Source organism: Streptomyces sp. BYX5S (assembly GCF_054724165.1).
In genome coordinates this window covers 5,829,473-5,884,953 of record NZ_CM138829.1, presented here as the reverse complement: position 1 = coordinate 5,884,953, position 55,481 = coordinate 5,829,473, and the positions used below count along the sequence as shown (strand labels likewise).

General features: G+C 71.4%; 52 protein-coding genes (1 of these 52 cut by a window edge). 39 read left to right on the top strand and 13 right to left on the bottom strand.

What is annotated here, in order from left to right; translation table 11 throughout:
• Positions 1-76: 76 nt before the first annotated feature.
• The gene (locus tag ACYBSK_RS26680; protein WP_460243626.1) at positions 77-1,150 is read left to right on the top strand and encodes an ABC transporter permease; all 1,074 of its coding nucleotides are present in this window, start codon (positions 77-79) and stop codon (positions 1,148-1,150) included.
• Positions 1,147-1,863 carry an ABC transporter ATP-binding protein gene (locus ACYBSK_RS26675; RefSeq protein ID WP_460243625.1) on the top strand — a complete coding sequence of 239 codons (717 nt, stop codon included), beginning with the start codon at positions 1,147-1,149 and terminating at the stop codon, positions 1,861-1,863. The genes ACYBSK_RS26680 and ACYBSK_RS26675 overlap by 4 nt, the downstream gene beginning before the upstream one ends.
• Here ACYBSK_RS26675 and ACYBSK_RS26670 read toward each other — a convergent pair.
• Together ACYBSK_RS26670 and ACYBSK_RS26665 are read right to left on the bottom strand one after the other, a co-directional pair.
• A complete protein-coding gene (locus tag ACYBSK_RS26670; protein WP_460243624.1) occupies positions 1,829-2,506 on the bottom strand; it encodes a hypothetical protein in 678 nt (225 codons plus the stop codon). The genes ACYBSK_RS26675 and ACYBSK_RS26670 overlap by 35 nt on opposite strands.
• 145 nt (positions 2,507-2,651) lie before the next feature.
• Positions 2,652-3,452, bottom strand: coding sequence for an IclR family transcriptional regulator (locus tag ACYBSK_RS26665; protein ID WP_457479768.1), 801 nt, complete (start codon positions 3,450-3,452; stop codon positions 2,652-2,654).
• 227 nt (positions 3,453-3,679) lie between these two features.
• On the opposite strand from ACYBSK_RS26665, the gene allB reads away from it, so the two are divergent.
• Entirely contained in the window at positions 3,680-5,032 is a 1,353-nt protein-coding gene (gene allB / locus ACYBSK_RS26660; RefSeq protein ID WP_457479767.1) for an allantoinase AllB, read from the top strand.
• A 4-nt stretch (positions 5,033-5,036) separates the two neighbouring features.
• Positions 5,037-6,170 carry an allantoicase gene (gene alc, locus ACYBSK_RS26655; RefSeq protein WP_460243623.1) on the top strand — a complete coding sequence of 378 codons (1,134 nt, stop codon included), beginning with the start codon at positions 5,037-5,039 and terminating at the stop codon, positions 6,168-6,170.
• A gap of 113 nt (positions 6,171-6,283) precedes the next feature.
• On the opposite strand, the gene ACYBSK_RS26650 is transcribed toward alc, so the two are convergent.
• Positions 6,284-7,015 (bottom strand): SDR family oxidoreductase, encoded by a 732-nt coding sequence (locus ACYBSK_RS26650; RefSeq protein ID WP_460243622.1) that lies wholly within the window; start codon positions 7,013-7,015, stop codon positions 6,284-6,286.
• 115 nt (positions 7,016-7,130) lie between these two features.
• Between ACYBSK_RS26650 and ACYBSK_RS26645 the strand changes: the two genes are divergently transcribed.
• Entirely contained in the window at positions 7,131-7,550 is a 420-nt protein-coding gene (locus ACYBSK_RS26645) for a guanyl-specific ribonuclease (RefSeq protein ID WP_460243621.1), read from the top strand.
• Positions 7,551-7,562: 12 nt separating this feature from the next.
• Here the strand turns inward: ACYBSK_RS26645 and ACYBSK_RS26640 are convergent, their stop codons facing one another.
• Entirely contained in the window at positions 7,563-7,781 is a 219-nt protein-coding gene (locus ACYBSK_RS26640; RefSeq protein ID WP_457479763.1) for a hypothetical protein, read from the bottom strand.
• Positions 7,782-7,960: 179 nt separating this feature from the next.
• On the opposite strand from ACYBSK_RS26640, the gene ACYBSK_RS26635 reads away from it, so the two are divergent.
• From ACYBSK_RS26635 to ACYBSK_RS26620, 4 genes are all read left to right on the top strand, one after another.
• Positions 7,961-9,241 carry a sensor histidine kinase gene (locus ACYBSK_RS26635; protein WP_460243620.1) on the top strand — a complete coding sequence of 427 codons (1,281 nt, stop codon included), beginning with the start codon at positions 7,961-7,963 and terminating at the stop codon, positions 9,239-9,241.
• Between the two features lie 37 nt (positions 9,242-9,278).
• Positions 9,279-9,947 (top strand): response regulator, encoded by a 669-nt coding sequence (locus ACYBSK_RS26630; protein ID WP_457479761.1) that lies wholly within the window; start codon positions 9,279-9,281, stop codon positions 9,945-9,947.
• Between the two features lie 59 nt (positions 9,948-10,006).
• On the top strand, positions 10,007-11,248 hold the full coding sequence (locus ACYBSK_RS26625; RefSeq protein WP_460243619.1) for an ROK family protein: 1,242 nt from the start codon (positions 10,007-10,009) through the stop codon (positions 11,246-11,248).
• 252 nt (positions 11,249-11,500) lie between these two features.
• Entirely contained in the window at positions 11,501-12,697 is a 1,197-nt protein-coding gene (locus ACYBSK_RS26620; RefSeq protein ID WP_457479759.1) for a cytochrome P450 family protein, read from the top strand.
• A gap of 85 nt (positions 12,698-12,782) precedes the next feature.
• Here the strand turns inward: ACYBSK_RS26620 and ACYBSK_RS26615 are convergent, their stop codons facing one another.
• The gene (locus tag ACYBSK_RS26615; RefSeq protein WP_457479758.1) at positions 12,783-13,787 is read right to left on the bottom strand and encodes a Gfo/Idh/MocA family protein; all 1,005 of its coding nucleotides are present in this window, start codon (positions 13,785-13,787) and stop codon (positions 12,783-12,785) included.
• 202 nt (positions 13,788-13,989) lie between these two features.
• On the opposite strand from ACYBSK_RS26615, the gene ACYBSK_RS26610 reads away from it, so the two are divergent.
• The 9 genes from ACYBSK_RS26610 (at position 13,990) to ACYBSK_RS26570 (ending at position 23,032) form a co-directional block, all read left to right on the top strand.
• Positions 13,990-14,754 (top strand): GntR family transcriptional regulator, encoded by a 765-nt coding sequence (locus tag ACYBSK_RS26610; RefSeq protein WP_457479757.1) that lies wholly within the window; start codon positions 13,990-13,992, stop codon positions 14,752-14,754.
• A gap of 140 nt (positions 14,755-14,894) precedes the next feature.
• Positions 14,895-15,908, top strand: a complete 1,014-nt coding sequence (locus ACYBSK_RS26605; RefSeq protein ID WP_460243618.1) for a sugar ABC transporter substrate-binding protein — start codon at positions 14,895-14,897, stop codon at positions 15,906-15,908.
• A gap of 137 nt (positions 15,909-16,045) precedes the next feature.
• Complete coding sequence (locus ACYBSK_RS26600) at positions 16,046-17,050, top strand: sugar ABC transporter substrate-binding protein (RefSeq protein ID WP_460243617.1); 1,005 nt, start codon at positions 16,046-16,048, stop codon at positions 17,048-17,050.
• Positions 17,047-18,090 carry an ABC transporter permease gene (locus tag ACYBSK_RS26595; RefSeq protein ID WP_457479754.1) on the top strand — a complete coding sequence of 348 codons (1,044 nt, stop codon included), beginning with the start codon at positions 17,047-17,049 and terminating at the stop codon, positions 18,088-18,090. Before ACYBSK_RS26600 ends, ACYBSK_RS26595 begins: the two co-directional genes overlap by 4 nt.
• Positions 18,087-18,923: an ATP-binding cassette domain-containing protein gene (locus ACYBSK_RS26590; protein ID WP_457479753.1), complete on the top strand. Its 837-nt coding sequence runs from the start codon at positions 18,087-18,089 to the stop codon at positions 18,921-18,923. The genes ACYBSK_RS26595 and ACYBSK_RS26590 overlap by 4 nt, the downstream gene beginning before the upstream one ends.
• Before the next feature lie 220 nt (positions 18,924-19,143).
• Positions 19,144-20,307 (top strand): ROK family glucokinase, encoded by a 1,164-nt coding sequence (locus ACYBSK_RS26585; RefSeq protein ID WP_457479752.1) that lies wholly within the window; start codon positions 19,144-19,146, stop codon positions 20,305-20,307.
• A gap of 46 nt (positions 20,308-20,353) precedes the next feature.
• Positions 20,354-20,935 (top strand): sugar kinase, encoded by a 582-nt coding sequence (locus tag ACYBSK_RS26580; protein WP_460243616.1) that lies wholly within the window; start codon positions 20,354-20,356, stop codon positions 20,933-20,935.
• A gap of 133 nt (positions 20,936-21,068) precedes the next feature.
• Positions 21,069-22,364 (top strand): bifunctional 3-oxoadipate enol-lactonase/4-carboxymuconolactone decarboxylase PcaDC, encoded by a 1,296-nt coding sequence (gene pcaDC / locus ACYBSK_RS26575; RefSeq protein WP_457479750.1) that lies wholly within the window; start codon positions 21,069-21,071, stop codon positions 22,362-22,364.
• Positions 22,365-22,396: 32 nt separating this feature from the next.
• On the top strand, positions 22,397-23,032 hold the full coding sequence (locus ACYBSK_RS26570) for an MBL fold metallo-hydrolase (protein ID WP_457479749.1): 636 nt from the start codon (positions 22,397-22,399) through the stop codon (positions 23,030-23,032).
• 6 nt (positions 23,033-23,038) lie between these two features.
• Here ACYBSK_RS26570 and ACYBSK_RS26565 read toward each other — a convergent pair whose 3' ends face one another.
• Positions 23,039-23,614 (bottom strand): hydrolase, encoded by a 576-nt coding sequence (locus tag ACYBSK_RS26565; protein WP_460243615.1) that lies wholly within the window; start codon positions 23,612-23,614, stop codon positions 23,039-23,041.
• A 119-nt stretch (positions 23,615-23,733) separates the two neighbouring features.
• On the opposite strand from ACYBSK_RS26565, the gene ACYBSK_RS26560 reads away from it, so the two are divergent.
• Positions 23,734-24,513, top strand: coding sequence for an exodeoxyribonuclease III (locus ACYBSK_RS26560; RefSeq protein ID WP_460243614.1), 780 nt, complete (start codon positions 23,734-23,736; stop codon positions 24,511-24,513).
• Positions 24,514-24,557: 44 nt separating this feature from the next.
• Positions 24,558-25,256 (top strand): class I SAM-dependent methyltransferase, encoded by a 699-nt coding sequence (locus ACYBSK_RS26555; protein ID WP_460243613.1) that lies wholly within the window; start codon positions 24,558-24,560, stop codon positions 25,254-25,256.
• Positions 25,257-25,261: 5 nt separating this feature from the next.
• On the opposite strand, the gene ACYBSK_RS26550 is transcribed toward ACYBSK_RS26555, so the two are convergent.
• Positions 25,262-27,031, bottom strand: a complete 1,770-nt coding sequence (locus ACYBSK_RS26550; protein ID WP_460243612.1) for an SGNH/GDSL hydrolase family protein — start codon at positions 27,029-27,031, stop codon at positions 25,262-25,264.
• A 190-nt stretch (positions 27,032-27,221) separates the two neighbouring features.
• Here ACYBSK_RS26550 and ACYBSK_RS26545 point away from each other — a divergent pair, with 190 nt between their 5' ends.
• From ACYBSK_RS26545 to ACYBSK_RS26525, 5 genes are all read left to right on the top strand, one after another.
• Positions 27,222-27,671 (top strand): DUF6278 family protein, encoded by a 450-nt coding sequence (locus tag ACYBSK_RS26545; protein WP_460243611.1) that lies wholly within the window; start codon positions 27,222-27,224, stop codon positions 27,669-27,671.
• Positions 27,672-27,806: 135 nt separating this feature from the next.
• Complete coding sequence (locus ACYBSK_RS26540; RefSeq protein WP_457479743.1) at positions 27,807-28,550, top strand: amino acid ABC transporter ATP-binding protein; 744 nt, start codon at positions 27,807-27,809, stop codon at positions 28,548-28,550.
• A gap of 20 nt (positions 28,551-28,570) precedes the next feature.
• Complete coding sequence (locus tag ACYBSK_RS26535; protein ID WP_457479742.1) at positions 28,571-29,482, top strand: glutamate ABC transporter substrate-binding protein; 912 nt, start codon at positions 28,571-28,573, stop codon at positions 29,480-29,482.
• Between the two features lie 11 nt (positions 29,483-29,493).
• Positions 29,494-30,138 carry an amino acid ABC transporter permease gene (locus tag ACYBSK_RS26530; protein ID WP_457479741.1) on the top strand — a complete coding sequence of 215 codons (645 nt, stop codon included), beginning with the start codon at positions 29,494-29,496 and terminating at the stop codon, positions 30,136-30,138.
• On the top strand, positions 30,135-31,004 hold the full coding sequence (locus tag ACYBSK_RS26525; protein ID WP_457479740.1) for an amino acid ABC transporter permease: 870 nt from the start codon (positions 30,135-30,137) through the stop codon (positions 31,002-31,004). The genes ACYBSK_RS26530 and ACYBSK_RS26525 overlap by 4 nt, the downstream gene beginning before the upstream one ends.
• Positions 31,005-31,205: 201 nt before the next feature.
• Here ACYBSK_RS26525 and ACYBSK_RS26520 read toward each other — a convergent pair whose 3' ends face one another.
• Positions 31,206-31,979, bottom strand: coding sequence for a hypothetical protein (locus tag ACYBSK_RS26520; RefSeq protein ID WP_460243610.1), 774 nt, complete (start codon positions 31,977-31,979; stop codon positions 31,206-31,208).
• 103 nt (positions 31,980-32,082) lie between these two features.
• On the opposite strand from ACYBSK_RS26520, the gene ggt reads away from it, so the two are divergent.
• Positions 32,083-33,900 (top strand): gamma-glutamyltransferase, encoded by a 1,818-nt coding sequence (gene ggt / locus ACYBSK_RS26515; RefSeq protein WP_460243609.1) that lies wholly within the window; start codon positions 32,083-32,085, stop codon positions 33,898-33,900.
• Positions 33,901-34,047: 147 nt separating this feature from the next.
• Here the strand turns inward: ggt and map are convergent, their stop codons facing one another.
• Entirely contained in the window at positions 34,048-34,815 is a 768-nt protein-coding gene (gene map / locus ACYBSK_RS26510; RefSeq protein WP_457479737.1) for a type I methionyl aminopeptidase, read from the bottom strand.
• Positions 34,816-34,877: 62 nt separating this feature from the next.
• Between map and ACYBSK_RS26505 the strand changes: the two genes are divergently transcribed.
• The 6 genes from ACYBSK_RS26505 to hydA all read left to right on the top strand — a co-directional run bounded on the left by ACYBSK_RS26505 (position 34,878) and on the right by hydA (position 42,034).
• Positions 34,878-35,129: a helix-turn-helix domain-containing protein gene (locus ACYBSK_RS26505; protein ID WP_457479736.1), complete on the top strand. Its 252-nt coding sequence runs from the start codon at positions 34,878-34,880 to the stop codon at positions 35,127-35,129.
• 139 nt (positions 35,130-35,268) lie between these two features.
• A complete protein-coding gene (locus ACYBSK_RS26500) occupies positions 35,269-36,534 on the top strand; it encodes a hypothetical protein (RefSeq protein ID WP_460247105.1) in 1,266 nt (421 codons plus the stop codon).
• 194 nt (positions 36,535-36,728) lie between these two features.
• Entirely contained in the window at positions 36,729-38,024 is a 1,296-nt protein-coding gene (locus ACYBSK_RS26495; RefSeq protein WP_460243608.1) for an aspartate aminotransferase family protein, read from the top strand.
• A gap of 70 nt (positions 38,025-38,094) precedes the next feature.
• Positions 38,095-39,642 (top strand): PucR family transcriptional regulator, encoded by a 1,548-nt coding sequence (locus tag ACYBSK_RS26490; RefSeq protein ID WP_460243607.1) that lies wholly within the window; start codon positions 38,095-38,097, stop codon positions 39,640-39,642.
• A gap of 117 nt (positions 39,643-39,759) precedes the next feature.
• Positions 39,760-40,602: a nitrilase-related carbon-nitrogen hydrolase gene (locus ACYBSK_RS26485; protein ID WP_460243606.1), complete on the top strand. Its 843-nt coding sequence runs from the start codon at positions 39,760-39,762 to the stop codon at positions 40,600-40,602.
• A 25-nt stretch (positions 40,603-40,627) separates the two neighbouring features.
• Complete coding sequence (gene hydA / locus ACYBSK_RS26480) at positions 40,628-42,034, top strand: dihydropyrimidinase (RefSeq protein WP_460243605.1); 1,407 nt, start codon at positions 40,628-40,630, stop codon at positions 42,032-42,034.
• Here hydA and fxsT read toward each other — a convergent pair.
• On the bottom strand, positions 42,031-45,135 hold the full coding sequence (gene fxsT, locus ACYBSK_RS26475) for an FxSxx-COOH system tetratricopeptide repeat protein (protein ID WP_460243604.1): 3,105 nt from the start codon (positions 45,133-45,135) through the stop codon (positions 42,031-42,033). The two genes, hydA and fxsT, sit on opposite strands and share 4 nt — an antisense overlap.
• Positions 45,136-45,253: 118 nt before the next feature.
• Positions 45,254-45,607, bottom strand: coding sequence for a hypothetical protein (locus ACYBSK_RS26470; protein WP_457479729.1), 354 nt, complete (start codon positions 45,605-45,607; stop codon positions 45,254-45,256).
• A 527-nt stretch (positions 45,608-46,134) separates the two neighbouring features.
• Between ACYBSK_RS26470 and ACYBSK_RS26465 the strand changes: the two genes are divergently transcribed.
• The 4 genes from ACYBSK_RS26465 to ACYBSK_RS26450 all read left to right on the top strand — a co-directional run bounded on the left by ACYBSK_RS26465 (position 46,135) and on the right by ACYBSK_RS26450 (position 49,927).
• A complete protein-coding gene (locus ACYBSK_RS26465; protein ID WP_460243603.1) occupies positions 46,135-47,193 on the top strand; it encodes an ABC transporter substrate-binding protein in 1,059 nt (352 codons plus the stop codon).
• Complete coding sequence (locus ACYBSK_RS26460) at positions 47,190-48,056, top strand: ABC transporter permease (protein WP_457479727.1); 867 nt, start codon at positions 47,190-47,192, stop codon at positions 48,054-48,056. The genes ACYBSK_RS26465 and ACYBSK_RS26460 overlap by 4 nt, the downstream gene beginning before the upstream one ends.
• Positions 48,032-48,763, top strand: a complete 732-nt coding sequence (locus ACYBSK_RS26455) for an ABC transporter ATP-binding protein (RefSeq protein ID WP_460243602.1) — start codon at positions 48,032-48,034, stop codon at positions 48,761-48,763. Before ACYBSK_RS26460 ends, ACYBSK_RS26455 begins: the two co-directional genes overlap by 25 nt.
• Before the next feature lie 81 nt (positions 48,764-48,844).
• The gene (locus tag ACYBSK_RS26450; RefSeq protein ID WP_457479725.1) at positions 48,845-49,927 is read left to right on the top strand and encodes an LLM class flavin-dependent oxidoreductase; all 1,083 of its coding nucleotides are present in this window, start codon (positions 48,845-48,847) and stop codon (positions 49,925-49,927) included.
• Here ACYBSK_RS26450 and ACYBSK_RS26445 read toward each other — a convergent pair.
• Complete coding sequence (locus ACYBSK_RS26445; protein WP_460243601.1) at positions 49,908-51,128, bottom strand: MFS transporter; 1,221 nt, start codon at positions 51,126-51,128, stop codon at positions 49,908-49,910. The two genes, ACYBSK_RS26450 and ACYBSK_RS26445, sit on opposite strands and share 20 nt — an antisense overlap.
• A gap of 251 nt (positions 51,129-51,379) precedes the next feature.
• On the opposite strand from ACYBSK_RS26445, the gene ACYBSK_RS26440 reads away from it, so the two are divergent.
• The 3 genes from ACYBSK_RS26440 (at position 51,380) to ACYBSK_RS26430 (ending at position 55,036) form a co-directional block, all read left to right on the top strand.
• Positions 51,380-52,285, top strand: a complete 906-nt coding sequence (locus tag ACYBSK_RS26440; RefSeq protein WP_457479723.1) for an oxygenase MpaB family protein — start codon at positions 51,380-51,382, stop codon at positions 52,283-52,285.
• Between the two features lie 113 nt (positions 52,286-52,398).
• The gene (locus ACYBSK_RS26435) at positions 52,399-53,421 is read left to right on the top strand and encodes a TIGR03842 family LLM class F420-dependent oxidoreductase (protein WP_460243600.1); all 1,023 of its coding nucleotides are present in this window, start codon (positions 52,399-52,401) and stop codon (positions 53,419-53,421) included.
• A gap of 106 nt (positions 53,422-53,527) precedes the next feature.
• A complete protein-coding gene (locus tag ACYBSK_RS26430) occupies positions 53,528-55,036 on the top strand; it encodes an NCS1 family nucleobase:cation symporter-1 (RefSeq protein ID WP_460243599.1) in 1,509 nt (502 codons plus the stop codon).
• Here the strand turns inward: ACYBSK_RS26430 and ACYBSK_RS26425 are convergent.
• A protein-coding gene (locus ACYBSK_RS26425; RefSeq protein WP_460243598.1) for an arabinan endo-1,5-alpha-L-arabinosidase crosses the window boundary here: on the bottom strand, positions 55,030-55,481 show its final stretch. Its footprint extends 517 nt past the window's final position; 452 of the gene's 969 nt are visible here — the last part of the coding sequence; its start codon lies off the right edge, out of view; the stop codon is at positions 55,030-55,032. The two genes, ACYBSK_RS26430 and ACYBSK_RS26425, sit on opposite strands and share 7 nt — an antisense overlap.

The window sequence follows — 55,481 nt, the reverse complement described above, 5'->3', positions numbered from 1 at the left end:
CGTCCCCCCTTCGATTCGGGTGAAGCGTGCTGTGGCGCGATGCCCGGTAGGGCCCCGGCGCAGCAGGGTGGACGCCATGTTCGTCGCATGGAGAGATCTACGGTTCGCCAGAGGCAGGTTCGCCCTGATGGGAACCGTGATCGTACTGATCACGCTGCTCGTGGGACTGCTGTCGGGACTGACGGCGGGCCTTGCCCGGGACAACACGTCGGCGCTCACCGGGCTGCCCGCCGACCACCTCGCCTTCGCCCGGCCCGCCGACGGCCAGTCGGTGTCGTTCACGGCCTCCACGGTCCGCCCGCACCAGTGGCGGGAGCTCGCGGCGCGGGAGGGCGTCCGCAGCGCGGAGCCCATCGGCATCGGCACGGTGAACGCGCAGGCGGGCCGGCAGACGGCCGCCGTCTCGGCGTTCGGCGTGCGCGAGGCGTCCGGCCTCGCCCCCGACGCCACGGCACCCGGCACCGCGGTCCTGTCCGCCAAGGCCGCCGAGGAACTGGGCGCGGCCACCGGCGACGAGATCACGCTCGGCCGGGCGACGGTGACGGTCACGGCGGTCTCCGGCGACGCCTCGTACAGCCACACGCCCGTCGTGTGGACCAACCTCGACGACTGGCAGCGCATCGCGCCCACCGGCGGGGACGGCGAACGCGCGACGGTCGTCGCTCTGCGCACCACCGCGGCCGCGGACCTGGCGGCCGGGGACGAGGCGGCGGGCACGGAGACGACCACCATCGACGGCGCGCTCTCCGCCATAGGGTCCTACCAGGCCGAGAACGGCTCGCTGCAACTGATGCGCGGCTTCCTCTTCGTCATCTCGGCGCTGGTCGTCGGCGCGTTCTTCACGGTGTGGACGATCCAGCGCAGCGCGGACATCGCGGTCCTGAAGGCCCTCGGCTCCTCGACCCGCTACCTGCTGCGGGACGCGCTCGGCCAGGCCGTGCTGATGCTGGTGGCGGGCACGGCGGTCGGGACCGGCCTCGCCGCCCTCATCGGCGCCTTCGTCCCGGACACCGTCCCGTTCGTCCTCGAACCTTTGACCGCGCTCGGCCCGGCCGCCGTCATGACGGTCCTCGGCCTCGCGGGCGCCGCCCTCTCCGTCCGGCGGATCACCGCCGTCGACCCCCTCACCGCCCTCGGGAGCGCCCGATGACCCTGCTGCTCGACGACATCACCCTCACCTACGCCGACGGCGACGGCCGTCTCACGGCCCTCGACCGGGTCGGGCTGACGGTCCCGGCCGGCACCCTGACGGCGGTCGTCGGCCCCTCCGGCTCCGGCAAGTCCAGCCTGCTCGCGGTCGCGGCGACCCTGGTCACCCCCGACTCCGGTCGCGTGGTCGTCGACGGCACCGAGGCCACGGGCCTGAACCGCGCGGAGGCGACGGAGCTGCGCCGCCGCGCCATCGGCATCGTCTTCCAGCAGCCGAACCTGCTGCCGTCCCTGACGGCGCTGGAACAACTCCAGGTGATGGCCCACCTGGGCGGCCGCAGGCCCCGCGACGTACGCGAGCGCGCCCGCGAGTTGCTGGCCGCGGTGGGCCTGGCCGACCTCGCGCACCGCCGTCCGCACCAGCTGTCCGGCGGGCAGCGTCAACGCGTCGGCATCGCGCGGGCCCTGGTGAACGAGCCCCGGGTGCTGCTGGTGGACGAGCCGACCAGCGCCCTCGACCACGAACGGGGAGCGGCCGTCGTGGAGTTGCTGTCCCGGCTCACCCGCGACAGCGGCGCCGCGACCGTGGTCGTCACCCACGACCGGGGCCAGCTGGCCCCGGCCGGTGCGGTCGTGGAGCTGCGGGACGGGCGCATCACCGACCGGGGGACGGCACCGCTCAGTTCAGCGGGACGTCGTACGTCTTCTCCTTGATGTCGGTGCCGTCGGACGCCTTGGCGGCGAGGCGCTTGTAGCGCAGGACCAGCTTCTCGGTCTCCTTCGGCGGCGTGAAGATCATCCAGCCGGTGCTGGTCTTGCCGGTCCTGGCGTCCTCCAGCGGCGGGTAACCGGCCTTCTTCACCTCGTCGTCGAGGATCGTGGTGCTCGTCTGGTCGATGCCGTTGTCCATGCCGGTCAGCCGGAAGCTGCCCGAGCCGAAGCTGGAGTAGTACTTCGAGCTCGCGGTCACCTTCACCTGGACCAGGACGACCTTCTCGTCCTCCAGCGCCGAGAACTTGGCCTTGGCGGCGGCCGACGGCTCGTAGCCGTCGACGTACTTGAGGACGGTGGCCTTCTGGACCATGACGTCGTCCTCGATCGTCTTGTTGACGTCGACGGGCTCGGCGTCCGTCCCCGCGGCGTCCGCGGCGGGCTCCGCGGACTCGGACGGCGCGGCGGACGCGGTGGCGGTGTCCGCCGGTGCGGAGGGCGAGGCCTTGGCGTCGGCGTCGGAGTCGCCGCCACCGCAGCCGGTGAGCAGGACACTGCCGACGAGCAGCGCGGCGACGGCCGGAAGGCCGGCGGCGGCGCGCAGGCGCGAGGAACGCGGGGACCGTGCGGAACGTATGGCGGTCAAGGAACTAACTCCCCAGGGGCAGGTGCGGGGGGAGCGTGCGCATCGTTCATCGCTGCCCTCACCGCCCCCGCCGGATCTTGGCGTGCCGACGATAACCGCGATACGCGAGTGATCCGCGGGACGGGAGTGACCTGTTGTCAAACGGTTACGAAGCGTTGCCGGAGCTGGCGAGGGCCACCGACAACTCGCGTGCCACCTGCTGCAACACCGGAACGATCTTCTCGGTGGCCGCCTCCGTCACGCGGCCCGCGGGGCCCGAGATGGAGATCGCGGCGGCGGTGGGGGAGTCCGGTACGGACACCGCGAGGCAGCGCACCCCGATCTCCTGCTCGTTGTCGTCGACCGCGTACCCGGCCTGCCGTACCTCTTCGAGCGCGTCGAGGAAGCCCTCGGGCGTGGTGAGCGTCTTCTCGGTGGCGGCGGGCATCCCGGTCCGCCCGAGCAGCGCCCGCACCTCGTCGGCGGGCGTGTGCGCGAGCAGCGCCTTGCCCACACCGGTGGAGTGCGGCAGCACGCGTCGGCCCACCTCGGTGAACATCCGCATGGAGTGCTTGGACGGCACCTGGGCGACGTACACGACCTCGTCGCCGTCGAGCAGTGCCATGTTCGCGGTCTCGCCGGTCTCCTCGACGAGCCGGGCGAGATACGGCCGCGCCCAGGTGCCGAGCAGCCGGGAGGCGGACTCGCCGAGCCGGATCAGGCGCGGGCCGAGCGCGTAGCGCCGGTTGGGCTGCTGGCGGACGTACCCGCAGGCGACGAGCGTGCGCATCAGGCGGTGGATCGTCGGCAGCGGCAGTCCGCTGCTGGCGGAGAGCTCGCTGAGGCCGACCTCGCCGCCCGCGTCGGCCATCCGCTCAAGGAGGTCGAAGGCGCGCTCGAGGGACTGGACGCCGCCGGTGGGTGCGGACTTGGCGGCATCAGTGGTGCTGGCGTCGGACGTCGGCACGGCGCGTTCCTTTCAGGTGGCAGGCAGAGGGGCAGCCTACCGGCGGGTTCCCGCTCGGTGATCCCTTGACCGGGAAGTTCGTGGGTAGCTACGTTCTGCTTGCCGGAATCTTAATTTCACTTTGTGGAAACGTCCAGGGTTCGCCGCTCCATCATGCGGGTCTTGACGGTTCCCGAAGTCGGAGTGAAAACTCCTTCAACAGAACGTTGAAGCTTGAGGAGGCCCACGTGTCGGACCCCGACGTCCAGATCGAACTCGTGCTGCGCTCGACGCGCGTCATCACCCCCGAAGGTACGCGCCCGGCCTCGGTCGCCGTCGCCGAGGGCAGGATCGTCGCGGTGCTCGCGCACGACGCGGAGGTCCCCGCCGGGGCCCGCCTCGAGGACTTCGGCGACGACGCGCTGCTCCCCGGCATCGTCGACACGCACGTCCACGTGAACGACCCGGGGCGCACCGAGTGGGAGGGCTTCTGGACCGCCACCCGCGCCGCGGCGGCCGGCGGCATCACGACCCTCGTCGACATGCCCCTCAACTCCCTGCCGCCGACCACGACCGTCGACAACCTCCGTACCAAGAAGGACGTCGCCGCCTCCAAGGCGCACATCGACGTCGGCTTCTGGGGCGGCGCGCTGCCCGACAACGTCAAGGACCTGCGCCCGCTGCACGACGCCGGTGTCTTCGGCTTCAAGTGCTTCCTGTCGCCGTCCGGCGTTGACGAGTTCCCGCACCTGAACGCCGACCAGCTGACCGCCTCCATGGCCGAGATCGCCGGCTTCGGCGGCCTGCTCATCGTGCACGCCGAGGACCCGCACGAGCTGGACGTGGCGCCCCACAACAGCGGCCCGAAGTACGACGACTACCTCGCGACCCGCCCGCGCATCTCCGAGGACGTCGCGATCAAGGGGCTCATCGACACCGCCAAGCGGATCGGCGCCCGCATCCACATCCTGCACCTGTCCTCCTCCGACGCGCTGCCGCTGATCGCCGCCGCGAAGGCCGAGGGCGTCGAGGTGACCGTGGAGACCTGCCCGCACTACCTCACGCTCACCGCCGAGGAAGTCCCGGACGGGGCGAGCGAGTTCAAGTGCTGCCCGCCGATCCGCGAGGCCGCCAACCAGGACCTGCTGTGGCAGGCGCTGGCCGACGGCACGATCGACTGCATCGTCACCGACCACTCGCCGTCGACCGCCGACCTGAAGACCGACGACTTCGCCACCGCGTGGGGCGGCATCTCCGGCCTCCAGCTCAGCCTCTCCGCCATCTGGACCGCGGCCCGCGAGCGCGGCCACTCCCTGGAGGACGTGGTCCGCTGGATGTCCGAGCGCACCTCGAAGCTGGTCGGCCTCGACGACCGCAAGGGCGCCATCGCGGTCGGCCGCGACGCCGACTTCGCCGTCCTCGCCCCCGAGGCGACCTTCCAGGTCGACCCGGCCGAACTCCAGCACCGCAACCGCGTCACCGCCTACGCGGGCAAGACGCTGCACGGTGTCGTGAGGTCGACCTGGCTGCGCGGCGAACGCATCGTCGCCGACGGCGAGTTCACCGCCCCGCAGGGGCAGCTGCTCGAAAGGAACAAGTAACACCATGTCCGCGAACCCCGGGTCCTCCGGCATACCCCACTTCACCGGCGACGCCAGCCCCTTCGGCGGCGGCGACCCGTACGCCGACTACCGCACCGCGGACTTCCCGTTCACGCACCACGTCGACCTCGCCGCCCGCTCGCTCGGTGCCGGTGTGATCGCCGCGAACGACGAGTTCTTCGCGCAGCGCGAGAACCTGCTGCTGCCCGGCCGCGCCGAGTTCGACCCCGAGCACTTCGGTCACAAGGGCAAGATCATGGACGGCTGGGAGACCCGCCGTCGCCGCGGCGCCTCCGCCGACCACCCGTGGCCGACCGCCGACGACCACGACTGGGCGCTCGTCCGCCTCGGCGCGCCCGGCGTGATCCACGGCATCGTCGTCGACACCGCCCACTTCCGCGGCAACTACCCGCAGGCCGTCTCCGTCGAGGCCACGTCCGTCGCGGGCGCGCCCACGCCGGAGGAGCTGCTCGCCGACGACGTCAAGTGGACGACGCTCGTCCCCCGCACGGCGGTCGGCGGCCACGCCGCGAACGGCTTCGCCGTCGACGCCCCGCAGCGCTTCACGCACCTGCGCGTCAACCAGCACCCCGACGGCGGCATCGCCCGCCTGCGCGTGTACGGAGAGGTGCTGCCGGACCCGAAGTGGCTCGCCACGCTCGGCACGTTCGACGTCGTCGCGCTCGCCAACGGCGGCCGCGCCGAGGACGCCTCGAACCTCTTCTACTCGCCCGCCTCGAACACCATCCAGCCGGGCTACTCCCGCAAGATGGACGACGGCTGGGAGACCCGGCGCCGCCGCGACACCGGCAACGACTGGATCCGCTACCGGCTGGTCGGCCAGTCGCAGATCCGCGCGCTGGAGATCGACACGGCGTACCTGAAGGGCAACAGCGCCGGCTGGGCCACCGTCTCCGTCAAGGACGGCGAGGACGGCGAGTGGGTCGAGGTCCTGCCCCGCACCCGCCTCCAGCCCGACACGAACCACCGCTTCGTGCTCGACGCCCCGGCGGTCGGCACCCACGCCCGCATCGACATCTACCCCGACGGCGGCATCTCCCGGCTGCGCCTCTTCGGCTCCCTGACGGAGCAGGGCGAGGCCCAACTGGCGGCCCGACACGCGGAGTTGGGCGCCTAGAGCCTGTCCGCTAGCCTTCCCGACCTGCGGGGCACACCGGCCTGACAGCACCGGTGTGCCCCGCATCTCCATTTCGGCGCGGGTCCTTTTCGGCGCGGGCTCCGCCTCCCGCGCTACGCCGCGTGCCCGCCGTCCACCGCGAACTCGGCGCCCGTCACGTACGAGGCTCCCTCGCCCGCGAGGTAAGCGACCGTCGACGCCACCTCGTCCGCCGTGCCGTACCGGCCGAGCGCCGTCGCCGCGGCCTGCGCCCGCGCGTACGGTCCGTCGGCCGGGTTCATGTCGGTGTCGGTCGGGCCGGGGTGCACGAGGTTCGCCGTGATGCCGCGCCCGCCCAGCTCACGGGCGAGCGCCTTCGTCAGTCCGATCAAGGCCGCCTTGGTGGTGGCGTAGAGCGTGCCGCCCGGACCCGGCACGTGCTGCGCCATGCAGGAGCCGACGGTGACGATCCGGCCGCCCTCGGGGAGCCGGGCCGCCGCGGCCTGCGAGGTGAGGAACACGCCGCGCACGTTCACGGCGAGCGCCCGGTCCACGTCCGCGACCGAGAAGCCGTCCAGCGGCCCGATCGCCCCCACCCCCACGTTGTTGACCAGCACGTCGATCCGCCCGAGCCCCGCCACCGTCCGCCCGACCGCCTCCGCGGCCTCGCCCGCGTCCGCCGCGTCGGCCCGCACCGCGAGCCCGCGCCGCCCCAGCGCCTCGATCCGCCGCACCACGTCCTCGGCGGCCTCCTTGCCCTGGACGTAGGTCAGCGCCACGTCGAATCCGTCGCGGGCGAGCCGGACCGCCGTCGCCGCGCCGATGCCCCGGGAGCCACCGGTCACCAGAGCCACCTTGCCGTGCATGTCGCCTCCTGAAGGGAGCGGTCGCCGCGGCCGGAGCGGTACGCGTGTGAACTGACGGAAAACAAGAGTGAGTTGGTGTTGACATGCCCACCTCTACGCGCGTCACACTGTGGGCATGAAGATTCCCCCACGCTTCATCACCGCCGCAGCCGTCGCCGTCACCCTCCTCATGGGTGGCGTCGGCGGCTCCACCGCGATCGCCGCCCCGGCGCCGGCCGTCGCCTCCCACACCGCCGTGTCGGCCGCCGACGTCGGCGACATCTGCTACTCCGCGCTGCCCGCCGAGGCGCACGACACCCTGGACCTCATCGAGCAGGGCGGACCGTACCCGTACGACCAGGACGGCACGGTCTTCCAGAACCGGGAAGGCATCCTCCCCGGCCAGTCCACCGGCTACTACCACGAGTACACGGTGATCACGCCGGGCTCGGACGACCGCGGCGCCCGCCGCATCGTCACGGGTGAGGCCGAGCAGGAGGACTACTACACGGCCGACCACTACGCGTCCTTCGACCTGGTCGACCACGCCTGCTGACGCCTTGCCGGCTCAGCCCTTGCGCTGGGACTCGACGGCCGCGAACAGGGCGAACGCCAGCACGATCAGCGTGATGCTGCCGTAGACCTCGCGGCCGTCGAGAAGGCCGACCCGCTCGATCAGGCCCCAGCCCAGCCAACCGGTGCACGCGTGGAGGACGCCGACCCCGCCCTGGATCAGGGCGAAGACGCCGACGACCTCGACGACCTGCAACCACTGCTTCTTGTTCATGCCCGAGACTCTCGCCCCGCGGACCCCCCACCCACATCGGCCGCGGGGCGAGCCCTGTGCGACGCGGGTCGCGGCCGGTGGCCGGGCGGCGCGACCAAAGTCGCCGACCGTCCGACTTTGGTCGCGCGAGCGGCGCCGAGGGCGGTGCCGACCGGCCGAGGTGCGTAGATTTGTCGACCATGGAGGCAGCGCAGCAGACCCGGACCTCGCAGGCGGTGGACACGCCCGCCGAGCGGTGGCGGCGTCGGCTGCTGCCCTCGGCGGTCGCCGACGAACCCGACCTCGACCCCGACGGGCGGCCCGGCCGCAGGCGCCGCACCGCCCGTGACTGGATCGTCGACTTCAGCTGCTTCGGCATCTCCGTCTTCTTCGGCCTGATCTTCGCCGAGCAGGTCTGGGACGACCCGAACACCCCACCGGCCCTCGCCCTGATCGACCAGGTGCTCGGCGCCGCCGCCTGCGCCGCGATCTGGCTGCGCAGACGCTGGCCGCTCGGTCTGGCCCTGGTGATGCTCCCGGTCGGCTTCCTGTCCGACACCGCGGGCGGCGCGTCCATGATCGTGATGTTCACGCTCGCCGTGCACCGCCCGTTCCGCTACATCGGCTGGGTCGCGGGCGTCTCCATCGCGCTCATCCCGCTGTTCTTCTGGCTGCGGCCCGACCCCGAGGCCCCCTACCTGCTGTCCGTCTCGTTCACCGTGATGATCACGGTCACCGTCGTCGGCTGGGGCATGTTCGTACGCTCCCGGCGACAGCTCCTGATGTCGCTGCGGGACCGCGCGCGGCGCGCCGAGACCGAGGCCGCGCTCCGCGCCGAGCAGGCGCAGCGTCTGGCCCGCGAGAACATCGCCCGCGAGATGCACGACGTACTGGCGCACCGCCTCACGCTGCTGAGCGTGCACGCGGGCGCCCTGGAGTTCCGCCCCGACGCGCCCCGCGCCGAGATCGCCAGGGCGGCGGGCGTGATCCGGGAGAGCGCGCACGAGGCGTTGCAGGACCTGCGGGAGATCATCGGCGTGCTGCGGGCGGGCGACGCGGGGGGCACCGAGGAGGAGTCGGGGCGGCCGCAGCCCACCCTCGCCGCGCTCGAAACGCTGGTCGCCGAGTCCCGCGACGCCGGCATGAAGGTCGTCCTCGACAACCGGGTCCCCGACCCCGGGGCGGTGCCCGCCGCCACCGGCCGCACCGCCTACCGCATCGCCCAGGAGGGCCTGACCAACGCCCGCAAGCACGCCCCCGGCGCGGAGGTCGCCGTCACCGTCGAGGGCGCCGCGGGGGACGGCCTCACCGTCACCGTGCACAACCCGCCCCCGCCCGGCGAGGTGCCGCACGTCCCCGGCTCCGGGCAGGGCCTCATCGGCCTCACCGAACGCGCCACCCTCGCGGGCGGCCGGCTCGAACACGGGGCGGAGCCGGGCGGCGGTTTCGCGGTGCGCGCGTGGCTGCCGTGGCCGCAGTGACGGCCGGTGGCCGGGCGCCGCTCGTTACCGTGGCCCCATGACCGTGATCCGTCTGCTCATCGTCGACGACGACCCCCTCGTGCGCGCGGGGCTCACCTTCATGTTCGGCGCCGCCGACGACATCGAGATCGTCGGCGAGGCCGCCGACGGCAGCGAGGTCGCGGAGCGGGTGGACCGACTGCGCCCGGACGTCGTCCTCATGGACCTGCGCATGCCCACCCTGGACGGCCTGTCCGCCACCGAGGCGCTGCGCGCGCGGGCGGACGCCCCCGAGGTGATCGTCCTGACCACCTTCCACGCCGACGAGCAGGTACTGCGGGCGCTGCGCGCGGGAGCCGCCGGGTTCGTCCTCAAGGACACCGCTCCCGGCGAGATCGTCGAGGCGGTACGCCGCGTCGCGGCCGGCGCCCCGGTCCTCTCGCCCACCGTCACCCGGCAGCTCATCACCAGGGTCGCGGGCGACGACCCCGCCCTGGACCGGCGGGCACGCGCGCGCACGCGCATGGCCGAACTCGCCGAACGCGAACGCGAGGTGGCCGTCGAGGTCGGCCGCGGCAGGTCCAACGCGCAGATCGCCGCGGCCCTCTACATGAGCGTCCCCACCGTCAAGACGCACGTCTCGCGCATCATGGCCCGGCTCGACCTCAACAACCGCGTGCAGATCGCCCTGCTCGCCCACGACGCGGGCCTGCTGGACGGCGACTGAGCGGTGTCGGTGCCTCGGGGTAGGTTCACTGCGTGATGCGGGCGGAAGGTGGGGCGGGGATGGCGGGACCACGTCGGCGGACGGTGCGCGACCTGCGGCGCGGCAACCGGGCCATCGTGCTGAGCAAGCTGTACTTCGACGGGCCGCTCAGCAGACAGGAACTGGGCCCGCTGACGGCGCTCAGCTCGGGCTCCATCAGCAACGTGGTGGCGGAGCTCGTCGCCGACGGCCTCCTGGAGGAGGCGGGCTCGGTCGACTCCGACGGCGGCCGCCCCCGCACACTGCTCCGCGTCGCCCCCGGCAGCGGCCACCTCGTGGGCGTCGACGTCGGCGAGACCCGCGTGCGCGTCGAGCTGTTCGACCTCGCCCTCGGTGAACTCGCGCGCGTGGACGAGCCGTTGCCGCAGGCCACGCGGCACGGGCAGTGCGACGCCAAGGACGTCGTCCGGCTCATCACCGCGGGCCTGTCACGGGTGCTCACGGAGGCTGAGGTGGCGCCCCACTCCGTCCTCGGCGTCGGCATCGGCGTACCCGGCATCGTCGACGCCACCGGCGCGGGCGGCGCGGTGGTGCACGGCCAGACGATCGGCTGGGACGCGGTCCCCCTGGAAGCCATGCTCCGCGCGCCCGACGGCCTACCGCCCGAACTGCCCCCGAACCTCCCCCTGTTCCTCGACAACGGCGCCAAGACCCTCGGCCGCGCCGAGATGTGGTTCGGCGCGGGCCGCGGCGCCCGCAACGCGGTCATCGTGCTCATCGGCTCCGGCGTCGGCGCCTGCGTCATCGCCGACGGCCGGCCCTACCAGGGCGCGTCCAGCAGCGCGGGGGAGTGGGGCCACACCGTGCTGCGGGTCGGCGGGCGGACCTGCCGGTGCGGGGCGCGCGGCTGCCTGGAGGCGTACGTCGGCGCGGAGGCGCTCCTGGAGCGCTGGCGGGAGGCGGGCGGCGGGTGGGCTTCCGGCGACGAGGAGGGCGCCCTCGCCGAACTCCTCGCGGACCCGTCCACCGCCGAACTCCTCGACGAGACGGCCGAGTTCCTCGGTGCGGGCATCGCCGACCTGGTCAACCTCTTCAACCCCGAGCGCATCGTCGTGGGTGGCTGGGCCGGCCTCCTCCTCGGCCCCCGCCTCCTCCCCGCGATCCGCCGCTCCGCCGCCTCCTACGCCCTCCACCACCCCTTCACCCAAACCACGGTCGACCTGGGCCACCTCGGCCCCGACGCCGTCACCGTGGGCGCGGCGACCCTCCCCCTCGCCCAATTCCTCGAAACGGGCGGCCACCCAAGCCCCTCCGGCGCTTGAGGAGCGGGGCCCGGGGCAGCGCCCCGATCTTTTGAGTCCGCGGGATCCCGCGGACTCCATTCGGCGCGGCAATTCAAGCCCCTCCGGCGATTGAGGAGCGGGGTCCGGGGCAGCGCCCCGCGACGTCAGGAACGGGCCACCGCAACAGAAATCCCGGAACCTCCCCGGGACGGGAACGCCCCGCACACCCCACGAGTTGAACCCGACAAGGCCGAGGCCACCCGATGCCCCGGTGACGGGAGGCGCAACGACATGACCGGCACCGCCAACACCCCCACCATCGACCTCGCCGAATTCGCCGGCGACACCCCCACCTTCCACACCGACCCCTACGCGGTCTACGACCGCCTCCGCACCCAGGGCCCCGTCCACCACATCCGCACCCCCGGCCCCGGCCCCACCGAAGAACTCTGGCTGATCGTCGGCCACGAGGCGTCCCGCGCCGCCTTCACCGACCCCCGCTTCGTCAAAAGCCCTCCGTGGGGCCTGGACGAAGACCTCATCGGCCTGCACCTCCTCTTCGCCGACCCGCCGGAGCACGCCCGCCTCCGCTCCCTGGTCACACGGGAGTTCACGCCCCGCCGCGTCGCCGCCCTCGCCCCGCGCATCCAGAAACTCACGGACGAGCTGCTCGACGACATGGTGCCGCGCGGCAGCGCCGACCTGATCGGCGCCCTCGCCTTCCCGCTCCCGTTCGCGGTGATCTGCGAACTCCTCGGCGTGCCCGACATCGACCGCGAGCGGTTCCGCCGGATGTCCACGCAGGTCGTGGCGCCGACCAGCGCGGAGGAGTCGTACGACGTGCATGTGGAACTGGCGGGATTCCTCGACGAGTTGATCGAGCGCAAGCGGGACGCGGCCCCGGCCGACGACCTGCTGAGCGCACTGATCCGCACCACGGCCGAGGGCGGCGACCGCCTCTCGCCGAGCGAACTGCGCGCCATGGCGTACCTCCTCTTGATCGCCGGCCACGAGACGACCGTCAACCTCATCGGCAACGGCGTGCGCGCGCTGCTGCGGCACCCCGACCAACTCGCCGCGCTGCGCGCCGACATGGGCCTGCTGGACGGCGCGGTCGAGGAGATGCTGCGCTACGACGGCCCGATCGAGACGGCGACGCACCGGTTCACGTCGGAGGACGTCGAGATCGACGGCACGGTGATTCCGGCGGGGGAGCCGGTGCTGATCGGGATCGCCTCGGGCAGCCGCGATCCGAACCGGTTCGCGGAGCCGGACACGTTCGACATCCGGCGGGACGCGCGGGGCCACATGGCGTTCGGGCACGGGATCCACTTCTGCCTGGGGGCCCCGCTGGCCCGGCTGGAGGGCCGGATCGCGATCCGGTCGTTGCTGGAGAGGTGCCCGGGTCTGGAGCCGGCGGGGGAGCCGGGGGAGTGGCTGCCCGGGGTCCTGATCCGGGGGACGCGGAGTCTGCCGGTGCGGTGGTGAGGGCCGCCGGATGTGGTTGCGCTCGCGGGGCTCCGCCCCGGACCCCGCTCCTCAATCGCCGGAGGGGCTTGACAGTGGGACGCCCTCAGCCCCCGGCCACCTCGTCCAGGCGGACGACCCGGCGCTCGGCCCGCGAGATCTCGCACGCCTCCGCCACCCGCAGCGCCCGCAGGGCCTCCCGGCCGTCGCACGGGTTGTCCCGCTCGCCCCGGACGACGTCCACGAAGGCCTTCAGCTCGGCCTCGTACGCGGGGGCGAAGCGCTCCAGGAAGCCGGGCCACGGCTTGCTGGCGGCGGGCGGGCCCTCCGGTTCCGTGGACGCGATCGGCGTACGGTCGTCGAGCCCCACGACGACGGTGTCCCGCTCTCCGGACAGCTCCATACGGACGTCGTAGCCCGCGCCGTTGCACCGCGTGGAGGTGGCGGTGGCCAGCGTTCCGTCGTCGAGCGTCAGGAGCGCCGCCGCGGTGTCCACGTCCCCGGCCTCCCGGAACATGGCGGGCCCGGCGTCGGACCCGGTCGCGTACACCTCGACGACCTCGCGGCCGGTCACCCAGCGCACCATGTCGAAGTCGTGGATCAGGCAGTCCCGGTACAGGCCGCCGGAGAGCGGAAGGTACGCGGCGGGCGGCGGCGCCGGGTCCGAGGTCAGCGCCCGCACCGTGTGCACGCGGCCGAGCCTGCCCTCCCGCACGGCGGCCCGCGCCGCCGCGTACCCGGCGTCGAACCGGCGCTGGAAGCCGAGCTGGAGCACCGTGCCCGCGGCCTCGACCTCGGCGAGCGCGGCCAGCGTGCCCGGCAGGTCGAGGGCGATCGGCTTCTCGCAGAACACCGGGAGCCCGGCCCGTGCCGCGCGGCCGATCAGCTCGGCGTGGGCGGAGGTGGCGGCGGTGATGACGAGTGCGTCCACGCCCCACGTGAAGATCTCGTCGACGCTGGGGGCGGCCGTGGCGCCGATCCGGTCGGCGAGGGCGGTGGCCCTGGCGGGGTCCGCGTCGGTGACGAGGAGGGAGCCGACCTCGCGGTATCGCTCCAGGACGGCTGCGTGGGAGGTGCCGATGCGTCCCGTGCCGATGAGTCCGATGCGCATGGCACCCAAAGGTGCCGTGGGTCCGGGTGGGTGTCAATCGATTGTCCTGACATGGGCGTGCGCGCCACCCGCACGGGGCTCCGCCCCGGACCCCGCTCCTCGATCGCCGGAGGGGCTCGAAAGGTCGGGGCCGACGGGGCTTGTCCTGACAACCTGACCTTCGGACTTCCCGTCAACATCTCAGCGCCGCTACCCTCGGCCCGTGGCCAAACCCCTCGTCGATCCGACCGTCGCGCTCGAGCTCAGCGTCGACCGCAGCAGTCCGGTGCCGCTGTACTTTCAGCTGGCGCAGCAGCTGGAGGCGGCGATCGAGCGGGGGGCGCTGACGCCCGGGAGTCTGCTCGGCAATGAGATCGAGCTGGCGGGGCGGCTCGGGCTGTCCCGGCCCACCGTGCGGCAGGCCATCCAGTCGCTCGTCGACAAGGGGCTGCTCGTGCGCCGCCGCGGCGTCGGCACGCAGGTCGTGCACAGCCAGGTCAAGCGGCCCCTCGAACTGTCCAGCCTGTACGACGACCTGGAGGCCGCGGGGCAGCGGCCCGAGACCCGGGTCGTCGCCAACGCGCTCGTGCCCGCCTCCGCCGAAGCCGCCGCCGCGCTCGGCATCGGGGAGGGCGAGGAGGTGCACCGCGTCGAGCGGCTGCGGCTCGCGCACGGCGAGCCGGTCGCGTACCTCTGCAACCACCTGCCCACCGGACTGCTCGCCCTGGAGGACGAGCGGCTCACGGCGACCGGCCTGTACCGCCTGATGCGGGCCGCCGGCATCACCCTGCACAGCGCCCGCCAGTCCGTCGGCGCCCGCGCCGCCACCGCCGCCGAGGCCGAGCGGCTCGGGGAGCGGGAGGGCGCGCCGCTGCTCACCATGCAGCGCACGACGTACGACGACACGGGCCGCGCGGTCGAGTTCGGTTCGCACACCTACCGGGCGTCCCGCTACTCCTTCGAGTTCCAACTCCTCGTACGCTCCTGAGAGTTGCGCGTCCCCGGCGCGCCCTCGACGGGCGACCGGGCGTGGTCCGAATGTTCTGACAAATTCATTGACGCTGCCGTGGGACCCCGCTACAAACTCCTCCAGCCGCACCGGGCGGCCGGAGGAGAGGTGGCTCCACCATGCTCAGGACCCGCAAGGCCCGCACGGTCGCACGGGGCGCAGCCGTCGCGGCCGTGCTCGCGCTCGCCGCCGGATGCAGCGGCTCGGGCGGCAAGGACTCCGAGGACAAGGCCGGCGGCGGGGCGAGCGGCGGCGGCAAGGCCGTGAACACGCCCCGTATGAAAATCGCGATGGTGACGCACTCCGGGGAGGGCGACACCTTCTGGGACATCGTCCGCAAGGGCGCGCAGGCGGCCGCCGCCAAGGACAACGTGCAGTTCCTCTACTCCAACGACAAGGAGGCCAAGGGGCAGGCCGAGCTGGTGCAGGCCGCGATCGACAAGAAGGTCGACGGCCTCGTCGTCACGCTCGCGAAGCCCGAGGCCATGGAGTCGGTCCTCGGCAAGGCGAAGGCCGCGGGCATCCCGGTCGTGTCGATCAACTCGGGCTCGGAGTTCTCGGCGAAGTTCGGCGCCCTCAGCCACATCGGCCAGGAGGAGGGCGTGGCCGGCGAGGCGGTCGGCACCGAGCTGACGAAGCAGGGCAAGAAGAAGGTCCTGTGCGTCATCCACGAGCAGGGGAACGTCTCCCTGGAGCAGCGCTGCGACGGCGTCCGCAAGACCTTCGAGGGCAGCGTCGAGAACGTCAACGTGGAGGGCACCAACGCGCCGTCCTCGGAGGCCTCCATCGAGGCGAAGCTCCAGGCCGACAAGGACGTCGACGCGATCGTCGCGCTCGGCGCCCCCATCGCGGCGCTCGCCGTGAAGGCCAAGGACGGCGCGGGCAGCGAGGCCGAGATCGCCACGTTCGACCTGAACGCCGAGGTCGTGCGCCGTCTGAAGGCGAAGGAGGTCACCTTCGCCGTCGACCAGCAGCCGTACTTGCAGGGCTATCTGGCCGTGGACGAACTGTGGCTCTACAAGAGCAACGCGAACGTGCTGGGCGGCGGCAAGCCGGTCTTCACCGGGCCCGCTCTCGTCACCGAGAAGGACGTGCCGCGACTGGAGAAGTACACCGCGCGCGGTACCCGGTGAATGGATGCATGATCCCCGTGACCCATACTTGTGCGTTTGGGACCGTAATGGGGTCCTCATGGACCGGTTCACGGTCCGCCGGGATCGGTCCGCCGATCCCGGTCGATGACGCAGCAGACCAAGAAGGGCACGGCCTCGTGGCACGGTTTCGGACCTGGGTGAGCATCGCGGTTGCGGGGGCTCTCGGCCTCTCGCTCGCAGGGTGCAGCAGCACCGGCGGCAAGCGGGCGGAGGACGCCAGGAAGTCCCAGGCCGCCCAGGGGAAGGCGGCGGTGGACACCCCCCGCTGGACCTTCGCGATGATCACCCATTCGGGCGATGGCGACACCTTCTGGGACATCGTCCAGAACGGTGCCAAGCAGGCGGCGGTCAAGGACAACATCAACTTCCTCTACTCGCACAACGAGGAGGCGAACCAGCAGGCGCAGCTCGTCGACGCGGCCGTCGACAAGAAGGTCGACGGCATCATCGTCACGCTCGCCAAGCCGGACGCGATGAAGTCCGCCCTGGCCCGCGCCGAGAAGGCCGGCATCCCGGTCATCACGGTGAACTCGGGCTCCGAGATCTACGAGAAGTACGGCGCGATCACGCACATCGGCCAGGACGAGACCATCGCCGGCGAGGCCGTCGGCAAGGAGCTCAACAAGCGCGGCAAGAAAAAGGCCCTGTGCGTCCTGCACGAGCAGGGCAACGTCGGCCACGAGCAGCGCTGCGAGGGTGCGAAGAAGACCTTCGACGGCAAGATGACGAACCTCTACGTCGAGGGCACCAACATGCCCGACGTGCAGTCGTCCATCGGGGCCAAGCTCCAGTCCGACAAGTCCATCGACGCGGTCGTCACGCTCGGCGCCCCCTTCGCGGCCACCGCCGTGAAGGCCAAGGAGGACGCGGGCAGCAAGGCCGAGATCGACACGTTCGACCTCAACGACAAGGTCGCGCAGGGCCTCAAGGACGACGACCTCGGCTTCGCCGTCGACCAGCAGCCCTACCTCCAGGGCTACGAGGCCGTCGACCTGCTGTGGCTCTACCGGTACAACGCCAACGTGCTGGGCGGCGGTCAGCCGGTCCTCACCGGGCCGGAGATCGTCACCAAGGACCAGGCCGCGAAGCTCCAGGAATACGCGAAGCGGGGGACCCGATGAGTACGGCGACGACTCCGGAGAAGATCGACGAACGGCTCGTCACCACCTCGCCCTGGAAGAAGCTGCTCGGCCGCCCCGAACTGGGCTCGGTCATCGGCGCCGTCGCCGTCTTCGTCTTCTTCACGATCTTCGCGGACAGCTTCCTGCGCGCGACCAGCCTCTCGACCGTCCTCTACGCCTCCTCGACGCTCGGCATCATGGCCGTGCCCGTGGCGCTGCTGATGATCGGCGGCGAGTTCGACCTGTCGTCCGGCGTGATGGTGACGTCGTCGGCGCTGATCTCGTCGATGTTCAGCTACCAGATGACGGCGAACACCTGGGTCGGCGTCGGCGTCTCGCTGCTGGTCACCCTCGCCCTCGGCGTCTTCAACGGCGTCATGCTGACCCGCACCAAACTCCCCAGCTTCATCATCACGCTCGGCACGTTCCTGATGCTGACGGGCATGAACCTGGGCTTCACGAAGCTCATCAGCGGCACCGTCTCCACGAAGTCGATCGCCGACATGGAGGGGTTCGATTCGGCCAAGTCCGTCTTCGCCTCCACCTTCAGCATCGGCGGCGTCGACTTCAAGATCACGATCATCTGGTGGCTGGCCCTCGTCCTGATCGCGACCTGGATCCTGCTGCGCACCCGCGTCGGCAACTGGATCTTCGCGGTCGGCGGTGACCTGGGCGCGGCCCGCGCGGTCGGCGTCCCGGTCAACAAGACGAAGATCGGCCTCTACATGGGCGTCGCGTTCGGCGCCTGGATCTCCGGCCAGCACCTGCTGTTCAGCTACGACGTCGTGCAGTCCGGCGAGGGTGTCGGCAACGAGCTGATCTACATCGTCGCGGCCGTCATCGGCGGCTGTCTGATCACCGGCGGGTACGGCTCGGCGGTCGGTGCGGCCATCGGCGCGCTGATCTTCGGCATGACCAGCAAGGGCATCGTGTTCGCCGAGTGGAACTCGGACTGGTTCAAGTTCTTCCTGGGGGCGATGCTGCTCCTCGCGACCCTGCTCAACGCGTGGGTCCGCAAGCGCGCGGAGGCGAGCAAATGACGACGGATACGCGTACGCCGCTGGTGGAGCTGGACGGCGTCAGCAAGTTCTACGGCAACATCCGCGCGCTGGACGACGTCTCGCTCGTCGTCAACGCGGGCGAGATCTCCTGCGTGCTCGGCGACAACGGCGCGGGCAAGTCGACGTTGATCAAGATCATCGCGGGGCTGCACCAGCACGACGGCGGGCGCTTCGCGATCGAGGGCGAGGAGGCGCGCCTGGCCAACCCGCGCGACGCCCTGAACCGGGGCATCGCCACGGTCTACCAGGACCTCGCCGTGGTCCCGCTCATGCCGGTGTGGCGCAACTTCTTCCTCGGGTCCGAGCCCACGAAGGGGACAGGGCCCTTCAAGCGCCTCGACGTCGAGCTCATGCGGCGCACGACGCACGAGGAACTGGCCCGCATGGGCATCGACCTGCGCGACGTCGACCAGCCGATCGGCACGCTGTCCGGCGGTGAGCGCCAGTGCGTCGCCATCGCCCGCGCCGTCTACTTCGGCGCGAAGGTCCTCGTCCTGGACGAGCCGACGGCGGCGCTCGGCGTGAAGCAGTCCGGGGTGGTCCTGAAGTACGTGGCGGCGGCGCGTGACGCGGGTCTCGGCGTGGTCCTGATCACCCACAACCCGCACCACGCGTACCTGGTGGGGGACCGGTTCGTGCTGCTCAAGCGCGGTGCGATGTTCGGCAGCCACACCCGTGACGAGATCACGCTCGACGAGCTGACCCGGCAGATGGCGGGCGGCTCCGAACTGGACGACCTCCGTCACGAGCTGGAGCGGGCGCCTGTGCCGACGCATCTGGGCGGGCACACACCCGACGGCACCGAAAAGTAGCGGCCTCCCGCCCCGCGCGTACGCGTGCGCGTGCCGCCTTTCCCGGGCGGCCGCCGGTCGCGTCGGCGGTTGCGTTCGCGCAGTTCCCCGCGCCCCTTCCGGGGCGCGGGGAACTGCGCGAAGCGTGCGCCGGGTGGGTGGCACCCGGGGGAGGGCTCCGCCCGGGGTGGCGGAAAACCCGGTATGCGGCGGAGCCGATGCGTGAGGCAGAATCGCCGCAATGAGCACCTACCGCGACCTCGCCCACCGTGGCAGCGCACGGGCCACCGTCCTCAGGACGGTCGGCACCCGCGAGCGCCGCTCGCACACGACGGCCCCGCGTGTCCCCACCGTCGGCATCGACATCGGTGGCACGAAGGTGATGGCCGGCGTGGTCGACGCCGACGGCACCATCCTGGAGACCCTCCGCACGGAGACCCCGGACAAGTCGAAGAGCCCGAAGGTCGTCGAGGACACCATCACGGAGCTGGTGCTCGACCTCTCCGACCGCCACGACGTGCACGCCGTCGGCATCGGCGCGGCCGGCTGGGTCGACGCGGACCGCAACCGCGTCCTGTTCGCCCCCCACCTGTCGTGGCGCAACGAACCGCTGCGCGACCGCCTCGCCGGCCGCCTCGCGGTCCCCGTCCTCGTCGACAACGACGCCAACACCGCCGCCTGGGCGGAGTGGCGCTTCGGCGCCGGACGCGGCGAGGACCACCTCGTCATGATCACGCTGGGCACCGGCATCGGCGGCGCGATCCTTGAGGACGGCCAGGTCAAGCGCGGCAAGTTCGGCGTCGCCGGCGAGTTCGGCCACATGCAGGTCGTCCCCGGAGGGCACCGCTGCCCGTGCGGCAACCGCGGCTGCTGGGAGCAGTACAGCTCCGGCAACGCGCTGGTCCGCGAGGCCCGCGAACTCGCCGCGGCCGACTCCCCGGTCGCGTACAACATCATCGAGCGGGTGCAGGGGAGCATCCCCGACATCACGGGGCCGCTCATCACGCAGCTGGCCCGTGAGGGCGACGCCATGTGCGTCGAGCTGCTCCAGGACATCGGCCAGTGGCTGGGCGTCGGCATAGCGAACCTCGCGGCGGCCCTCGACCCGTCGTGCTTCGTCATCGGCGGCGGGGTGTCGGCCGCCGACGACCTGCTGATCGCGCCCGCCCGCGACGCGTTCAAGCGCCAGCTCACCGGCCGCGGCTACCGCCCCGAGGCCCGCATCGCCCGCGCCCAGCTCGGCCCCGAGGCCGGCATGGTCGGCGCCGCGGACCTGGCCCGCCTCGTCGCCCGCCGCTTCCGCCGCGCCAAGCGCCGCCGCGTGGAGCGCCACGAGCGGTACGAGCGCTACGCCCGCACGGGCAGGCCGACGCCCGCGCCCGCCGACGGCGCCGAGCAGGGCTAGGCGGGCCGGGCCGCAGATGCCGCAGAAAGTGACAGGAAAGCCAGCCATGACCGTGCCCCACCAGCCCCCGTCCGCGGGCGGGGAGCCGCGCCCGGCCGAGGCCCGCGGCCATGTGATCAAGCGCCGCGTCCTCACGCTCCTGACCATCGTGCTGCTCATCGGCATCCCCGCCGGATACCTGGTGATCTCCGCGGGCCAGAGCCGGGACAGCGGCAAGGACAAGGAGGCCAAGTACTCGGCGACCGGCCTGACCGTCGGCTGGCCCTCCAAGGTGCAGCGCCGCCTGTACCAGATCCCGATCCCGGCGCACTCCCGCAACGTCGCGTACTACGAGACGAACAACTACAAGGTCAGCCGCCTGTACGCGCAGTTCCTCACCAGCAACGAGGGCCTCGACGAGTTCCTGGAGAACGTCGACGCGGGCTACACGGTGGGCGACCTCGCGACGGACGACATGGCGATCAGCGAGCGCGACCGGAAGGTCGCCGGCTGGGACTTCACCGGACCCGGCCCCTGGTACGGCCTCACGCACGAGCAGGAGGACCCGTCCCCGACGCAGACCGTCGTGGTGAACCGCTCCAACCCCGACCACCCCATGATCTACGTGGTCTCCACCACACACCCCTGACCACCGGTCAATGTGTCCGGCCTCCACCTCGCCCCCACGCCCGGTCCACACCGGGAACCCGGGGTGAACACCTGGCGTCCACTCCGGGGACCCGCCACCAGCGCGCTCAGGCGCACTGGCTAGCGTGGCGGGTGTGAGTGACACGAAGACCCCGCGCCTGCAGTACCGATTCGACGGTCGTGAGGACGACGCCGCCCCGGTGCTCATCCTCGGCCCGTCGCTCGGCACGACGTGGCACATGTGGGACCGCCAGGTGCCCGAACTCGCCCAGCACTGGCGAGTGCTCCGCTTCGACCTGCCCGGTCACGGCGGCGCGCCCGCCCACCCGGCCGGTTCCGTCACGGAGCTCGCGGACCGTCTCCTCGCCACCCTCGACGACCTGGGCATCCAGCGCTTCGGCTACGCGGGCTGCTCGCTGGCCGGCGCGGTCGGCATGGAGCTGGCACTGCGCCACCCCGAGCGCGTCGCGTCGCTCGCGCTGATCGCCGCCTCGCCGCGCTTCGGCACGGCCGACGAGTTCCGCCAGCGCGGCGTCATCGTGCGCAGCAACGGCCTCGACCCCATCGCCCGCCAATCGCCCGAGCGCTGGTTCACGCACGGCTTCGCGGCCGCGCAGCCCGCGATCACGGACTGGGCGGTGCAGATGGTCCGTACGACGGACCCGGGCTGCTACATCGCCTCGTGCGAGGCGCTCGCCGCGTTCGACGTCCGTGAGGAGCTGGGCGAGGTCGGCGTCCCCACGCTCGTCCTCGTCGGCTCGGAGGACCAGGTCACCGGCCCCGCCGAGGCCCGCACGCTGGTCGCCGGCATACCGGACGCCCGGCTCGCGGTGGTGCCCGGCGCCTCCCACCTGGCCCCGGTCGAACAGCCGGCCGCCGTCACCGATCTCCTCGTACGGCACTTCACCACCGCCTGGCCGGCCGCGCACGAGAAGGCGCAGGCCGCCGTCCAGGCCGCCCCGGTCAAGCCGGTCATCGCGCCGCCGCCCCCGCAGGCCCCGCCGCGCGCCGAGATAACCGCCGCGCGGCAGCCCGAGGCCGCGACCCGCCCCGATCCGCACGACGCGGGTCTGAAGACGCGCCGCGAGGTGCTCGGCGACGCCCACGTGGACCGGGCGCTCGCCACGGCCGACGACTTCTCCGGGGACTTCCAGGAGTTCATCACGCGCTACGCGTGGGGCGAGATCTGGTCCCGTCCGGGGCTCGACCGCCGCACCCGCTCCTCGGTCACCCTCGCGACGCTGGTCGCGGGCGGCCACCTCGACGAGCTGGCGTTCCACACCCGCGCGGCCCTGCGCAACGGGCTCACGGCGGCGGAGATCAAGGAGATCCTGCTCCAGACCGCCGTCTACTGCGGCGTACCGGCCGCGAACTCGGCGTTCAAGGTCGCCCAGCAGGTGATCCGCGAGGAAACCACGCCCCAGGAGTGAGGTCCGGCCCCGACGGGCGCAGGATGGGACGTATGAAGCTGACGAAGAAGACCCACGCCTGCGTCCGCCTCGAAAAGGACGGGCAGACGCTCGTCATCGACCCGGGCGGGTTCTCCGAGGACGACGCGGCGGTCGGCGCCGACGCGATCCTCGTGACGCACGAGCACCCCGACCACTTCAACGAGGAACGACTGCGCGCCGGGCTGGAAGCCAGTCCCGGCGCGCACATCTGGACCCTGAAGTCGGTCGCCGACCAGCTCTCGGCGGCCTTCCCCGGCCGCGTCCACACGGTCGGGCACGGCGACACGTTCACGGCCGCCGGATTCGACGTCCAGGTGCACGGCGAGCTGCACGCCGTGATCCACCCCGACATCCCGCGCATCACCAACGTCGGCTACCTCGTCGACGGCGGCACGGTCTTCCACCCCGGCGACGCCCTCACCGTCCCCGACCAGCCGGTCGAGACGCTGATGCTGCCCGTCATGGCGCCCTGGAACAAGATCGCCGAGGTCATCGACTACGTACGGGAGGTCAAGCCGCGCCGGGCGTACGACATCCACGACGCGCTGCTCACGGACCTGGCCCGGCCGATCTACGACAACCAGATCGGCTCGCTCGGCGGCACCGAGCACCTGCGCCTCGCCCCGGGCGGCTCGGCGCAGGTCTGATCCCGGCTACGTGCCGAGCAGCTCGATGACCTCGTCCGTGGAGCCGATCTCCGCGAGGCGCGGGAAGATCTTGCCGAAGCTGTGCTCGTGGGACGCGGCGTCCGTGTCGGTCGTGGCGTCGTCGACCAGCAGCAGGTTGTAGCCCAGCTCCCACGCGGAGCGGGCGGTCGACTCGACGCCGATCGACGTCGAGATGCCGCAGAGCACGATCTGCGTGACGCCGCGGCGGCGCAGCTGGAGGTCCAGCTCGGTGCCGGTGAAGGCGCCCCAGTGCCGCTTCGTGATCACGATGTCGTCGCCGAGCGGGCCCAGCTCGTCGGAGAACTTCGAGAACTCGGGCGGCGGCGCCTGCGTCATGGCGCCCGCGTCGGCGCGGCCGGTGGGCAGATCCCCGCCGTCCTGCGACCAGGCGACCTTCACGCGCACGACCGGCAGGCCCTTGGCGCGGAAGGCGTCGGCCAGCCGGGCGCTGTTCTTCACGATGCCGTCGGCGGGGTGCACGGTCGGCAGGGCGACGATGCCGTCCTGGAGGTCGATGAGGACGAGGGCGGGGCGCTCGTCGAGGGGGGAGTTGATCGTCATGTTCGGCAGGCTAACTGTTTAGCAGGAAAACTTGCAAGGCAACCTGTTCATGTGAGGGCGCCGGTCCGGGAGCCGCCGCCGCGGGCCCGTTGTCGGACCCGCCCGGTAGGTTGTGGGACATGCGCATTGCTACCTGGAACGTGAACTCGATCACCGCGCGGCTGCCGCGCCTGCTGGCCTGGCTGGAGAGCAGCGGCACGGATGTGCTGTGCATCCAGGAGACCAAGTGCTCGGCCGAGCAGTTCCCCGCGGACGAGCTGCGGGAGCTGGGCTACGAGTCGGCGGTGAACGCGAACGGCAGGTGGAACGGGGTGGCGCTGCTCTCCCGCGTCGGCCTGGAGGACGTGGTCAAGGGCGTCCCCGGCGACCCCGGCTACGACGGGGCGGAGGAGCCGCGCGCCGTCTCCGCGACCTGCGGCCCGGTCCGCGTCTGGTCGGTGTACGTGCCGAACGGCCGGGAGGTCGACCACCCGCACTACGCGTACAAGCTCCAGTGGTTCGAGGCCCTCAAGGCGGCGGTCGCGGGCGACGCGGCGGGCTCCCGGCCCTTCGCGGTGATGGGCGACTACAACGTGGCGCCGACGGACGACGACGTCTGGGACATCTCCCTCTTCGACGGCGCGACGCACGTGACCCCGGCCGAGCGCGCGGCGCTCACGGCGCTGCGCGAGACGGGCCTGTCGGACGTCGTGCCGCGCCCCCTCAAGTACGACCACCCGTTCACGTACTGGGACTACCGCGCCCTCGGCTTCCCGAAGAACAAGGGCATGCGCATCGACCTGGTCTACGGGAACGCCGCGTTCGCCGGTGCGGTGAAGGACTCCTACGTGGACCGCGAGGAGCGCAAGGGCAAGGGCGCCTCCGACCACGCGCCGGTCGTGGTGGACCTCGACGTCTGAGCCCGAAGGGGCGTTGTCAGTGGTGGGCGCTAGCGTCAGCGCCCATGACGACCGAGACGAGCGGAACGACCGACCAAGCGGCCTACCTGCGCAGGACCCGGCTGGCCTACGACATCGCGGCCGGCTCCTACGCCGAGATCGTGCCCCCGCTGCACGGCCAAGACCCGTACGGCACCGCGATGCTGAACGCCTTCGCCGAGCAGGTCCGGCGCGAGCGCGACGCCGGACCCGTGGCCGACCTCGGCTGCGGCCCCGGCCATGTCACCGCGCAACTGCGGGACCTGGGCCTGGACGCCTTCGGCGTCGACCTCTCGCCGGGGATGGTCGCCGAGGCGCGCCGCGCCCACCCGGACCTGAGGTTCGAGGAGGGCTCGATGACGGCCCTCGAACTCGCCGACGACAGTCTCGGCGGCCTCGTCGCCTGGTACTCGACGGTGCACACCCCCGCCGAGGTGCTGCCCGTGATGTTCGCCGAGTTCCACCGCGTCCTGGCCCCCGGCGGCCGGGCCCTGGTCGCCTTCAAGGTCGGTGACCTGCTCCGCCACCTCGACCAGGCGTACGGTCACGACCTGGACCTGGACGTGTACTGGCGCTCCGAGGACGAGGTCGCCGGACACCTCGAAGGCGCCGGGCTCACGATCGAGGCGCGCCTCGTCCACGAGCCCGACGCGTTCTGGCGGGCGAACGGCCAGGGCCGCCAGGGCTTCCTGGTGGCCCAGAAGCCGAACACCCGCGCCGCGTAAGGCGGTTACGGCTCCAGGATCCGCAAGTCGATCGAATCCGCGAGCGCCTTGAGGCCCGGGTCGCCGGGGTGCAGATGGTCCCCGCTGTCATACGCGGGGAGCATCCGCGTCGGGTGCGCCGGATCGCGCAGCACGGCGTCGAAGTCGAGGAAGCCGTCGAAGCCCGAACCGGGGTCGCGCACGAAGGCGTTGACGGCCTCCCGCTGCTCATTGGCGGCCGGGGTGCACAGCGCCTCGCCCTCGCACGGGGTGATCGTCGCCCCGATCACCTTCAGGCCGCGCGCGTGCGCCCGCGCCACGATCTCCCGCAGCCCCGCCCGGACCTGCTCCGCGCTCGCGCCCCAGCGGACGTCGTTGACGCCCTGGAAGACGACGACGGTCCGCGCGGACGTCTGCGCGAACACGTCGCGGTCGAGTCGGTGCAGCGCGCTGACGCCGCCCGTGTCGGTGGAGACATCGTCACCCGGATAGCGGTCGGAGACGACCCGGTTGGCGGAGATGCCCTCGTTCAGGACGCCGTAGTGCGGCACCTCCGACTGCGCGAGGAGCCGCGTGGCGAGCACGTTCGGCCAGCGGTGGTTCGCGTCCAGCGTCGAGCGCACGCCGTCCGTGATGGAGTCGCCGAGCAGCACCACGGACCCCGGGCCGCCGCCGACGTCGACGCCGGTGAGCAGCGGCCAGTACGCGATCGACGAGGAGTACGCGGCGCCGTCCGGCTCCGTGGCGTGGTCGCCGGTCTCGCTCACGTAGCTGCGCTGTATGGCCTGGCTGTGCACGGGCGCCGCGGTGACCGGCTCCGGCAGGTGGAAGCTCACGAGCAGGTTCGCGTTCACCGGCACGTCGAAGTCGACCGGGTCGCTGAACGCCTGCCCGCCCGCCGGGAGTTGGGTGCCCGAGGAGCCCCGGAACGTCAGCGGCACCGGGTTGCCGCGCGCGTTCGCCCCCGACTCCTGCACCGCCACGGACGCGCTCCCGATCCGCACCGGTGTGGCCGCGAAGGTGTTCTCCAGGCGGATGCGCACCTTCGGCCCGCCCCGGCTGGTGTGCACGACGAGCCGCACCGTGCGGTCGACCCAGGGACCCACCGCCGTGTACCCGGCCGGGGACGCCGACCATGTGCCGGTCCATCCGTTCGTCGCCGCGCGCACGGACAGGTCGAAGACGTGCAGCGCGCCCCCGCTCGCCCTCGGCAGGTCGACGGAGGAGATCTGGCGTCCCGTGCGCACGGGGACGGTCACCACGTACAGCCGTGTCTTCTCGGTGAGTTGGCCGTCCGGCGTGTTCCGGTGCGGCAGCGCCACCGACTTCGTGGCGAGCGGCCCGGTGCGCCAGTCCGGCGCGGTGAGCGAGTACGTCGACCGGGAGCCGTCCGCGTACCGGACGACGCCGGAGCCGGTGGCGTCCCCGCCGGTTCCGGCGACCAGGAAGGCGAGCGCGTCGCCGCGGCCGGTCACCCGGACCCGCTGCCCGTCCGCCGTCACGTTGTCGCGCCCGGACCCCGCCGATTTCGGCCAGGTGAGCCGGGCCCGGTCGACGTGCAGGGCGCGGCCGGGGGTCCAGCCCGCCGCGTCGAGGTCCTGCGCGGACAGTGAGCCGCCCGCGCCGTCGAAGTCCGCCTCGCCGGGCGTCGCGTCGTCGCTGACGGCCCGGTTGTCGAAGAGCCGCTCCAGGGGGAGCGGCCCGGGTCTGCCGGGGGCGGCGTGGGCCGCCGTGACGGGGGTGACCCCGGCGCAGACGGCCAGGATGAACGCGGCTCCCCAAGTGCGTCGGCGCAAGGCCGGCTCCCTTCCGCTTGTGTGTCCGCTGTGCTGGTTGCGCCATGAAGCTAAGGACGGGGTGATGGCCCGTCAATGTGTCGCGGGGTAAACGGGGGAGAAAGGCCGGTGTCCGGTTCCTGAACTCCGCGGGCGCTCACCTCCGCGCGCCTGTGGTGCGGGCCGGGGCCGGAATGCCAGGCTGGGCGGTATGAAGATCCCTTTCGCGGCTCATTGGCGCAAGAAGCACGGTTCGGCCCACGGTGTCGCGGTGTTCCCGACCGGCGACGAGGGTGCCGAGGGCGAGACCGGTCTGGTCGAACTCCTCTCCGAATGCGAGCTGTTGCGCGCCCAGGCCGAGGACGCGGGGGTCGAACTCGACGAGTCGGTGGGGTCGTTGGAGGCCCTGGACCAGCTCGTGCCGAGCTGGCGGAGCGACGAGGACCAGCTGCACTGGCTGGGCAACGACGCGGGCCTCTACCTCGGTTCGGTCATGGTGCGCAACGTGGCGGGCGCCTCCTGGGTGATCTGGGACAACGGGCAGCCGGTGGTGCGCCTCGCGTCCGGCCGGGAGATCGACGTCGTCGAGGCGGGGCACGCGTGGGCGGCGAGCGGGGCCCCGGAACTCTCCCAGTTCTACGCGGAGGCGGCCGAGTCGTAGGCGGCCCGGCGGTGCCACACAGCTGAGCCTCAAATACGGTTAATGTCCATAAGTGCGTGTCGTCTGTTAAGTCCCATGTAAGCGTGGATAGTTTGCGCGGACAGATGCACAGCTGAAAGTGGGCAGGGACTGCCGATGGCCGTCGATCCGTTGATCGAGCTGCGTGACGTGAACAAGTACTACGGGAAGTTGCATGTCCTTCAGGACATCGACCTCACCGTCGGCAAGGGGGAGGTGGTGGTGGTCATCGGCCCTTCGGGGTCGGGCAAGTCGACACTCTGCCGGACGATCAACCGTCTGGAGACCATCGAGTCCGGCGCGATCAGACTCGACGGACAGCCGCTCCCCGAGGAGGGGAAGGCGCTCGCGCAGCTGAGGGCCGAAGTGGGCATGGTCTTCCAGTCGTTCAACCTCTTCGCGCACAAGACGGTGCTCCAGAACGTCTCGCTGGCCCAGGTCAAGGTCAGGAAGCGCAAGAAGGACGAGGCCGACAAGCGCTCCCGCGAACTCCTGGAGCGGGTCGGACTCGCCGCGCACGCCGAGAAGTTCCCCGCCCAGCTCTCCGGCGGACAGCAGCAGCGCGTGGCCATCGCCCGCGCCCTCGCCATGGACCCCAAGGCACTCCTCTTCGACGAGCCGACCTCGGCCCTCGACCCGGAGATGATCAACGAGGTCCTGGAGGTCATGCAGCAGCTCGCCCGCGACGGCATGACGATGGTCGTGGTCACCCACGAGATGGGCTTCGCCCGCACCGCCGCCGACCGCGTCGTCTTCATGGCGGACGGCAGGATCGTCGAGGACCGCACCCCCGAGGAGTTCTTCACCCACCCGGAGAGCGAGCGCGCCCGCGACTTCCTCTCCAAGATCCTGAAGCACTGACCGGGGGAGCGCGCCACCACATGATCGCCAAGTCGCTACGGCTGCTCGCCGCGCTGACGGTGACGGCCCTGGCCGCCACCGCCTGCGGCAAGGAGGGCAGCCCACCGGTCAAGGGCCCCTCGGCCGCCGAGCTGCCCCGGTACGACATCGCCAAGGACTTCTCACTGCCCGACTCCTCGACGTGGCAGCGGGCGCGCAAGCGCGGCCACTTCGTCGTCGGGGCCAAGGAGGACCAGCCCTACCTCGGCGAGAAGAACCCCGCGAACGGCACGTACACGGGCTTCGACATCGAGATCGCCAAGATGGTCTCCGCCTCCCTCGGCCTCGACCCGAAGAAGATCCGCTACAAGACCATCGCGTCGGCCAACCGCGAGACGGCCCTCCAGAACGGCCAGATCGACTACTACGTCGGCACGTACACGATCAACGACCTCCGCAAGAAGCTCGTCGGCTTCGCGGGCCCGTACTACATGGCCGGCCAGTCGCTGCTCGTGCGCGCCGACGAGGAGGACATCAAGGGCCCCGACGACCTCGCCGGCAAGCGGGTCTGCTCGGCGGCGGGCTCGACCCCGTACCAGCGGATCAAGGCCGACTACCCGAAGGCCGAACTCGTCGCGTACGACACGTACTCGATCTGCGTCGACAACCTGCTGACGTATCAGGTCGACGCGGTCACCACCGACGACGCGATCCTGCTCGGCTACGCGGCGAAGGTGCCCGAGGAGATGAAGCTGGTCGGCAAGCCGTTCTCCGAGGAGCCCTACGGCATCGGCGTCCCCAAGAAGGACACCGCGCTGCGGTTCGCCCTCGACGACGCGCTGGAGGCGCGGCAGAAGAACGGCGACTGGAAGAAGGCGTACGAGGCGACCCTCGGCCTGTCCGGCGTACCGGCCCCGAAACCGCCCGCCATCGACCGCTACCCGGCGAACTGAGGAGGCGTCACGTGAATGTCCTGACCGACAACCTCTCGCTGTACTGGAAGGGCTTCCTCGGCACCGTCGAGCTCACCGTCTTCGCGTCGATCCTGGCGCTCGTGCTCGGGTTCCTCATGGCCTCCTTCCGGGTCGCGCCCGTCGGCTCCTTCCGGGCCTTCGGCACCGCGTGGGTCACCGTGCTGCGCAACACCCCGCTGACCCTGCTGTTCTTCGCGGTGCTGCTGGGCCTGCCCCGCTTCGGCCTGGTGCTGCCCTTCACCGTCTTCGCGGTGATCGCGCTCGGCTGCTACACCTCGGCGTTCATCTGCGAGGCCCTGCGCTCCGGCATCAACACGGTGCCCAAGGGGCAGGGTGAGGCCGCCCGCAGCCTCGGCATGACGTTCGGGCAGACGCTGACCCACGTCATCCTGCCGCAGGCCTTCCGCTCCGTGATCCCGCCGATCGGCTCCACGCTCATCGCGCTCGCCAAGAACTCGGCGATCGCGGGCGCGTTCAGCGTCGTCGAACTGCTCGGCACGTACAAGACGCTCAGCGAGCTCGGCTACAACATCATCTGGACCTTCGTCTGGATCGCGATCGGCTACCTGATCATCACGCTCGCCATCAGCGCCCTGTTCAACCTCCTCGAGAAGCGCTGGGGGTTCGCCCGATGAAGGCCCTGCGTCACGACGCCACCGCCCTCTACGACATCCCGGGCCCGAGGACCGAGCGCCGCCACAAGCTGTACGGCGTTCTCTCCACGCTCGTCGTGCTCGCCCTGGTCGCCTGGATCCTGTACCTGCTGTTCGACACCGACCAGTTCACGTACACGAAGTGGATGCCGTTCGAGTACACGGGCATCCAGGAACTGCTGCTGCGCGGGCTCGGCAACACGCTCAAGGCCTTCGCCATGGCGGCCGTGCTGTCCCTCGTGCTCGGCACGGTCCTGGCCGTGGGGCGGCTCTCGGACCACAAGCCGGTGCGCTGGCTCGCGACGCTGTTCGTCGAGTTCTTCCGCGCCATGCCGGTCCTCGTGATGATCTTCTTCATCTACGTGGCCCTGAAGATGGAGCCGCTGGCCGCGCTCGTCGCCGGCCTGACGCTCTACAACGGCTCCGTGCTCGCCGAGGTGTTCCGATCGGGCATCAACTCGGTGGAGCGCGGGCAGCGCGAGGCGGCGTACGCGCTGGGCATGCGCAAGACGCAGGTCATGACGCATGTGCTCGTCCCTCAGGCGGTGCGGGCCATGCTGCCCGCCATCATCAGCCAGTTGGTGGTGGCCCTGAAGGACACGTCGCTCGGGTATCTCATCACCTACGAGGAGTTCCTCCACGCCGGAAAACTGATCGCGTCCAACCTCGACTACGATTTGCCCTTCATCCCTGTGGTGATGGTGATCTCGCCGATCTACATCGGGATGTGCATGGTGCTGTCCTGGTTCGCCCAGTGGGTGGCCAAGCGCCAGCGGCGCAACCCCAAGACGGAGGCGGCCGATGTCGCCCCGGCCGAGCCAGGAACGCTGCTGCCAGGTACGCAGTAGCCGAATCGAAAGCATCGGCCCGTCCCCGCCCAGCGGCAGCCGGAGATCACTGCTCCACGAAGTTCGTGTGTTCGTGGGGAAGAAGGTCAGCTGCAGCGTGCCGGTCGGGACGTGCCTGCTTGCCGAGGATGAGCGGGCCCTCGTCGCATTCGTACGCGACGAGGGTGCCGCTCTCCTTGGTTCTCCGCCCTTCCCGGGCCCTCAGTCCTTCTTCGCGCGGTGCGCCGCCCGGCCGCCATTGGCCGGCGCCGACGGCAGCGGCGCCTGGGCCGCCCGCGTGACGTCGGAGACCACCTCGACGACGTCGGGCCCGTACGCCCCCGAGTTCACGACCTTCAGCAGCAGGACGAACGAGGTGTTGCCGTGCTTGCGCGCCAGGCGCTCGTGGTGCCGGGCGAGATAGCGGGTCGCGGCCTGGTTGGTGATGGGCAACTGCCCGCAGAACAGGAACACCGGCCGCGCCTCGGGATTGGCGGGACCGGCGGTCAGACGGGCCAGGAGCACGTACTCGGTTCTGCCCGGCTCCAGACGGTAGCGCTCGGAACCGATCTGGAACGAGCCGCGGTCCGGACCCGGCTCGGGGTCGGTGTTCACGCGGACGCCGGGCAGCAGACTGACCATGTGCGCGGCCATGCGTCTGTTGGAGGCGGGCCCGCCCACGCAGAACTCCGTACGCTCCCCGAAGCCCTGCTGCGCCGTGTCGTGGGCGACGACCTGGGCGTGCGCGTTGCAGTCCTTGATGAGCGCGGAGAGTTCGAGGAGGGCGAAGACGTCGTGGCGCTTCACCGTCAGCTCGGGGCCGCCCGCGTCGCGGTTCACCACCAGCAGCGACTCGGAGTTGTCGGGCAGCCCGAAGAAGCCCTGCTTGCGGCGCAGCCTGCGCTTCCACAGGTAGGTGCGGGCAAGCCAGCCCAGCGAGGCGCTGATGCCCGCCGCGATCAGGCCGAGGACGATGTTGCGCACGTCTTCAGTCATGGGGGCGCACTCTAGCGGTCTGTTCGACACGGGTTCGAGGGGGTCCTGACGGGGCGGGCCCGTCAAGTTACGCTGCGCTGACGGCTGTTGACTGGAGGTACTGATGAGACGTTCAGTTGTGCGGAAACTGTCGGTCTTCGCTGCTCTGGGCAGCATGGTGGCGGTAGGCGCCGCCGCACCCCCTTCGTCCGCGTCCGCCCCCGGCATGGGCCCCGGTCCGGGCAAGTCCCCGGTCGCCGTCGGCTCCGGCGGCGCCGTGGCGAGCGTCGACGCGGACGCGTCCGCGGCCGGTATCGAGGTGCTGCGGCGCGGGGGCAACGCGGTGGACGCCGCCGTCGCCACGGCCGCCGCCCTCGGGGTGACCGAGCCGTACTCGTCCGGGGTGGGCGGGGGCGGCTACTTCGTCTACTACGACGCCAAGACCCGCACGGTGCACACCATCGACGGCCGCGAGACGGCGCCGCTGACGGCCGGGACCGACCTCTTCCTGGAGAACGGAAAACCGCTCGCCTTCAACGACGCGGCCACCAGCGGGCTGAGCGTGGGCACGCCGGGTACGCCGGCCACCTGGCAGTCGGCGCTGGACGAATGGGGAAGCCGCGGGCTCGGCTCCGTCCTGAAGCCCGCGACGAAGCTCGCGCGCGAGGGATTCGTCGTCGACGACACGTTCCGCTCGCAGACCGCGTCGAACGAGACCAGGTTCCGCAACTTCCCCGACACGGCGGAGCTGTTCCTGCCGGGCGGGAAGCTGCCGGTGGTCGGATCGACGTTCAAGAACCCCGATCTGGCGCGCACGTACGAGGAGTTGGGGCGCAAGGGGGTGGGGGCGCTGTACCGGGGCGGCATCGGGCGCGATGTCGTGAGGACGGTCAACGACCCGCCCGTGGACCCGGCTTCGGGCTACCACGCGCGGCCGGGGGAGCTGTCGGCGAAGGACCTGGCGGCGTACGGCACCAAGTTCCAGGCGCCGACCCGGACGTCGTACCGGGGGCTCGGGGTCTACTCGATGGCGCCGTCCTCGTCGGGCGGCACGACGGTGGGCGAGGCCCTCAACATCCTGGAGCACACCGACCTGTCCAAGGCGTCCGACGTCCGGTACCTGCACCGGTTCATCGAGGCGAGCCGGATCGCGTTCGCCGACCGGGGGCGCTGGGTGGGCGACCCGGCGTTCGAGGACGTGCCGACGAAGGGGCTGCTGTCGCAGCGGTTCGCGGACTCGCGGGAGTGCCTCATCAAGGACGACGCGGTGCTGACCAGTCCGGTGGCGCCGGGGGACCCGCGGCATCCCGGGAAGTGCGGTGCGGCCGGGGACAAGGCGGCGCCGACGACGTACGAGGGTGAGAACACGACGCACCTCACGGCGGCGGACAAGTGGGGCAACGTCGTCGCCTACACCCTCACCATCGAGTCCACCGGGGGCAGCGGGATCACCGTGCCGGGGCGCGGGTTCCTGCTCAACAACGAACTGACCGACTTCTCGTTCGCGCCCGCGAGTGCGGGCGTGCACGATCCGAACCTGCCGGGGCCCGGGAAGCGGCCCCGGTCGTCGATCTCGCCGACGATCGTGCTCGACAAGGCGGGCAGGCCGGTGGTGGCGGTCGGGTCGCCGGGCGGTGCGACGATCATCACCACGGTGTTGCAGACGCTGACGGGCTTCCTCGACCGGGGGCTGCCGCTGGTCGACGCGATCGCGGCGCCGCGGGTGAGTCAGCGCAATGCGGCGCAGACGGAGATGGAGCCGGGGCTGTACGGGAGTGCGGTCCGCGGGAAGTTGGAGGCGATCGGTCACTCGTTCAAGGAGAATCCGGAGATCGGGGCGGCGACGGGTGTGCAGAGGTTGTCGGGTGGGGAGTGGGTGGCGGCGGCCGAGAGGGTGCGGCGGGGCGGGGGCTCGGCCATGGTGGTGAACCCCAGCCGGTAGCTCTCGGCCCCCTTCCCCCTACGCCTCGGCCCCCGCTCCTCAATCGCCGGAGGGGCTTGACAGTGGTCCCGGTGTGCGCCGGGTTGGTTTTTGGAGCCCCTGCGGCGATTGAGCAGCGGGGTTCGGGGCGGAGCCCCGAGCGTGGGGCTAGGGGGCCGTCAGGATGCGGGGGCCGGAGTCCGTGATGGCCACGGAGTGCTCCGCGTGGGCGGCACGGGACCCGTCATTGGTGCGCAGGGTCCAGCCGTCGGGCGCCTCGTGGTACCCGTCACCACCGCCCCCGATCACCATCGGCTCGATCGCCAGCGCCATCCCGTGCCGCAACCGCATCCCCCGCCCCGCCCGCCCCTCGTTCGGCACCGACGGATCCTCGTGCATACGGCGCCCGATCCCATGCCCGCCGAAGTCCTGCGGGATCCCGTACCCGGCCTCCCGGCACACCGTGCCGACCGCGTGCGCGATGTCCCCGATCCGGTTCCCGACGACCGCCGCCGCGATCCCCGCCGCCAGCGCCCGCTCCGCCGTCTCCACCAGCCGTACGTCATCCGGCCGCGCCCGCCCCACCGTGAAGCTGATCGCGGAGTCCCCTGCCCATCCGTCCAGCTGCGCCCCGCAGTCGATCGACACCAGGTCCCCGTCCCGCAACCGGTACGTCGTCGGGATCCCGTGCACGATCGCGTCGTTCACGGACGCGCAGATCACCGCGGGGAACGGCGTCGGCGCGAAGCTCGGCCGGTATCCGAGGAACGGGGACGTCGCCCCCGCCGCGCGCAGCACCCCGCGCGCCACCTCGTCCAGCTCCAGCAGGCTCACGCCCACCGCCGCACTCTTCCGTACCGCGGCGAGGGCGTCGGCCACGACCCGGCCCGCCTCGCGCATCGCGTCGATCGATGTGTCCGTCTTCAGTTCCACCATGCCAATAACTATACCGGTATTTAAATCCGGTACAGAAATTGGGCCTCGGGTACGATGGGGGCATGGTCCGAACTCCCTTGACCCCCGAAGAGCGCGAGCGCGGTGAGCGCCTCGGCCGGCTGCTGCGCGAGGCGCGGCTCGGGCGCAGCATGACCGAGGTGGCCGCGCGGGCGGGTGTCTCCGTCGAGACGCTGCGCAAGATCGAGACGGGCCGGGCGCCGACCCCGGCCTTCTTCACCGTCGCCGCCCTCGCCCGTGAGCTGGGGCTCTCCATGGACGAGCTGGTGGCGCACTGCGCGCTGGCACCGGCCTGAGCGGGGCCTGCCCCCGCCGTCGGTGCCCGTCCCGAAAAACGCGCGTAGCGCGCCCGTAACACGCGGGGTGTTTGCTTCCGGAGCACAAGGCTCCAGGAAGCATTCGAGGGCGCGACGATCGGCGGGGCGCGTGGCGGAAGTGGGACAACTCCCGGACCGGGTAAGGGACTTCGCGACCTATCTGCAAGGTCTCAATGCCCGGCTCGACCAGCGCGCCGGCTGGTGCGGCGTCTTCTGGCAGCGCGACCCCGAGGGTATGCGGGCCTGTCTGGAGGGCGTCGAAGTGCCGCCCTGGGACGTGGTCGAGGCGCTCCTGAAGGACCTCGCCGTGACGTCCGGCGCCGAACACGCCGAGCGGGAGGCGGCCCGCGCCCGCGCCCTGCACCGGGCGTCCGCGCGCGCCCACGACGCCGCTCCCGGCAGGCGGGAGTTGCTCGCCGACCGCATGGACCTCATGACGCGCGAGCGCCGGGACGCGGCGCGGCGCCTCCACGAACTCGGCACCCGCCTCGACGCCGCCACCGACGCGGCGGAGGCCGACGCCGTCCGCCTCGACCTGGCCTGGGCGCACGACGACCACGAGCGGGCGGCCGCCCGGCTCGCCGAACTCGGCGCGCGGCTGGCGGAGTTGGGCCCCGAAGCCGACCACCGGCCGCCCTCGCCTCCGCCTACGGCCCCGGCTCCGGCTCCAGCTCCCAAGGAACGCAAGCGCCGCCCCCGCGGCAGCGCCCGCTTCGCCGGGATGCCCCTGGCCGAACCGGAGCCCGAGGCCGCCGCCCCGCCGGTCCCCGCTCCTACGCCCACCGGCGCCCGCTTCGCCGGTGCCGAGGCGGACCACGGCGTCGCTGCGGAGCCCGCGCCGCCCCCGCTCGACGCCACCGCGTACCACCGTGCCGCGGCCACCGTCGCTCTCCTCGCCGAGCACCGCGCCGCGGGCCGCAGCGGTGAGGCGCACATGGTCCTCGTCGAGGCGGCGGCCGGTCCGGTCGACCATCTCCCGCTGCTCGCCGACGAGTTGGCGCACGCCGGGCTCGGCCCCAACTGGGCCACCCTGCTGTGGGAGGTCGCGTCGCTGCCGCCCGACCGGCTGGTCGCCGCCGCCGAAGCGCTGGCCGCGGCCGGCCGCGCCGACGACGGGCGGCAGGTGCTGCGGCAGGGAATGGGGCGGCCGCCGGGCGAGTTCGGCGACGCCGTCGGACGGCTCGACGCGCAGGGGCGCCACCGCGAGGTCCGCACGCTCCTCGATGCATACGTGCGCGGGCGCACCCCCGAAGAGGCGGCCGACACCGCGCGCGGCGCCCCCGAACGGCTCGTCCCGCTGCTCCTCGACGCGGCCCGCCGGATCTCCGACGAGCGCTACTGGGACGTGGTGCACGCGCTGCGCGTCGCCGGACTCGCGCACTGAACCGGCGGCCCGGACCGTCACCCGCACGGGTGCCGGGCCCGCACCGATCCAGCGGGTTGCCGACGATGCCCTTGGCAAGCCCTCTCCAGGGGCTTACGTTCGTCCCTCTACCGCCGTTCTACGTGCGTAGAGGTCATACGTGGGGACACAGCCGACGTGCCCGCGTAGAGACGTAAGGAAAAGGAGTGCTGCCGATGACCCTCTCCCGAGCCTCTCTGCACGACCGCCACCGTCACGTCCTGCCGGACTGGCTGGCCCTGTACTACGACGAGCCGATCGAGCTCACCCACGGCGAGGGCCGGCACGTCTGGGACGCCGAGGGCAACAAGTACCTCGACTTCTTCGGCGGCATCCTCACCACGATGACGGCGCACGCGCTGCCCGAGGTGACGAAGGCGGTGAGCGAACAGGCGGGCCGGATCATCCACTCGTCGACGCTCTACCTGAACCGCCCGATGGTCGAACTCGCCGAGCGCGTCGCCCAGTTGTCCGGCATCCCGGACGCCCGCGTCTTCTTCACCACGTCCGGCACCGAGGCCAACGACGCGGCGCTGCTGCTCGCCACCGCGTACCGCCGCTCCAACCAGATCCTGGCGATGCGCAACAGCTACCACGGCCGCTCCTTCTCCACGGTCGGCATCACCGGCAACCGCGGCTGGTCACCGACGAGCCTGTCCCCGCTCCAGACGCTGTACGTGCACGGGGGCGTGCGCGGCCGCGGGCCCTACGCGGCCCTGCCCGACGCCGAGTTCATCGACGCCTGCGTCGCCGACCTGCGCGACATGCTCGGCCAGACCCGGGGCAACGTGGCGGCGCTCATCGCCGAACCCATCCAGGGCGTCGGCGGCTTCACCTCCCCGCCGGACGGCCTGTACGCCGCGTTCCGCGAGGTCCTGCGCGAGCACGGCATCCTGTGGATCTCGGACGAGGTGCAGACCGGCTGGGGCCGCACCGGCGAGCACTTCTGGGGCTGGCAGGCGCACGGGCGGTCCGGGCCGCCGGACCTCCTCACCTTCGCCAAGGGGATCGGCAACGGCATGTCGATCGGCGGTGTCGTCGCCCGCGCCGACGTCATGAACTGCCTCGACGCCAACTCCATTTCGACGTTCGGCGGCTCTCCGGTCACCATGGCGGCGGGCCTCGCCAACCTCTCGTACCTCATCGAACACGACCTCCAGGGCAACGCCCGGCGGGTCGGGGGACTCCTCATCGAGCGCCTGCGCGCCATCGCGGCGAGCGCGCCCGGCGTCCGGGAGGTGCGGGGGCGCGGCCTGATGATCGGCATCGAGCTGGAGAGGCCGGGGCCCGGCCCCGACGCGGCGCAGGTCATCGAGGCCTGCCGCGAACAGGGGCTGTTGATCGGCAAGGGCGGCGGCCACGATTCGAGCGTCCTGCGGATCGCTCCGCCGATGACCTTGACGGTGGCGGAGGCGGAGGAGGGGGCCGGAATTTTGGAGCGGGCGCTCAAATCCAGCCTCGCCGGCGTTTGAGGCGCGGGGTCCGGGGCGGAGCCCCGCGACCGTTCGCCGGACAGCCGCTCCGCACGAGGGAGCCTCAGCCATGACCACGCCCACCCTCTCCGTCCGCCAGATACTCGCCCTCGACCGCGTCGCCGCCGGTGAACCGGAGGTGGTCGCCGCGGCCGGGCACCTCGACCGCCCCGTCCGCTGGGTGCACGTCGCCGAGGCCGCCGACGTCGGCGTCATGCTCAGCGGCGGCGAGATGATCCTCACCACCGGCGTCCTGCTCGCGGACGACGAGCGGCTCCAGGCCGAGTACATCGCGTCCCTGCACCGCGCGGAGGCCGCCGCCCTCGTCCTCGGTCTGGGCCGCGCCTTCCCGTCCTCCCCGGAAGGGATGCGCCGCGCCGCCGAACGGCACGGGCTGCCGATGGTGGTGCTGCACCGGCCGTTCCCCTTCGCCGAGCTGACGGAGGAGGTGCAATCCCGCCTCGTACGACGGAAGTTCGCCGCCGTCAGCCTCTCCGAGGGCATCCGCACCGCGCTCACCGGACTCGTCACGGCGGGCGCCCCGCTCCACGCGCTGCTCGACGAGATCGCCGCCCACAGCGGCTGCCCCGTCGTCCTCACCAACCTCGCCCACCGCGTCCTCGCCACCGCCGGTGAACGCCCCGCCGTCGACGACGTGCTCCGCGACTGGGGCCGGATCGCGCGCCGGCCCGGCGGGGTCGACGGCGAGGGCTGGATCCGCGCCGGACTCGGCGGCCGGGGCGAGCGCTGGGGTTCGGTGGTGCTGTGCGGATACCGGGGCGACGCCGTGTCCGGGCGGCTGCTCGCGGACCGGGCGGCGGAGGCGCTGGTCCTGCACCACCTGCTGGCCGGGGCCGGGCCGAGCTGGGAGGAGCAGTCGGCGCGCTGTCTCCTCGCCGACCTGCTCTCGGGCGCCGCCCCGGCCCGCGGACTGCTGCCCCGCGCCCGCGCGGCGGGCCTCCCGGTGAACCGCCGCACCTTCGTCCCCCTCGTCGTGCGCGACATCCCGCCCGTCCAACTCGACCGTCTCATCCGCCTGTTGGGGATGCCCGGCCTCGTCGCCGAGCTCGCCGAGCGGGCCACCGCCGTCCTCCTCAGCCTCGCCCGCGACCAGGACCCCGCCGCCCTCGCCGCGCACTTCGCGCAGCGCCTGCGCGCCGAGAGCGGCGACCCGCGGGCCGTCGTCGCGGCGGGCCCCGCCCGCACCTCCTGGGAGGACGTGCCGGAGGCCCTGCGCGAGGCGCTGCACGTCGCCGACGCCGTCACCGGGGCGCCGCCCGGCCTGCCACCGGTGGTCCGGATCGGCGACGTACGGCTGCGCGGCCTCGTACGGCAGCTGCGCGACGACACCCGCGTACAGGCCTTCTCCGAAAGGGAGTTGGGGCCCATCCTGGCGTCGGAGGACGACACGGAGACCCTCCTCCCGGTCCTGCGCGCCTACCTCTCCACCGGCCGCAACAAGTCCCGCACCGCGCACCTCACCCACATGAGCCGCCCCGCCCTCTACCGCCGCCTGGAGTCCATAGAGGCACTGCTCGGCGTCGACCTCGACGACTTCGAGCAGGCCGCGTCCGTCCATCTGGCCCTGCTCGCGCACGACGCGCAGTCGGGAACGTGACAGCGTGCAACGCCCCCGGCCCCCGCGCGTGACACGCTGCGACTCGGCCGCCGCGCCACCGCCCCCTACCGTCTCAGCCAGCACCGCCCGAGCCGTCGCAGAACCTTGGAGGTCCCGATGAGCCCCGTGATCCGCGCCGCCATTTTCCAGACCGCATGGACCGGCGACAAAGAGTCCATGATCAAGGTGCACGAGCAGGCGGTCCGCGACGCCGCCGCCCAGGGCGCCCAGGTCCTCTGCTTCCAGGAGCTGTTCTACGGCCCCTACTTCTGCCAGGTGCAGGACGCGAAGTTCTACGAGTACGCCGAGTCCGTCCCCGACGGCCCCGTCGTCCAGCGCTTCCAGGCCCTGGCCCGCGAGCACGGCATCGTCCTCGTCCTGCCCGTCTACGAGGAGGAGCAGCCCGGCGTCCTCTACAACACGGCCGCCGTCATCGACGCCGACGGAAGCTACCTCGGCAAGTACCGCAAGACCCACATCCCGCAGGTCAAGGGGTTCTGGGAGAAGTTCTACTTCCGGCCCGGCAACAGCGGCTGGCCCGTCTTCGACACGGCCGTCGGCAGGATCGGCGTCTACATCTGCTACGACCGGCACTTCCCGGAGGGGTGGCGCGCGCTCGGCCTGGAGGGCGCCCAGATCGTCTTCAACCCGTCGGCGACGAGTCGCGGCCTGTCCCGCTATCTGTGGCAGCTGGAACAGCCCGCGGCGGCCGTCGCCAACGAGTACTTCGTCGGCGCCATCAACCGCGTGGGCGTCGAGGAGTACGGCGACAACGACTTCTACGGCACCTCGTACTTCGTCGACCCCGAGGGCCAGTTCGTGGGCGAGGTCGCCGACGACAAGGCGCCCGAACTCGTCGTCCGCGAGCTCGACATGGCGAAGCTGCGGGAGGTCCGCGACCGCTGGCAGTTCTACCGCGACCGCAACCCGCAGGCGTACGAGCCGCTGACCCGTCCGTAACCCCCCCGTACCTCTGGAGGAGCACATGAGCGCCGTCCGTACGGTCATCCGCGGCGGACTCGTCGTCACCGCCGCCGACGAGATGCACGCCGACGTCCTCGTCGAGGACGGCCGGGTCGTGGCCCTCGCGGCCACCGGCAGCACCACCGCAGCGTCCTGGACGGACGCGCGCACCATCGACGCCTCGCAGAAGTACGTGATCCCCGGCGGCGTCGACGGCCACACCCACATGGAGATGCCGTTCGGCGGCACGTACGCCGCGGACACCTTCGAGACGGGCACGCGGGCCGCGGCCTGGGGCGGCACCACGACCATCGTCGACTTCGCCATCCAGACCGTCGGCCACTCCCTGCGCGAGGGCCTCGACGCCTGGCACGCCAAGGCGGACGGGCAGTGCGCCATCGACTACGGCTTCCACATGATCGTCTCCGACGTCCACGAGGACACGCTGAAGGAGATGGACCTGCTGGTGGGGGAGGGGGTGACGTCCTTCAAGCAGTTCATGGCGTACCCGGGCGTCTTCTACTCCGACGACGGGCAGATCCTGCGGGCGATGCAGCGGGCCGGGGAGAACGGTGGGCTGATCATGATGCACGCCGAGAACGGCATCGCGATCGACGTCCTCGTCGAGCAGGCCCTCGCCCGCGGCGAGACCGACCCCCGCTACCACGGAGAGGTCCGCAAATCCCTCCTGGAGGCGGAGGCCACCCACCGCGCGATCAAGCTGGCGCAGGTCGCCGGCGCGCCGCTGTACGTCGTGCACGTCTCGGCGCAGGAGGCCGTCGCGGAGCTGGCGCGGGCGCGGGACGAGGGCCTGCCGGTCTTCGGCGAGACGTGCCCGCAGTACCTGTTCCTGTCGACGGACAACCTGGCGGAACCGGACTTCGAGGGCGCCAAGTACGTGTGCTCGACGCCGCTGCGCCCCAAGGAGCACCAGGCGGCGCTCTGGCGGGGCCTGCGCACCAACGACCTCCAGGTCGTCTCCACCGACCACTGCCCGTTCTGCTTCAGCGGCCAGAAGGAACTGGGACGCGGCGACTTCTCCAAGATCCCCAACGGCATGCCGGGCGTCGAGAACCGCATGGACCTCCTGCACCAGGCGGTCGTCGACGGCCACATCACCCGCCGCCGCTGGATCGAGATCGCCTGCGCCACCCCGGCCCGGATGTTCGGCCTCTACCCGAAGAAGGGCACGATCGCGCCGGGCGCCGACGCGGACATCGTCATCTACGATCCGCACGCCGAACAGACCATCTCGGCGCGGACCCACCACATGAACGTCGACTACTCGGCGTACGAGGGCAAGCGCCTCGCCGGGCGGGTGGAGACGGTCCTCTCGCGCGGCGAACTCGTCGTGACGGAACGGGAGTTCACGGGGCGGGCCGGGCACGGTACGTATCTGCCCCGTGGCACCTGTCAGTACCTGAACTAGTCGGTCCAGTCGGCGAGGCTCTGCTGGACGGCGAGGGTGGACGGGTCGGTAGGGCCCAGAATCCGCTTCTGGTCGTCCAGCAGGTCGGTGAGCAGGTCCACGGCGTCGGCCGAATTGCCGGCCTTGCCCGTCCACTGGGCGTGCCCGTGACGGGCAAGGAGAGTGTCCGGGTGATCCGGCCCCAGGACGCGCAGGGACTCCTCGGCCGTCTTCGCGAACCCTGTCCGGGCACCGACCGCGTCTCCGGCCATGCCCCGCCAGTAAGCCAGATTGTGCCGGGCGAGGAGGGTGGCCGGATCATCCGGTCCCGCGACGCGCAGCAGATCCTCCAGAAGCGCGGTGAGGTTGGACGCGGCGCGGGCCGGCTCGCCGGCCTCCCCACTCCATTCGGCGATCAACTGCCTGGTCGCAAAGGCGTCACAGTGCTTCGGGCCTCGCGTCCGCACTTGGACCTCCAAGACCTCAGCCATGATCTCCAGCGCGCCGGAGGCGTCATGCTCCCGTTTCCAATGAGCGAGGTGTTGCCGGGTCAGAAGGGCCTGAGAATGGCCTTCGCCCAGGACGCGCTGTGACCGTCCTACCACCTCGGTGAGCACGGCCACGGCACCGGTGCTATCTCCCGCTGAGCCCAGCCAATTTCCCAGGGTGGTTTGGATGTTGAGGGTGGTCGGGTGGTCCGCTCCCTGGATCCTCCGTGAGTCTTCCAGTACCTGGGTGAGCCCGGCCACGGCGCCGGCGGAGTCACCTGCCTCACCAATCCAGTGCGCGAGCCCGTATCGAGCCAGAAGGGTGTGAGGATGTTCCGGGCCCCGGGTCCGCAGCAAGTCGTCGACCAAGCTTGTCTGCTCGGCCACGGTCGCAGGGTCTCCCGCCATGCCCCTGCATAGCGCGAGCATGGCCCTCGCCGATTGGATGCTGGGGTGGTCCGGACCCAAGACCTGAACCTGATCTTCCAGCAGTTCGGTGAGCTCGGCCACGGACGTCTCCGGATGCCCCGCCTCCGCCTTCCACCGCGCGAGATTGAGGCGGGCCAGAATGGTGTGTGGGTGACTCGGTCCCTGGACACGCAAGCGGTCCTTCAGCACATCGGCGAACAGTGGCACCGCGCCGTTCACGTCACCTCCTGTGCCACGCCAATAAGCCAGGTTGTGCCGGGCGAGGAGGGTGTGAGGATGGTCCGGGCCCAGCGCTCGCAACCGGTCCTCCAGTAGTTCGGCGAAAGCGGTCACGGCGCCGTCCGGATCACCTGCCTCGCCCAGCCAGAAGGCCAGGTTGTTCCGGGCCATGAGCGTGTCGGGGTGATCCGGTCCCAGAATCCGTACGTCGTTCTCCACCGCTTTGGTGAGCGCGGCCACGGCCCCCCGCGCGTCGCCCGCTTCCCCGCGCCAGCGCGCGAGGTTGTTCTGGGCCATGAGCGTGTCGGGGTGATCCCGCCCCAGGACGCGTACGTCGTCCTCCACCACCTCCGTGAACATGTCCAGGGCCCCGGCTGCGTCTCCGGCCATGCCCCGCCAATAGGCCAGGTTGTGCCGGGCGAGCAGTACGTGGGCGTGGTCGGGACCCAGTGCCCGCAGGGCGTCCTCGACGAGTTGGGTGAGGGCTGCCGCGGCGCCGACGGTGTCGCCCGCCTCTCCCTGCCAGACGGCGCGGTGGTTTCGGGAGAGCAGGGTGTCGGGGTGGTCGGGACCGAGGTGGTGGTGAGAGGCGCGCGCGAGGCGTTCGAAGTGTTCTTGGGCGGCTGCCGCCTGCCCCGCTTCGCCGAGGCTGCGACCGAGCCGAATGAGGACGGGGTGCGTACAGGGCTGGTACAGCCCTTCACCAGCGTGCAGGGTGAGAGCGGCTGTATTGGTGCGCAGGCTCTGCGCGAGGGCGGTGTCCCGTTCGACCTCGGGCCATGTCGAGACGAGAGCGTCGGCCATGGTCTGGACGGCTGCTTCGCGCCGGTGGGGTGCAAACGTGTCGCGGGTGGCGTGCTGGACGAGCTGGTGGACGCGTACGGCTTGGTGCTTCGTTGTGGGGCTGTACTCGACAAGGCTGAGCCGGTGCAGCACTGTCAGCGCCCGTGCGGCCTCCCGGGGTGTGGCCGACGCGCACCTGGCGTGTGCCGTACCAGGCCCTGGAGAGTATTCGTCGAGGTATTTGAGGACTGGCCCGCTGGTGAATACCTCGTGGGGGACGCCGCTCGGGGCCAGCAGCGAAGCCAGTTCGAGCATGGGCCGTGCCCAACCGGCCGGGCGCAGTGCGTCGGCCCGCTCGATGGACAGCGACCATGCCGCGGCGAACGGCACAGCCTGATCGTCGGGCAGTGCATCAGGAGCAGCGTCGCAGAGCGGTGAGGTCCGGTCAGCCAAGAGCCTTCGGTAGTCGGCGACGCTTTCACGGGTGTCGTCCAGGTGGGCCGCGGCCTGGGACAGGGCGAGCGGCAAACGGCCGAGATCCTCTGCCAGTGCTACGAGTTGCTCGGTGCTTGCGCAGTCTTCGTGGCCCCTGAGAGCGTCACGGAGGTAAGCGACCGCCTCGGACGCGCCGTAGACACCGACGTCGATGAGTTGCCGGTTGTTGTGCGTGAGCGCGGCGTCGCGGCGTCGTGTGGTCACCAGAGTGCGGCCCATCGGATGCGCGGGCGGCCACAGGCCGCGCAGATCGTTGGGGTCATTGAGGTCGTCGAGAACGATCAGCCAGCGACACACAGCTGCACCCGCCTTGGGGGCCAGCCACGCCAGGAAGGCGCGTGCCGCTTGTTCGGACGCGTGGGGGTCGGCCCGGCACAATTCGACACCCGCCTGAGCGTACGTCGATACCAGCGCGTCTCTGGTGCTGGCGTCCGCCCACACCAGTACGTCCAGACCTCCTGTGACGGCGGTGTCGCTCCACGCCGTGCGGGCGAAGTCGGCGGCCAGTTGCGTCTTGCCCACCCCGCCCATCCCGGCCAGAATCTGACGGAGTACCACCGTCCCGCCGGTGTCCAGTGCGGACCGTAGACGGACCGCCTCCCCACGTTGCTGAAACACGCGGGCCGCCGGAGGGATCACACCGACCTGATGCGGCCAGGACGCCGGTGGCTGCGGGCCGGCCTGCATTGTCAACGCCTCGATCTCCATGTGCCCCGTGTTCACGATGGCACCCCCACTGCCGTGGGCATTCCCGGTGTGCGAGACCTGTTGGCCCTGCTTGCGTTGGAACATCTCCCTGCCCTGTCTTTCGCGCTGCCTGGCCCGGTCAGTTCTGGTCGATACCGCTGCTGGCGCTGGAGCCCCGGCCACGTGCAGTCGCCTTCCCTGTCCGCCGCACGCTCGCAGTTCTCCGGCCGGGCCCGCCGGAGCGCCTGATGCCGGTGTGTGCCACTGCGCCGTCTTCGGCGCGAGCATCGCCGGTGCGCAAGGCTCGGTCGCGCGTCGGTTGTTGCGGATGCTGCAGCAGCGCCCAGAGCAACGCGGCGATCCCCACGGCGGCCTGCACTGACGCGCCCACCAGTTCCCCACCGCCGGGGCCGTTCAGCAGCCAGACCAATGGAGTCGACACCATAGTTGCCACCGCGATCACGATCATGGTGACTTTCCACGCGTTCGACATAGCCGCTCCACCTGAGACTTGCTTGCACATACTGTCGCGTAACAGTCGACTGTCTGCCTGTAAAACGGCAAAAGTCCCGCCAGCAGAATTGCATTGATCTGGCGGGCGGGCGCCGATGTCGGTGGCCAACGGCCTGGCATCCGAACCAGTCTGTCAGGTAACCACCTTTTCGCGTGGCCGGAGTTCACTGGGTTACTCAAGAGGTATTTCTGCGTAGGAGGAAGAGGCGGGAGTGAAGGGGGTGTTGCAGCAAGATGAAGCTCGACTGCTTTCCCTTGCGAAGGACCTGGGTGCTGGATAACTTCGGCGGCATGGGCATTCGCAGTCAATTCTGTAAACGCCGGGTTATCGATCTCATGCGTGTCGCCACCGCAGTGTTTCGCTGTCGCTGAGCGTCTACTCGCGCCGACTCCGGCGTTCCGTATCGGTCTCCCTTTCTGCTGCCCCTTGTAGTGCCTCCCTCCGTCGTGTTCCACAGTGAGGGGCGCACCAGTCTCCTGAAGGCTTGCATGACTTTCCCTACCGCCATGCCTGCATTTCTGCGCGTCGGCGCCCTGAGCGCTGTCGCCCTCTCCCTATTGTTGACCGGCTGCGTGAGCCCCGCCGGGTCCACGGCGTCGCGTGAGAACGTCGCGGCGAAGAAGATCCCGGCAAAGGTGGCCGCCGGCACCACGCTGACCGTGGGCGCGCCCGATCTCAAGGTGGCGCTCGAACTGTCGGGGCAGATCGACAAGCTGCCCTTCAAGGTGAAATGGGCCAACATCAGCGGCGGTCCGCAGTGCTCGGAGGCGTTCCGGGCCGGTGCGCTCGACGTCTGCTCGGCCGCCGAGATCCCGTCCATCAACGCCCACTGGACGGGCCTGGACACCAAGCTCGTGGCGGCGAAGTTCCGCACCGACCCGGCCGCGAATCCCATATACGAGCTGGGCATCGCGCCGGGCGCCGGCGTCAGGGAGCTCAGCGATCTGCGCGGCAAGAAGATCGCGTACAGCCCGGGGCAGGCCCAGGGCGCGCTCGTGCTGCGGATCCTGAAGAAGGCGCACCTCACCCAGCAGGACGTCCGGCTCGTCGAACTCGCCAGCACCGGCGACGTCTACCCGACGGCCCTCGGGAACGGGCAGGTGGACGCCGCGCCCATCGCCGACGTCAACATCAAGCGCTACCTGACGAAGTACGGCAGGGACGGCGCCACGACCATCAAGCACGGGCTGCGCGACGACCCGGCCCACCTGTGGGCGCTCACCGAATCCGTGAGCGACCCCCAGAAGTCGGCCGCCGTCAAGGAACTCATCACGTTCTGGGCGCGGGCGCAGGTCTGGGCCGACAACCATCCGCGGCAGTGGATCGACGGCTACTACGTCAAGGACCAGGGGCTGAGCCACGAGGACGGCGAGTACCTGGTCAAAAGGTCGGGGCACCCCGACTTCCCCGCCGACTGGACCGGCGCCATCCGGCGCCAGCAGCAGACCGTCGACCTCCTGGCGAAGGAGCAGAAGTACAAGAGGTTCGACGCCGAGATCCTCTTCGACCGCCGATACGAACGCGTGGCCGCCGACGCCACGGCCGGTGAAGGGAGGACGCCATGAGCACCACGGCCCTCGACCACCAACCGGACCACCGGACGGCGACCGCGACGGACCGCCCGCAGGGCCCCCATACCCGGTGCAGGGCCCGAGGGCGCCTCGGACCCGGCCGGCCCGTCCCTTACGGCTGGGCCCTCGGGCCGCTGCTGCTCCTCGCGCTGTGGGCGGCGGGGTCCGGCGCCGGCCTCATCGACGCGCGCAGCCTGCCAGCTCCGTGGACCATCGCCGGCACCGCGGGCGACCTCATCGCCGACGGCAGGCTCCAGTCCAACTTCGCCACGTCCGCCCAACGCGCCCTGCTGGGGCTCGTGTTCGGCGTTGCCGCGGGACTGCTGCTCGCGCTCGTCTCCGGGCTCAGCCGCATCGGTGAGGGGATCGTCGACGGGCCCGTGCAGATCAAGCGGGCCATCCCGTCGCTCGCGCTGATCCCGCTCCTCGTCCTCTGGTTCGGCATCGGCGAGACGATGAAGGTCATCACCATCGCCCTCGGCGTCTTCGTCCCCATCTACATCCACACCCACAACGGGCTGCGCACCATCGACCACCGCTACGCCGAACTCGCCGAGACGGTACGGCTGAGCAGGTTCCAGTTCGTGCGCCATGTCGTCCTGCCGGGCGCGCTGCCCGGCTTCCTGCTCGGGCTGCGGTTCGCGGTCACCGCGGCATGGCTGGCCCTGGTCGTCGTCGAGCAGGTCAACGCCACCAGCGGCATCGGCTACATGATGGAGCTCGCGCGGACCTACGGACAGACGGACGTGATCATCGTCGGGCTCGTCGTGTACGGACTCCTCGGGCTCGTCTCCGACGCGCTCGTACGACTCGTGGAGAGGAGGTCCCTGGCATGGCGTCGGACGCTGGCGGGCTGACCGCGACCGAGGACCGTACGACGGTCCGCATCGACGGACTCGTGCGTACGCTCGGCGGGCGCAACGTGCTCGACGGGCTCGAACTGTCCATCGTGCCGGGGGAGTTCGTGGCGCTGCTGGGGCGCAGTGGTTCCGGCAAGAGCACGTTGCTGCGCGCGCTCGCGCGGCTCGACCACGACGTGGCGGGCGGGGGTGAGCTGACCGCGCCGGACAACGTGTCCGTGGTGTTCCAGGACGCGCGGCTGCTGCCCTGGAAGCGGCTGCTGGAGAACGTCGTGCTCGGGCTGGGTGGGGCGGACGCGCGGGAGCGTGGCCGGACGGCGCTCGCCGAGGTCGGTCTTGAGGGGCGTGAGCGGGCGTGGCCCGTGGAGTTGTCCGGGGGCGAGCAGCAGCGAGTGTCGCTCGCGCGGTCCCTGGTGCGTGAGCCCCGACTCCTGTTGGCGGACGAGCCGTTCGGGGCGCTCGACGCGTTGACGCGGATCCGTATGCATGCGTTGTTGCGGCGGTTGTGCGAGCGGCATCGGCCCGCCGTGCTGCTGGTGACGCACGACGTCGACGAGGCGATTGCTCTGGCCGACCGGGTGGCCGTTCTGGAGGAGGGCCGCATCGGGCTCGACGTCCCCGTGGAGCTGCCCGCTCCGCGTCGCCACGGCACCCCGGACCACGCGGCCCTGCGCACCCGCCTCCTGACCTGCCTCGGCCTTTGAGCCTCTGCGGCGATTGAGCAGCGGGGTCTGGGGCGGAGCCCCGGGAGTTCAGCCGATTCGTTCCGAAGGAAAGCACCGACGATGACATCCGCACCGACATTCCTCTGGTACGTCCCCAACACCGTCGAACCCGGTCACCGGGGTGACACCATGACCACCGGCTGGGGCTCCATCGAGCACTCCACCGACCTCGCCCGCACCGCGGAGCACCACGGCTGGGACGGCGCCCTCCTCGGCACTGGCTGGGGCCGCCCCGACACCTTCACCGTCGCCACCGCCCTGGCCGCCCGCACCACCACGTTCAAACCCCTGATCGCCGCCCGCCCCGGCTACTGGCATCCCGCCAACTTCGCCACCGCGGCGGCCACCCTCGACCAGCTCAGCCGCGGCCGCGTCCTCGTCAACGTCGTCAGCGGCCTCGACAACCCCGCCGCGTACGGCGATACCACCGTCGACCCGCCCGCCCGCTACGCCCGCACCCAGGAGTTCCTGCACCTGGTGCGGCGCCTGTGGACCGAGGAGAGCGTCACCTTCCACGGCGAGCACTTTCAGGTCACCGACTCGACCGTTGCCCCGCGCCCGCACACCACCGGCGGCCGGACCCGTCCGACCCTCTACTTCGGCGGTGCCTCCGAGGCCGCCGAACGTGTCGCGGCGGCCGAGGCGGACGTGCAGCTCTTCTGGGGCGAGCCGCTCGACGGAATCGCCGAACGCCTCGCGCGCCTGCGTGAGTTGAGCGAGCAGGTGGATCGCGCCCATGCCCCGCTCGAGTACGGTCTGCGCATCACCACCGTCGTCCGCGACACCACCGAGGAGGCGTGGCGAGCGGCGGAGGAGAAGATTGCGAAGATGGCCGCCGACGCCGGGGAGACCGGCACGTGGTCGGGCAACCGCGGGTCGGCCGTCGGCCAGCGGCGGCTGCTCGACCTGACCCGGCGCGGCGAGGTCCTCGACACGTGCCTGTACACCGCGCCCGGCCGGTTCGGCGGCGGAGGCGCGGCCACCACCTGGCTCGTCGGATCACCCGACGACGTGGCGGCGGCCCTCGACGCCTACCGGAGCCTCGGCGTCACCCACTTCGTGCTCTCCGACACCCCGTACAAGGAGGAGACCTGCCGGGTCGGGGAACTGTTGCTGCCCCGGCTCAGGACTTCTCCGCCGTGACCGGACCCGTCTGCTCCGCAGCCCCGGCGTCGGACGACGCCACCACCTCCGAGCGCCGCGCGCCGCGGTCCATGCGGCCGCCGACGAGGGCCAGTGCCAGGCCCGCGACCGCGAGGGCCGCGCCGACGAGGGTGGGGGAGGTCCAGCCCCAGCCCGCCGAGATGGCGAGGCCGCCGAGCCAGGCGCCGCCCGCGTTGGCGAGGTTGAAGGCGGAGTGGTTGGAGGCGGCCGCCATGGTCGGCGCCGCGTCCGCCTTCGCCATGAGCAGCATCTGCACGGGCGTGGTGATGAGGGAGCCCATCGCCCCGATGAAGGTGATCGTGATCAGCGCGGGCACCGTGCTGTGGACCGCGTAGTGGAACGTCACGAGCGCCGCGGCGAGCAGCGCCAGGCTCGCGTACAGGGTGGGCCGCAGCGCGCGGTCGGTCAGCGGGCCCGCGACCAGCGTGCCGAGGGTCATGCCGACGCCGTAGAGCGCGAGGACCAGGGTGCTCGAGGAGTCGGAGAGGCCCGTGACGTTCGTCAGCATCGGCACCAGGTAGCTGTAGACGGCGAAGAAGCCGCCGAAGCCGACCACGGCCGTGGCCAGGCCGATCACCACCTGCCGGTTGCCCATCGCGCGCAGCTCGCGGCGGATCCCGGCGCCCTCGCCGCGCGGCTGGTGCGGCACGAACAGGGCGAGCGCCGCGAGGGCGAGACCGCCGATGACGGCGACCGCCCAGTAGGCGGAGCGCCAGCCCAGGTGCTGGCCGAGGGCCGTGCTCGCCGGGACGCCGACGATGTTCGCGACCGTGAGGCCGAGGAACATCTTCGACACGGCGCGGGCGGCCCGGTCGGGCGTCACGAGCCGGGACGCGACGACGGCGCCCACCCCGAACAGCGCGCCGTGCGGCAGCCCGGCGAGGAAACGCGCGGCGAAGAGCAGGCCGAAGTTCGGGGCGAGCGCGGACGCGGCGTTGCCGATCACGAACAGGCCGGACAGGAGCAGCAGCAGCTTCTTGTGCGGGATGCGCGCGCCGACGCCCGTGAGGACGGGGGCGCCGACGACGACACCGAGCGCGTACGCGGAGACGAGGTTGCCGGCGTGCGGCACCGACACGTCGATGCCGTCGGCGATCTGGGGCAGCAGCCCCATCGTGGCGAACTCGGTGGTGCCGATGCCGAACGCGACAACAGCCAGGGCCAAGAGGGCCAGCGGCATGGTGCAGAAAGCCTTTCGAAGAACGGGGGAGGCCGACCCCTGGAGCAGGGACCGGCCGACAACCCGTGCAGCAGCGGGACGCACCCACGCATTCCGTGATCGCCCCACGAGCCACCGTGACCTCCGTCACCCCGTGCCGGGTGTCCGCGTGCCGACGGTCTTGATCCCCGGCTGCGGGCGTACGACAGTGGGCCCGCGGGCACGTCGGGGACACGGCCCCGTCGTGCGCCACGGCCCGAGGGAGGACCAGCGTGCGGCGCGACCACTGGATCCGGACGATCCAACGGCTCGACCCCGAGACCGACTACCACGAGATCTACGGCATCAGCTCGTCGTACGAGTTCCCCTGGGACACCATGCAGGCCCTGGGGTTCGCGCTCTACCGGACGTACGCCGTCCCGAGCATCGGCCGGCTCCTCGGCCGCACCGGCGAGTTCACCGAGCGGACGCAGAAGCGGTACGACGACACGGTGCTCATCCTCGACGCCGTCGGCGAGCACGGCTTCGACACGGGGGAGGGCCGCGACGCGGTGCGCCGGATGAACCGGATGCACGGCGCGTACGACATCTCCAACGACGACTACCGCTACGTCCTGTCGACCTTCGTCGTCGTGCCCAAGCGCTGGATGGACGCCTACGCGTGGCGCCCCTACTCGCCGCACGAGGTGCGGGCGGCCACCAACTACTACCGGGCCCTCGGCCGCCGCATGAACATCAAGGACATCCCGGCGACGTACGAGGAGTTCGAGCGGCTCATGGACGACTACGAGCGCCGGCACTTCGCGTACGACGCGGGCGGCCACGCGGTCTCCGAGGCGACGCTCGACCTGATGGCGTCCTGGTACCCGGGGCCGCTGGGCGCCACCGTGCGCAGCGCCTCCGTCTGCCTCATGGACCCGCCGCTGCGCGCCGCGTTCGGCTACCGGGACCCGAACCCGACCGTCGAGCGGGTGGTGCGCGGCGGGCTGCGGCTGCGCGGCCGGTTCGTGCGGCTGCTCCCGGCGCGCGGGACACCGAAGCACGGCCGGGACAGCAGCACCGTGCGCGGCTACCCGAACGGGTACCGGATCGCGGACCTCGGGACGTTCCCCGGCCGGGCGCCGTCGGAGGGGGAGCCCGGGGGGAAGTCCGAGGGGGAGCATCACCCGCAACGGTGACAAATGCTGGACGCGCGTAGAACTCGCCGGGCGGGCCCCTTGCCAAGCCCCCGGAAGAAGTCCACGATTGTGGCTTTCACCGGCGGCGCGGCACCCAACACGAGGGGCTCCCCATGGATTTCGGACTCGTTCTCCAGACCGACCCGCCCGCCTCCGCGGTCGTGGACCTGATGAAACGGGCGGAGGACTCCGGGTTCACCCACGGGTGGACGTTCGACAGCTGCGTGCTGTGGCAGGAGCCGTTCGTCATCTACAGCCGGATCCTCGCGGAGACCAGCACCCTCACCGTCGGCCCGATGGTCACCAACCCCGGCACGCGCACCTGGGAGGTGACCGCCTCCACCTTCGCGACGCTCAACGACATGTACGGCAACCGCACGGTGTGCGGCATCGGGCGCGGCGACTCCGCCATGCGCGTCGCGGGCCGCAAGCCGAACACGCTGGCGCGGATCAGCGACGCCATGAGGGTGATCCGCGCGCTGGGCCGCGGCGACGAGGCGGACCTCGGCGGCGGTTCGGTCGTCCGGTTCCCCTGGGTGCGGGACGGCGCCGAACTGCCCGTGTGGATGGCGGCGTACGGGCCCAAGGCGCTGAAGATGGCCGGCGAGGAGGCCGACGGCTTCATCCTCCAGCTCGCCGACCCGTTCCTCACCGAGTGGATGATCAAGGCGGTCAGGGACGCGGCGACGGCGGCCGGCCGCTCGGCCGACGAGGTGCGGATCTGTGTCGCCGCTCCCGCCTACGTCACCGCCGACGACTCGCCCGAGGCGCTCGCCCACGCCCGCGAGCAGTGCCGCTGGTTCGGCGGCATGGTCGGCAACCACGTGGCCGACCTGGTGGCCAAGTACGGCGCGCACTCCGACCTGGTCCCCGACGAGCTGACCGAGTACATCAAGGCCCGCGAGGGCTACGACTACGCGCACCACGGACGCTCCGGGAACCCGGACACCGCGTTCGTGCCCGACGGGATCGTCGACCGCTTCTGCCTCCTCGGCCCGGCGGCCGCGCACGTCGAACGGTTGCGCGCGCTCGCGGAGTTGGGCGTCGACCAGTTCGCCGTCTACGCGATGCACGACGCCAAGGAGTCGGTGATCGAGGCGTACGGCCGGGACGTGATCCCCGCGCTCCGCGCATGACATGACCGGCGAATGAGCACCATCCGTACCACGCAAGGCAGTTGACGGTACCCGCACGGACCCCGCACGGCCGCTGTTCCCGTCCCTTCCGTAGAACGGACTGCCCATGACCGACACCGCTCCGAGAGCGTCCTCGTCCGCCGTCGAACTCGCCGCCGACGCCTACCCCGCCGACAGCCCCTACGCCAACGAGGACCTGCGCCCGGTCCCGCTCGCCGACCGCCGCTGGACCACGTACAACTTCGTGGCCCTGTGGATCGGGATGGCCCACTGCATCCCCTCGTGGACCCTCGCGTCCGGGCTCGTCGCGCTCGGCATGGACTGGAAGCAGGCCGTCCTCACCATCGCCCTCGCGAACGTCATCGTGCTGCTGCCGATGCTGCTCACCGGGCACGCGGGACCCAAGTACGGCATACCCTTCCCCGTCCTCGCACGCGCCTCCTTCGGGGTGCGCGGCGCCAATCTGCCCGCGATGGTGCGGGCGGCGGTGGCCTGCTGCTGGTTCGGCATCCAGACGTGGATCGGCGGGCAGGGCATCTTCATCCTGCTCGGGAAAATATTCGGAGGCTGGACGGGAGCGGCCGAGGTCGGCGGCTACCCGTGGACCCTGTGGCTCTGCTTCGGCATCTTCTGGGTCATCGAACTCGCCATCATCTACCGGGGCATGGAGACGCTGCGCCGCTTCGAGAACTGGGCGGCGCCGTTCGTGCTCGTCGGCGCGGTGGTGCTGCTGGTGTGGATCGCGAACAAGGCGGGCGGCTTCGGCCCGCTGCTGCACGAGCCGTCGAAGGTCGGCTGGGGTGCGGACTTCTGGAAGATCTTCTTCCCGGGCCTGATGGGCATGATCGGCTTCTGGTCCACGCTGTCGCTGAACATCCCGGACTTCACCCGCTTCGGCAAGGGCCAGCGGGCGCAGGTCTGGGGCCAGACAATGGGCCTGCCTACGACGATGACGATCTTCGCGCTCATGTCCGTCCTGGTGACGGCGGGCTCGCAGAAGGTGTACGGGGTGCCGATCTGGGACCCGGTGGAGCTGGCGGGCAAGACGGACAACGTGTTCGGGCTGCTGTTCGCGCTGATCACCGTCTTCGTGGCGACGATCTCCGTGAACATCGCGGCGAACGTGGTCTCGCCCGCCTACGACCTCGCGAACCTCGCGCCGAAGGTCATCACCTTCCGCACCGGCGCGATCATCACGGGTGTGGTGGGCGTCCTCGTCATGCCGTGGAAGCTCACGTCGACGCCCGAGCTGTACATCTTCACGTGGCTCGGCGTGGTCGGCGGGCTGCTCGGCACGGTCGCCGGGATCCTGATCGCCGACTACTGGATCGTGCGGCGGACGGTCCTGCACCTCGCCGACCTGTACGTGAAGGACGGGCGGTACTGGTACAGCGCCGGGTGGAACTGGCGGGCCGTCGTCGCGTTCACGGTGGGCGGGGTGCTCGCTGTCGGCGGCTCGTACTCGACGGTCGACGCGAAGGGGAACAAGGCCGGACCGTTCCCGGTGGACGGCCTCGTCCCCCTCCTCAAACCGCTCGCCGACTACGGGTGGGCCGTGGGGCTCGGGACCTCACTCGTCGTCTATCTGGTCCTCATGGCGCGGCGGGGTCAGTAGGCGACGGGCCAACCGGTGCTCCAGTTCAGGAGGTTGACGCCGAGCTTCGGAGTGCCGTTGTCCTGGCCGTCGTAGTAGTGGTAGACGATCAGGTCGCCGTCGACGTCGCTCATGATCGACTGTCCGCCGGGGCCGATGTAGCGCCCGTGCGACTCGAGGACGGGCGTGCCGCCGTTGTTCGTCATGGCGACAGCGTTCTTGTCGTAGTACGGGCCCGTGACGCTGGTGGCGCGGCCGACCTTGACCTTGTACGTGGAGCTGGTGCCGGCGCAGCACGTGTCGTACGACGCGAACAGGTAGTAGTAGCCGCCGCGCTTGACGATGTACGGGGCCTCGACGGCCTTGGTGCCGGTGGGGCGGGCGGCCAGCGAGTAGCGGGTGGTGTTCGTCGAGAGCTGCTTGCCGGTGGACGGGTTGATCTGGATCATCTTGATCCCGGTCCACC

What these genes read in the sequence shown, in the direction of transcription:
- ACYBSK_RS26680 (WP_460243626.1), top strand. Translation starts at nt 77, where the DNA reads ATGTTCGTCGCATGGAGAGATCTACGGTTCGCCAGAGGCAGGTTCGCC.
- ACYBSK_RS26675 (WP_460243625.1), top strand. Translation starts at nt 1,147, where the DNA reads ATGACCCTGCTGCTCGACGACATCACCCTCACCTACGCCGACGGCGAC.
- alc (WP_460243623.1), top strand. Translation starts at nt 5,037, where the DNA reads ATGTCCGCGAACCCCGGGTCCTCCGGCATACCCCACTTCACCGGCGAC.
- ACYBSK_RS26650 (WP_460243622.1), bottom strand. Translation starts at nt 7,015, where the DNA reads ATGCACGGCAAGGTGGCTCTGGTGACCGGTGGCTCCCGGGGCATCGGC.
- ACYBSK_RS26645 (WP_460243621.1), top strand. Translation starts at nt 7,131, where the DNA reads ATGAAGATTCCCCCACGCTTCATCACCGCCGCAGCCGTCGCCGTCACC.
- ACYBSK_RS26640 (WP_457479763.1), bottom strand. Translation starts at nt 7,781, where the DNA reads ATGAACAAGAAGCAGTGGTTGCAGGTCGTCGAGGTCGTCGGCGTCTTC.
- ACYBSK_RS26635 (WP_460243620.1), top strand. Translation starts at nt 7,961, where the DNA reads ATGGAGGCAGCGCAGCAGACCCGGACCTCGCAGGCGGTGGACACGCCC.
- ACYBSK_RS26630 (WP_457479761.1), top strand. Translation starts at nt 9,279, where the DNA reads ATGACCGTGATCCGTCTGCTCATCGTCGACGACGACCCCCTCGTGCGC.
- ACYBSK_RS26625 (WP_460243619.1), top strand. Translation starts at nt 10,007, where the DNA reads ATGGCGGGACCACGTCGGCGGACGGTGCGCGACCTGCGGCGCGGCAAC.
- ACYBSK_RS26620 (WP_457479759.1), top strand. Translation starts at nt 11,501, where the DNA reads ATGACCGGCACCGCCAACACCCCCACCATCGACCTCGCCGAATTCGCC.
- ACYBSK_RS26615 (WP_457479758.1), bottom strand. Translation starts at nt 13,787, where the DNA reads ATGCGCATCGGACTCATCGGCACGGGACGCATCGGCACCTCCCACGCA.
- ACYBSK_RS26605 (WP_460243618.1), top strand. Translation starts at nt 14,895, where the DNA reads ATGCTCAGGACCCGCAAGGCCCGCACGGTCGCACGGGGCGCAGCCGTC.
- ACYBSK_RS26595 (WP_457479754.1), top strand. Translation starts at nt 17,047, where the DNA reads ATGAGTACGGCGACGACTCCGGAGAAGATCGACGAACGGCTCGTCACC.
- ACYBSK_RS26590 (WP_457479753.1), top strand. Translation starts at nt 18,087, where the DNA reads ATGACGACGGATACGCGTACGCCGCTGGTGGAGCTGGACGGCGTCAGC.
- ACYBSK_RS26585 (WP_457479752.1), top strand. Translation starts at nt 19,144, where the DNA reads ATGAGCACCTACCGCGACCTCGCCCACCGTGGCAGCGCACGGGCCACC.
- ACYBSK_RS26580 (WP_460243616.1), top strand. Translation starts at nt 20,354, where the DNA reads ATGACCGTGCCCCACCAGCCCCCGTCCGCGGGCGGGGAGCCGCGCCCG.
- ACYBSK_RS26570 (WP_457479749.1), top strand. Translation starts at nt 22,397, where the DNA reads ATGAAGCTGACGAAGAAGACCCACGCCTGCGTCCGCCTCGAAAAGGAC.
- ACYBSK_RS26565 (WP_460243615.1), bottom strand. Translation starts at nt 23,614, where the DNA reads ATGACGATCAACTCCCCCCTCGACGAGCGCCCCGCCCTCGTCCTCATC.
- ACYBSK_RS26560 (WP_460243614.1), top strand. Translation starts at nt 23,734, where the DNA reads ATGCGCATTGCTACCTGGAACGTGAACTCGATCACCGCGCGGCTGCCG.
- ACYBSK_RS26555 (WP_460243613.1), top strand. Translation starts at nt 24,558, where the DNA reads ATGACGACCGAGACGAGCGGAACGACCGACCAAGCGGCCTACCTGCGC.
- ACYBSK_RS26545 (WP_460243611.1), top strand. Translation starts at nt 27,222, where the DNA reads ATGAAGATCCCTTTCGCGGCTCATTGGCGCAAGAAGCACGGTTCGGCC.
- ACYBSK_RS26540 (WP_457479743.1), top strand. Translation starts at nt 27,807, where the DNA reads ATGGCCGTCGATCCGTTGATCGAGCTGCGTGACGTGAACAAGTACTAC.
- ACYBSK_RS26535 (WP_457479742.1), top strand. Translation starts at nt 28,571, where the DNA reads ATGATCGCCAAGTCGCTACGGCTGCTCGCCGCGCTGACGGTGACGGCC.
- ACYBSK_RS26525 (WP_457479740.1), top strand. Translation starts at nt 30,135, where the DNA reads ATGAAGGCCCTGCGTCACGACGCCACCGCCCTCTACGACATCCCGGGC.
- ACYBSK_RS26520 (WP_460243610.1), bottom strand. Translation starts at nt 31,979, where the DNA reads ATGACTGAAGACGTGCGCAACATCGTCCTCGGCCTGATCGCGGCGGGC.
- ggt (WP_460243609.1), top strand. Translation starts at nt 32,083, where the DNA reads ATGAGACGTTCAGTTGTGCGGAAACTGTCGGTCTTCGCTGCTCTGGGC.
- map (WP_457479737.1), bottom strand. Translation starts at nt 34,815, where the DNA reads ATGGTGGAACTGAAGACGGACACATCGATCGACGCGATGCGCGAGGCG.
- ACYBSK_RS26505 (WP_457479736.1), top strand. Translation starts at nt 34,878, where the DNA reads ATGGTCCGAACTCCCTTGACCCCCGAAGAGCGCGAGCGCGGTGAGCGC.
- ACYBSK_RS26495 (WP_460243608.1), top strand. Translation starts at nt 36,729, where the DNA reads ATGACCCTCTCCCGAGCCTCTCTGCACGACCGCCACCGTCACGTCCTG.
- ACYBSK_RS26490 (WP_460243607.1), top strand. Translation starts at nt 38,095, where the DNA reads ATGACCACGCCCACCCTCTCCGTCCGCCAGATACTCGCCCTCGACCGC.
- ACYBSK_RS26485 (WP_460243606.1), top strand. Translation starts at nt 39,760, where the DNA reads ATGAGCCCCGTGATCCGCGCCGCCATTTTCCAGACCGCATGGACCGGC.
- hydA (WP_460243605.1), top strand. Translation starts at nt 40,628, where the DNA reads ATGAGCGCCGTCCGTACGGTCATCCGCGGCGGACTCGTCGTCACCGCC.
- fxsT (WP_460243604.1), bottom strand. Translation starts at nt 45,135, where the DNA reads ATGGAGATCGAGGCGTTGACAATGCAGGCCGGCCCGCAGCCACCGGCG.
- ACYBSK_RS26470 (WP_457479729.1), bottom strand. Translation starts at nt 45,607, where the DNA reads ATGTCGAACGCGTGGAAAGTCACCATGATCGTGATCGCGGTGGCAACT.
- ACYBSK_RS26465 (WP_460243603.1), top strand. Translation starts at nt 46,135, where the DNA reads ATGCCTGCATTTCTGCGCGTCGGCGCCCTGAGCGCTGTCGCCCTCTCC.
- ACYBSK_RS26460 (WP_457479727.1), top strand. Translation starts at nt 47,190, where the DNA reads ATGAGCACCACGGCCCTCGACCACCAACCGGACCACCGGACGGCGACC.
- ACYBSK_RS26455 (WP_460243602.1), top strand. Translation starts at nt 48,032, where the DNA reads ATGGCGTCGGACGCTGGCGGGCTGACCGCGACCGAGGACCGTACGACG.
- ACYBSK_RS26450 (WP_457479725.1), top strand. Translation starts at nt 48,845, where the DNA reads ATGACATCCGCACCGACATTCCTCTGGTACGTCCCCAACACCGTCGAA.
- ACYBSK_RS26445 (WP_460243601.1), bottom strand. Translation starts at nt 51,128, where the DNA reads ATGCCGCTGGCCCTCTTGGCCCTGGCTGTTGTCGCGTTCGGCATCGGC.
- ACYBSK_RS26435 (WP_460243600.1), top strand. Translation starts at nt 52,399, where the DNA reads ATGGATTTCGGACTCGTTCTCCAGACCGACCCGCCCGCCTCCGCGGTC.
- ACYBSK_RS26430 (WP_460243599.1), top strand. Translation starts at nt 53,528, where the DNA reads ATGACCGACACCGCTCCGAGAGCGTCCTCGTCCGCCGTCGAACTCGCC.